Source organism: Cupriavidus lacunae (assembly GCF_003353055.1).
GTDB lineage: Bacteria > Pseudomonadota > Gammaproteobacteria > Burkholderiales > Burkholderiaceae > Cupriavidus > Cupriavidus lacunae.
The window spans coordinates 57672-115194 of record NZ_QKWJ01000016.1 but is presented as its reverse complement, the minus strand read 5'-3'; the positions used below and the strand labels follow the sequence as shown (position 1 = coordinate 115194).

Genomic DNA, 57523 nt, shown 5'->3' with positions numbered 1-57523 from the left:
TCAAGGCCATGCTGCCGGACTACGCGGTGGCCGAGAACCCGCTCGACTACACCACCATCGGCGTGCGCAACCCCGGCCTGGTCGGCGAAGTGCTGCTGACCATGCTGTCCGACGCGGCCGTTGGCAGCATTGTCCTCAGTATCCCCGCCGGGCCCGAAGTGGCGCAGCGCGACAAGGCCGAGCACATCGTCCCGGCGCTGGCCCGCGCCGGCAAGCCGGCAGTGCTGGTCGTGACCGGCGACAGCGGCCCCATCGAGTCGTTCTTTGTCGATGCTATCCGCGCCAGCGGCGTGCCGTTCTTCCGCTCGCCCGACCGCGCGCTGCGCGCGCTTGCCCGGGTGTCGGCCTATGGCGAGGCGCTGCAGCGTGCCGATCGGGCCAGCCAGTCCGTTCCGGCGGCAGTACCGCTGCCTGGCGCCGTGCCGCCGTCAGGCGTGTTCGCGGAATACCAGGGCAAGGCGTGGCTGGCCGCGGCCGGCCTGACGGTGCCCGAGGGCATGCTGGCGACCAGCGCAGATGAAGCGGTGGCGATTGCCGCGCGCATCGGCTACCCGGTGGTGATCAAGGCGCAGGCAAGCGAACTGCCGCACAAGAGCGATGTGGGCGGCGTGATCGTCGGCCTGGCCGATGAAGCCGCGCTGCGCGCCGGCTGGAGCCACCTGCAGGAGAACATCGCCACCCATCGCCCCGGCCTGGTGCTGGATGGCGTGCTGGTCGAGGCGATGGGGCCGCGTGGGCTGGAGCTGGTGGTTGGGGCTCGGCGCGATGCCGGCTGGGGGCCGGTGGTACTAGTGGGCCTGGGCGGTGTGTGGATCGAGGCGCTGAAGGATGTGCGGCTGATGCCGGCCGATCTCGCCGAAGCCGATGTGGTGCAGGAACTGGGCCGGCTCAAGGCTGCTTCCCTGCTGCGCGGCATCCGTGGTGCCGCTGCCGTCGACGTGGCAGCCATTGCGCGGGCCGTGAGACTGATCGGCGAGCAGATGCGCGCCAACCCGGCCATTGCCGAAATCGACGTCAACCCGCTGGTGGCCTATCCCGACCGCGTGCTCGCGCTGGATGCGCTGGTGGTCTGCGCCCCGCAAGCCTGAACACACGGCACACATACCATGAAGCTGACTTTCTCTCCCGCAGAAGAAGCATTCCGCCAGGAGGTGCGCGCCTTCGTCAAGGCGAAACTGCCCGCGGACATCCGGCGCAAGGTCGAGCTCGGCCTGCGTCTGGAGCATGCCGACTACGTGACCTGGTTCCGCATCCTCGAAGCGCGCGGCTGGCTCACGCCGGGCTGGCCGGTGGCACACGGCGGCCCGGGCTGGAACCACGTGCAACGCTATATCTTTGACGAGGAAACCATGCTGGCCGGCGCGCCGCGCATTATCGCCAGCGGCATCCAGATGCTGGGGCCGGTGCTGATCGCCTTTGGCACGCCCGAGCAGAAGGCCAGGTACCTGCCCGACATCCGTCAGAGCAATACGTGGTGGGCGCAAGGCTTCTCCGAGCCGGGCGCCGGCTCGGACCTGGCGGCGGTGCGGACCACCGCCGTGCTGGAACCGGACGGCAAGCACTTCGTGGTCAACGGCCACAAGGTGTGGACCTCGTACGCGCACTGGTGCTCGATGATGTTCGCGCTGGTGCGCACCGACCCGAACGCCGCCAAGCCGCAGGAGGGAATTTCGTTTCTGCTGATCGACATGAACAGCCCCGGCGTCGAGGTCCGTCCCATCCGCATGCTGGAAGGCGGCACCGACCTCAACGAGTGCTACCTCGACAATGTGCGGGTGCCGGTGGAGAACCTGGTGGGCGAGCTGAACAAGGGCTGGTCCTACGGCAAGTACCTGCTCGGCCATGAGCGCACCGGCATCGCGGGCATCGGCTCATGCAAGCAGCAATTGCAGCGGGCCCGGGCCCTGGCGGCCAGCGAAGGGCTGGACGGCGATCCGGTGCTGCAGTCGCGCCTGGCGCAGTTCGAGATCGAACTGCTGGCGCTGGAATTCACCGCACTGCGCCTGCTCAGTCCCAACCAGCAGAGTCGGGTGCCGCCGGTGGAGGCGTCGATGCTCAAAGTGCGTGGCACCGAGTTGCGCCAGGCCATCTACGAACTGCTGGTGGAAGTGGCGGGTCCGCATGCCGTGCCGTTCGAGGAAGCGGCGTTGCGCGGCGAGCTGGAAGATCCCGCCAGCCCGCTCGAACTGTCGGCGCTGGCCGCCAACTACCTCGACGCCCGCAAGCTGTCGATCTACGGCGGCGTCAACGAAGTACAGCGCAACCTGATCAGCAAGGCCTTCCTCGCGGCCTGACACCGTACCGAGACCATGGATTTCTCTCTGAACGACGAACATATCGCGCTGCGCGACGCGGTGCGCCGCTTCTGTGACGGCGAGTACCCCGCGCATCGCCGTGGCGACGCGGAGACTGCCGATGAGGCCGCTTCGCGCTGGGCCGCCATGGCCGACCTTGGCCTGCTCGGGCTGCCCCTGGCGGCCGACGTGGGCGGCAGCGAACAAGGCCCGACCGAAATGATGCTGGTAGCCCAGGAACTGGGCCGCGCCTTGGGCGGTGGGGCATGGCTGTCGAGCGTGGTGCTGGCCGGGCAACTGCTTGACGGGGCGGGCACGCCCGCGCAGCGCCGGCGGTGGCTGCCGGCCCTGGCGGCCGGTGAGGCACGGCTGGCCCTGGCCATCGGCGAGGCCGACGCCCGCTATGAACTGTCGCGTGTCAGTACGCTGGCGCGGCAGGACGGCGAGGGCTGGGTGCTCGATGGCAGCAAGACGTTGGTGCTCGACGGTGCGCAGGCCGATGCCTACATCGTGGCCGCGCGCACCTCCGGCGAGGCCTGCGACGAGCAGGGCGTGACGCTCTTCCTTGTCGAGGCCGGCACGCCCGGCATCGCCGTGCGCGCGTTCCCGACGCTCGATGGCCGCGCTGCGGCGCACCTGACGCTGCGCGAGCTGCGCGTGGACGCCGGTGCGGTGATCGGGGAGACCGGCCGCGCGCTGCCGTGGATCGTCGCAGCAGCCGACCGCGCCAGCGCCATGCTGTGCGCAGAGGCCACCGGTGCGCTCGAAGCGCTGCTCGACCTGACCGCGGAACAACTGAAGACGCGCAAGCAGTTCGGCGCGCCACTGGCGAAGTTCCAGGTGCTCCAGCATCGCGTGGCCGACATGCTGATCGCGCTCGAACAGTGCAAGTCGATGGCGTGCGTCGCCGCCATGGCTGTTGCCGATGGCGATCCGGTACAGCGTCGCCGACTAGTGTCCGCAGCCAAGGTGGTAATCGGGCAGGCGGGACGGCAGGTCGGCCAGTGGGCCATCCAGATGCATGGCGCCATGGGCATGACCGACGAGTGCCGCGTGGGGCATTACGCCAAGCGGCTGATGGTGATCAACCAGCTGTTCGGCGACGCCGCGCATCACCTGGGGTGTTTTGCCCGGCAGGCCTAGTGAAAGGTTTACTCGCCGGCGCCTTGCGTATTCACATAAGAAATACAGGAGACAAAGACATGGCCCTCATCCACACCCTCCGGTCTGCCTGCGGCGCGCTTGCCCTCGGACTGGCGTTCGCCTGCGGCGCGCAGGCCCAGGAGAAGCCGCCGATCAAGTTCCTGGTCGGCTTTCCGCCAGGAGGTTCGACGGATACCGTGGCGCGCGTGCTGGCCGAGAAGCTTCAGGGCGTGCTCGGCCAGACCGTGATCGTCGACAACCGGCCGGGCGCCGGTGGCCGGCTGGCTACGGGAGTGCTGAAGAACAGCACCCCGGACGGCCTGACCTACATGGTTGCGCCGAATGCCACGACCATCTTTCCCACCCTCCTGTACCCGCCCGCAGCACTCAGGTATGACTTGCTGACCGACCTTGCGCCGGTGGCCGTGGTCATTTCCTACCCGCTGGCCCTCGTCGTCAGCAGCCAGACTGGCGTTACCGACGTGAAAGGCTTCGTGGAGTGGGCAAAGGCGCATCCCAAGGAGGCGGTGTTCGGCACGGCTGGCCTGGGAGGGCAGACGCACTTTACCGGCCTGCAGTTCGGCAAGGCCACCGGCGTGCCGATGAACGTGGTGCCCTACAAGGGCAACGGGCCACTCATCACCGACCTGCTTGGCGGGCAACTGGCTTCGGCCGTCATGACCGCCGGCGACATCGTGCCCCATGCCAAGGGCGGCAAGGTGCGCGTCATCGGCGTGTTCGGTGCGGCTCGCTCCCCGCTGCTGCCAGGCGTGCCCACGGTGGCCGAGCAGGGGGTGCCGGTGGACAGCGGCGAAGCCTGGGCCGGTATCTGGGCGCCCGCCCGCACACCCAAGGCAGAGCTTGACCGCATGCAGGCAGCGCTCGCCAAGGTGCTTGCCATGCCCGAGGTGCGCGCCACGCTGCAGACCCGGGCCACGCTGAACCCGGACTTCCGGCCGGCCGCGGAGCTCGACCGCCTCCAGCGCAAGGAACTGGCCTACTGGGGCCCGGTCATCAAAGCCAGCGGCTTCACCCCTGAGCAGTGAAGCCCCGCGACACACCAGGCATCTTTCCCTAGCTCCTGCATATCATCATGACCCTGAACGGATCCGCCTATATCGTGGGGGCGTACGAGCATCCCACCCGCAAAGCCGATGACCTGTCGGTGGCGCGCCTGCATGCCGAAGTGGCGCGCGGCGCTCTGGCCGACGCCGGCCTCACCGCCGCCGATGTCGACGGCTACTTCTGCGCCGGTGATGCACCGGGCCTGGGAAGCACCACGATCGTGGAATACCTTGGCCTGAAGCCGCGCCACGTGGACTCGACCGAGTGCGGCGGCTCCGCGCCGATCCTGCACGTGGCGCACGCCGCCGAGGCCATCGCCGCGGGGCGCTGCAACGTCGCGCTGATCACGCTGGCGGGACGCCCCCGTGCGGCGGGCGCCGCGCTGGCGCTGCGGGCGCCGGACCCGGATGCGCCCGACGTGGCCTTCGAGCTGCCGTTCGGCCCGGCCACGCAGAACCTCTACGGCATGGTGGCGAAACGCCATATGTACGAGTTCGGCACTACCAGCGAGCAGCTCGCGTGGATCAAGGTGGCAGCGTCCCATCACGCGCAGCACAACCCGCACGCCATGCTGCGCAACGTGGTGACGGTGGAAGACGTGGTCAATTCGCCGATGGTCGCCGACCCGCTGCACCGCCTCGACTGCTGCGTGATGAGCGACGGCGGCGGCGCGCTGATCGTGGCGCGCCCCGAGATCGCCCGCCAGCTCAAGCGTCCGCTGGTGAAGGTGCGCGGTACAGGCGAAGCGCCCAAGCACGCCATGGGCGGCAACATCGACCTGACGTGGTCGGCCGCCGCATGGTCGGGCCCGGCCGCGTTTGCCGAAGCCGGCGTCACGCCTGCCGACATCAAGTACGCGTCGCTGTACGACAGCTTCACCATCACCGTGCTGATGCAGCTCGAAGACCTGGGCTTCTGCAAGAAGGGCGAGGGCGGCAAGTTCGTCGCCGACGGCGGCCTTATTTCCGGCGTGGGACGCCTGCCGTTCAACACCGATGGCGGTGGCCTCTGCAACAACCATCCTGCCAACCGCGGCGGCGTCACCAAGGTGATCGAGGCGGTGCGCCAGCTGCGCGGCGAGGCGCATCCCGCAGTGCAGGTCAGCAACTGCGACCTGGCGCTGGCCAGCGGCATCGGCGGTGCGCTGGCTTCCCGCCATACCGCGGCCACGCTGATTCTTGAAAGGGAATGAACACCATGAGCACACCCGCCACTCCTGCCAACGCGGCCGCCAAAGCGCCGCCCGCCGGCCCGCGCAAGATCCCTGCCCCGCGCACGCTGCCGGAAACCCAGGCGTTCTGGAATGCCGCGGACGCCGGCCGTCTGCTGCTGAAGGTCTGCCTGGACTGCCACACACCGCACTACTACCCGCGCGACATCTGTCCGCACTGCCAGTCTGACCGCACCGAATGGCGTGACGCCAGCGGCCTCGGCACGGTCTACTCGTTCAGCACCATGGGCAAGGGCGAGGGCGCCTGGACGCTCGCCTACGTCCGGCTGGAGGAAGGCGTGACGATGATGACCAACCTGGTGGACTGCGACCCGCGCGAGATCGAAATCGGCCAACGCGTGAAGGTTGTGTTCAAGCCGAGCGACGGCGGCTACGCCGTGCCGATGTTCACCCCGGCATAAGGACCTGAGGCAACGACCATGGTTGATACCCGACACAACGAACACGGCACGGGCGAGCGCAAGGGCCCGCTGTCCCGCTTCACCATCCTCGACGCCTCGCGCGTGCGCGCCGGTCCCACCGCGGTGCGGCTATTCGCCGACATGGGCGCGCGCGTGATCAAGCTGGAGATCCCGCCGGGCGCACCCGGCGGCGACGACATGATCGGCGGACGCGACCACAACCGCGCCGACTACGAGAACCTGCACCGCAACAAGGAAAGCCTCACGCTCAACATGAAGACCTCGGAGGGCGTGAAGATCCTGCATGAACTGGTCAGCCGCGCCGACGTCTTCATCGAGAACTACCGCCCCGACGTGAAGCACCGCCTCGGCATCGGTCCGGACGCTCTGCGCGCGATCAACCCGCGGCTGATCTACGCCAGCATTTCCGGCTTCGGCCAGAATGGCCCTTACGCGGGCTGGCCCGGCTTCGACTCCATTGCGCAGGGCATGGGCGGGCTGATGAGCGTGACCGGCAAGCCGGGCGAAGGCCCGATGCGCGTCGGCATTCCGCTCGCGGACCTGTGCGCAGGCCACTTCTGCGCGATGGGCATCCTCACGGCGCTGCTGGAGCGCGAGGCGTCGGGCGAAGGGCAGTGGGTGCAGACCTCGCTGCTGGAAGCGCAGATCTCCATGCTGGACTTCCAGGCCGCGCAGTGGCTGGTAGACCGCAAGATCCCCGAACAGACCGGCAACGAACATCCGCTGACCGTGCCCACGGGCGTGTTCGCCACCAGTGACGGCTACCTGAATATCGCCGCGATCGGCCAGACCATGTGGAAGCGCCTGTGCGAGGCGCTGGAGGTGCCACATCTGGTCGACGAACCCGGCTTGGGTTCTGATCCGGAACGCGTGCGCAACCGCGACAGGGTCAACGCGGCGATCGAAGCCGCACTGCGCACGCGCACCACGGCCGAATGGACCGAGCGGCTGCTGAAGGCCGGCGTGCCGTGCGGCCCCATCCACCGCGTCGACCAGGTCTTTGCCGATCCGCAGGTGAAGCACCTTGGCGTGGCCTGGCCGATGCAGCACGCCGAGCTTGGCGACGTCGCACTGGTGGGGCAGCCGATGCGCCTCTCGCGCTATCCGCGCGAGCAGCCACCGCAGCCCGCGCCGGAGCAGGGTGCCAACACCGACGACATCCTGCGCGAGCTTGGCTACAGCGCAGCGCAGGTCGGTGAACTGCGCGCCGCCTACATTGTTTGAACGCAAGGACACTTCCATGGCAAGACTCGTCGCCGCTTTCGGCTCCTCCCACAGCATCATGCTGGTGTGCCAGCGTGAAGACTGGCAGCACGGCTTCCGCCAGGTCGACCCGAAGAACCCGCACTATTTCGACCGGGCCGGCAACCCGACCACCTATGAGGCGCTGCTTGCCGTCGCCCCGGCCGATGCCGAGTCGATGGTGACGCCCGGGCGCATGGGCGAGCGCTACGACCAGGCCGAAACGGCCATGGACGAGCTGCGCGACCGCATCCGCGCCGCCCGCCTTGACGTGCTGCTGGTGGTCGGGGACGACCAGACCGAACTGTTCCGTACTACCAACAATCCTGCCTTCGCCATCTACTACGGCGAGACCATCCGCAATGCGAAGCGCGAAGAAGGCCCTTCCGACGGCTGGTACAAGAAGGCCCGCATGGCCCGCCAGGAACCCGACGCCGACCGCGACTACCCGGTCAACGCCGACATGGGCCGCTGGCTGATCCGCGAGCTGTGCGACCGCGACTTCGACATCACGGCCATGGACGGGCTCGAGCGCGGCCAGTTCGAAGGCCATGCGTTCTCGTTCATCCACCGGCGCTACCTGCAGGGGCTGGACCTGCCGGTGGTGCCCGTCATCGTCAACACCTTCGACCCGCCCAACCAGCCCACGCCGCGCCGCTGCATCCAGCTTGGCGCCGCGCTGCGCGAGCTGATCGCCGCTTATCCCGAAGACCTGCGCGTGGGCGTGCTGGCCTCGGGCGGCCTGAGCCACTTCGTGGTGGATGCCGAGCTCGATAACGCGATCATCGACGCCATTCGCAGGAAGGACACCGGCTTCCTCGCATCGCTGGACCCGCGCCAGCTCCAGGCGGGCAGCTCGGAGATCCGCAACTGGCTGATCGCCGTCGAGGCGGTGCGCGACCTCGACCTCGAATGGGTTTCCTACGTGCCGGGCTACCGCACGCCTGCAATGACCGGGACCGGGCTGTGCTTTGCGGCCTGGCGTCCCCTCGACTGAACTGCTGAACCGGACCATACAACGATCATGAGTGAGACTGAATCCTACGTACAACGCCTGCGCCGGCTCGACTGCTGCGCGGTGTCAGACGCGCTCGACAAGCTGCAGCTGCCGGGCACCGTGACCGGCCTGCCGCAGCGCTCCGGTGCCGGGCGCATTGCCGGCCGCGCCATTACCGTCAAGCTCGGCACCGGCGCGCCGCCGCCCGGACCGGCGCGCCATCTCGGCTGCACGGCCATTGAGCAGGCCGGCCCGGAGAACATCATCGTCGTCGAGCAGCGCACCGGCGTGGAGGCCGGTAGCTGGGGCGGGCTGCTATCGCTGGGGGCCAAGGTGCGCGGCGTCGCCGGCGTCGTGGCGGATGGTCCGGTGCGCGATATCGATGAAGCGCTCGACTTCGACTTCCCCGTGTTCAGCCGTGCACTGACCGCGTTTACCGCACGCAGTCGCGTGGTTGAGCAGGGCACCAACGTCCCGGTGCAGATCGGCACCGTGACGGTGGAAGAGGGCGACTACGTGGTCGCGGACCGCAGCGCCGTGATCTTCATCGCCGCGCGCGATATCGCACGCGTGCTGGAAACGGCGGAGGCCATCGTGCGCAAGGAGGCCGTGATGGCAAAAGCCATCCAGGGCGGCACGCCCATCGGGGAAGTCATGGGCGGCAACTACGAACACATGCTGAAAGGTTGAAGAAAATGAGCGAACAACAGGACATCAATGTCGCGCGTGCCGGCAAGCTGGACACGGCCACGCTGAGCGACGCGCTGGACAAGCACGGCATTGCCGGCCAGTGCTATCGCATCAAGGCGCGCGGCGAGGGCTTCGTCATGGCGGGTCGCGCCTACACGCTGCAGTACGGCCCGGCATCCAATCCGCCGGGCACCGTGGGCGACTATATCGACGACGTGCCGCCGGGCAGCGTCCTCGTGCTCGACAATGGGGGGCGCGATAACGCCACGGTCTGGGGCGACATCCTCACGGAGATCGCGCACCGCCGGGGCATTGCCGGTACCGTTATCGACGGCGTGTGCCGCGATGTCGCCCTCTGCCGCCAGCTCGGCTACCCCGTGTTCAGCAAGGACCACTGGATGCGCACCGGCAAGGACCGCGTCCAGGTGGAGGCGACCAACGTGGCGGTCAATATCGGCGACGCGCGCGTGCAGCCGGGCGATATCCTGCGCGGCGATGCCGACGGCGTGGTGGTCATTCCTCGCGAGCACGAGGCCGCGGTGCTGGACACCGCCGAACAGATCGAGGCGGCCGAGGAAGCCATCCGTGCCGCCGCGCGCGGCGGCATGCGGCTCGACGAGGCGCGCCGCCAGCATCGTTACCACCAGCTGCAGACTAAGGAGGCATGATGACGCCCGAACATGACGCGGCCAGCACCACAGTGCAGGCATTCGAACGGGTCGACGCCCAGACCGTCGCGGTGGCACGCCTGCTGCCCACGGCCACGCTGCACGAGGCAGGCGGCAAGATCGGCGTGCTGCCGCCGGCCATCAAGCCGGTGGCGCCGGCGTTCCGGCTGTGCGGGCCGGCCCTGACGGTCCACTCGCCGGGCGGCGACAACCTGTGGCTGCACCGGGCCATCGCGCTGGCGCAGCCGGGCGATGTGCTGGTGGTCCATGTCAGCGGCGTGCATGACCACGGCTACTGGGGCGAGATCATGACCACCGCCGCCAAGGCAAAGGGCCTGGGTGGGCTGGTCATCGACGGCTGCGTGCGCGACGGCGTGCTGCTGGAGGAGATCGGCTTCCCGGTGTTCGCACGCGGCCTGTGCATTCGCGGCACCGGCAAGGACTACGGCGCCATCGGCTGGCTCAACGCGCCGGTGCTGATGGACGATGTGCGCGTGGCGGCCGGCGACCTCGTCGTAGGCGACGCCGATGGCGTGGTCGTGGTGCCGCGCGAGCGGGCCCGCGACGTTGTGACCCGCGCGCAGGACCGCGAGGCGACCGAGGCAGCCATCCTGAAGCGTGTGGCGGCCGGCGAGTCGACCATGCGCATCTACGGCTTTCACTGAGCAGGAGGCGACCGCCATGTCCGACGCCTCGCAGGGGGGCTCTCAGGGACTCCCGCCCGAACTGGTGATCGACGGCGCGGTCGCCGTCATTACCTTGCGCCGCCCTGAAGTGGCCAACCGGCTGGAGCCGGAGGATCTCGACCTGCTGTGCGCCCTTCTGGCATCCGTCAATGCCGACCTGTCGGTACGCGTGCTGCGCATCGAGGCGCAGGGCCGCCATTTCTGCAGCGGGTTCAATATCGGGCGGCTGGGCGGCCCGGAGGCTGGTGAGCGCTTCGAGGCCCTTGTCAATGCGGTGGAGCACGCGCGGCCGGTGACGATTGCCGTACTGCACGGTGGCGTCTACGGCGGCGCGACCGATCTCGCGCTCGCATGTGATTTCCGTTTCGGCGCGCCTGCAGTCGACATGCACGTGCCGGCGGCCCGCCTCGGCCTGCTGTTCTACCGCGGCGGACTGGAACGCTACGTCATGCGGCTGGGGCTGGCCGCGGCCAGGCGCGTGATGCTGCTGGCCGAGCGCTTCGACGCCGACGCCATGCTGCGCATCGGCTATCTCGATGGCCTCGAAGCGAGCGTCGACGTGCTGCGCTCGCGTGTGCGCGAAGTCAGCGACACGTTGGCCGGCATGGCGCCGCTGGCACTGCTCGGCATGAAGAAGCACATGAACCGCATCGCGCGCGGCATGCTCGATGCTGACGAGCTGGCGAGCGACATCGCCCGCGCCGATGCCTCGGACGACCTGCGCGAAGGCGCGCTGGCGTGGCGCGAGAAGCGGGCGCCGCGCTTTACCGGACACTGAAACCGACATGACCCCCGACAACTACTTCACCCGCATGCGCCGCGGCGAGGTGCCCCCACCGGCCATCTGTGGCCTGCTTGGCGGCGAGGTCCGCGCCGTCGACACGGAAGCGGGCACGCTCGAAGCCGCCTACCTGGCGAAGGACACCTTCCTGAACCCTGCCGGACAGGTGCAGGGCGGCATGCTCGGCGCGATGCTCGACGACGTGACCGCCATGCTTGTCACCGCCACGCTGGCCGACGGCGAGGCCTGTGCGACGCTGAACCTCAACCTTTCCTATCTCCGGCCCGGCCAGCCGGGGCCGCTGCAAGGGCAGGCGTGGTTGGAGCGGCGCGGCCGCAACGTCTGCAACGTGGTCGGACAGCTCTGGCAGGACGGCCAACTGCTGGCGACCGCCACGGCTACGTGCATGGTGGTGCGGCGAGCCTGAGCGCCACCTTTCCAAACCGAACACCGAACCAGGAATACCCCCCAATGAGCTTCCCTCTGTTTTTCGCCTTCCAGAGGTCTCTTTGTGGTTCGCTTGCCTAGTGTCCTCAGTCGGGAATCGGAGCAGGTCTCCAGCAGCGCTCTCTCAAGCAGGTGTGCGCAACGCAAGATTCAATTGGTCCACGGCCTGTGCCCAGTCTGCATCCTCGTCAAATTCGTCGCGCAGCAAGGCTGCCTGGGCCGGCGTCCAGAATGGCGCCTCCCAAAGATTGATGTCTTGCGGTAGCGGCGAATGCTCCGCAACGAACGCAAGGATGTCCGTTTTGTTGGATGGCAAGCCGAGCTGGGCGAACAGGTCAGAAAACTGATGAAATGGGGTGTCCATGGGAAACGTGCGGGAAGCAGGGTTTTGGCGGATGAAAGTGGCGCCGTAGGACTGTGCTTTTTTACAAGAGCGCGGCGCTCGCGTTAGCGGGCTGTTCTGCCCAGCTATGCATGGCCCGCGCAATCAGCGCGCAAACGGCGAGCGTGCCAGAGACAACGCCCAGTGACGAAGACGTGTGGGCGTGTGCATTAAAGCCGGTAAGGAATGCAAACGCCGCCATTTCCCACTTCGTGGCGATCTTCTTGTCGTGTGTCATTTTTCAGTGAGCCGTGGCGGCGTTGCAGTCGAAGGTTGTATAGCGCCGAAAACTACAGAAAGCTTTCGGCGCAGACTGGAGGTGTTTAGTTCTCGATCACCGGCGCATGCACGGGCGCAATCGACTCGTGTGTGGTTGCAGTACGTTGCGCGGCCTTGTGGACCATCGTGTAGGCGTAGTCCAAGCCCCAGATGGCCTTTGGCGTGCAGTCGACCTGAAATTTGGCTTTCCACATGATTTCTATCCAAAAAATTTGATCCAGCGATTTGAGTTTTGTCTGGCGGCGCAGATTCGCTTATTTGCGCAGCCATGCTGTCCATGTGCAGAACTATACCGATTGCCAGGTCCCAGAGAGCGGACTGTCACTGCCATAGTTATTCAAAATAATTGAATATCGCTCGTCGAGACGCGAGAGAACTCTGGCCTAGTGGGTCCATCGCCCTTGGAAGAAGCGCCACATATTTCCGCGGCCCCGAGCGTCATCGTCTTGTAAGTGCGTACCTTGTTCAGGTCGCTGGGTGAGCAGCCGTTTGTTGAAAATCGCCGCGCGACCGACCGACATCGCGCGAAGAATAGGGAGCACTCCTTCAGGTCACCATGAATGGCAAGGCACTGCGTGAAGACGGGAGGATGGCCAGAGTAGCCACCGAGGAAGTGCAACCGACCACCGGCGATGCGCCGCGTCGAGAGCGTCGAAGTAGAGACCGCAGAGCAGTGGGAAGGCCCCTTACCGCAGGAACAGGCCGCGGTGGCATGCTGTCCTTCGGTCGCCCTCAGGCGACAGATCCGCGCTGGGGGAGATACCGTGCGAATGGTGTGGGAGTGCTTGTCCCTATTTGCAACACACGCGGGGCGCTGATGTGCGCCGGATGTGCTCCGGGTCGGCGGCGATGGTGTGCCGGGTGTCGGCGGCGGCGATCACGAACAACGGCGCGTGCATTGTCACCGGCTCGTCTACAAGGCTCTCAGTGCGCGGCAAAGGAGGTGAGCGGCGCGAACCGCCAGGTCGAAAGACGGGTCACGCGCCAGCTCGCGACCGGCCACGCAAATGATCCAGTCCCCCTTTTTGCGTTCGCAGTTCATAGTCTGCTCCTCCATCTGATCTGAGAACCAGCGCCACAATGTCGCGTCTTGTTCATTGGCATGGGCCGCTGCTTGGAGCTGGACCATCTTTAAGCAGATGTTGCCATTCATGGAATCTCCGTGTTTGCTCATCCCGTGTCTGTCTCAAGTGCCGGCCTCGCGCAGCCAAATGTTGACTTGGGGCTTGCGTACTTTATTCGGATGAGTCCACAGTTTCCATCGTCTTCTGGTATGACTGGCCTACACGCTTGGCGCGTCCGTGAAAGGACTGGCGCATAAGTGCTTGACGTTGCCCCCGGCTACATGAAATCGGACCACCCACGGAAGCAAACTTCATCGGACGATGTCAGAGCAGTTATCGAGGCCTTGGGCTACCGCAAGACGTGCGATTCGATAAACGTCCGGCTAACGTCTAATTTGCGGGGGGAGGATCCGGCTGCAGCCTCGACAGCTTAGAACCGCAACCATAGCGTAGGGCCGGCATCGGGCAGCGTGCAGAGGACGAAGGTCATGAAAGGACGCCTCATCGATCCACTGCACGACACACTCACGATGGAGTAGAGTCAGTCTTGCGAGGACGTAATGCTTTTTCAATGCATGGGATCATGTCCGTGTCCTGGAAGGGCTTGTAAAGGACGCACGTCGCACCCAATGCCATGGCACGCTGATCGAATCCCTCATGCGCAAATGCAGTCATGAAAATGACAGGCATATCGAGATTGCGTGCGCGCAGGGCCTCTATCAAAGCGAAGCCGTCCATGCCGGGCATTTTCGCGTCTGTGATCACGCAGGACAGGCAAGGCAGCGAAGTGCACCGCAGTAGCTCTTGACCGCCTCCGAACAATTGCACGCCAAGATCGAGCGAACGCAGCAGCCCCCCCATGGCATTTCGGACGGCGACATCGTCGTCAACTATTGCGATCGTGGGGCGAGCTATCACACTGACCCCTTGTATGCGCGTTGAGCGCTGGCAATGCTCTGCTGGAAGAGTAACGCCACACCGGTACACACCCTATCATACGAAGGTATTGCCGATTCCTCGGGTGCACGTCCCACGCTACGTTGCGATGAAGTCACGCTGGCCAGGAAAATCAGTCCCCCCGCGATAGTGAGCCAGCCAGCCATTCCGTCCGATTCATACCAAGGTATTACATGCATAGCTGCTTCGAAATGGCGCCGCATATTCAAAAGTCCATGTAGGTGCGGGCGGCGCCGGGACCGTTTGATGATTGATGGTAGACGGCGCTATTTTGATTGTCGATGCTGCTGTAGAAGGGGAGCAGCGTAGCGCCCTTAGCCAGCAGTCGGCCTGCTTGCCCGCAGTGACGCGTTATCTTGCTGAAATGCTCGAAGGCACGAGACTTTGCTTGCCTTGGTGCCGCCAGTAGCTCGATCGCAGACCGCAGGCGAGTGCCGGTCTTGCTCGTACCGACTCAAGGTCCCGCTGCCGTCCTGAGCAGGGACAGCGGTGGATCGGGCAGCTTACTTCAGGCAGTTCACTGCACGCCGGATTCCTTCACCATAGGAATCAGACATCCTGCAGCAGCATCGGCCCGCGCGGACCGGCGGTCTGGGAGTTCTGATTGTCAGTGACCGGTGCGCCCGCAGCCGTGGTGAGAGTGTCTCTGTTCATCGTGATTCTTCTTGTTGGTGAAGGAGATTGGGGGGACCTTCGTGCCGGAAATCAGTACACGGATGCGAAACCAGAGGAGGCAGACGATGAGTCACCCCTCTCCGCGCAGGACTGTCCTCAGCACAGTGCACTGCTCCGGCTACACGGGACCTGGCTACGGCCAACCCGAACTCCGGGCCCGCACAGCAAGGTGACCGGACAGGCTTCCAAACGCCGATTCAGGTCAATGTCAGTTGCAGCGTGTCGTGATCCCGCAAAACTAGGAGAGATTAATTGGCGATGCAGGCTGTGGCCATTGTCTGTTCGTATTAGCTGGCTGGGTCTTCGGCCTGGTCGCGGACTTTGGAATGCTGTTTGCTCAGCTCGGCACTGGCAGCGGCGATGTGAGATCGGTGAACCGCAGGAAGGCGAGGGCGTCTCGAACTCACTCGTCTGCCAATTCACTTCTGAAGGCTGTTTGCGCCATTGCGCCAAGTCAAGAGACTGAGCGCCGTCAGCAACACGGCTGGCAGCATTACACACCAGATCGAAAGCATCGAATAGCCAAGGGCGCCGAGAGCGGCGCCCGATGCGAAACCCGCGAGCGCCGGTACCATCTTTTTGAGCCGAGCGCGTATGGCTTTGCGTTCCGCCTCAGATGCGGATGGCAGGTCCACCAGGTCAATGATAATTTGCGTGGTATTTCCCGTCATGATCGTAGTGGGGCCAAGGTCTGACAAAGACGTCCTGGACAGTGAGTTCTGAATACCCATGGCCACTACGGCAAGCATGCCGGCGCCGATGGCCGCCGGCGTACCCGGATCGGAAATGGGAGAGGCGTGGAGCCCGGCAATTATGAAGAGAACCAGCGCCACAGCCTCGGCAAATAGCAACAGCGAGGGTGCCGATGGTTTGTCCCGTACGATGCGTGACTCGGTCAGCCTGGCGGCCGCAACCGCCAAGGCAAAAGTCGGCAGCGCAAGCAGTTTGGCGAGCAGGCCGGTCGAATCACTGGCGATGTCGACGCCGATCATCACGAAGTTTCCTGTCACGTGTGCCGTAAATAGGCCGAATAGTGAAATGAACCCGACCACGTCTACATAGCCTGCGACGAAGGCCAGGATGCAGCCGAACGCCGGTCCCGAAAGATCAGCGCGGCGGCCCGTGTCGGGAAGCTGTGCGGGTGTCAATGCGGTCTCCCACGAAGATTGGTCGGCTGACGGTCAGAAGCTGTGCCGCATCGCAATGGCGAACGTCTGCGGGTCGGCGCCAGCCTTGATGCCGATGTTGTTGATGGCGAAGTCATAGCTCGCGTTGCTGCGGTTGTTGATGCGGCTGTAGTAAGCGTATAGCGCGGTTCGTTTGGAAAGGGGATAGTCATAGCCGACCGTTACCTGAAATGCGCCGGTTTCCGAACCACTGCGGACGGATCCAATCGTCTCCGTAGCCGCACCGGTGCCATTGCCGACAAAGGCGAAGCCGGCGCGTATGCTACCGGTGCCAAGCTGCTGTATCAGCGAGACATAGTAGCCATTGCGCGTAAGGTCTCCAGTGGCGGTGCGATAGTGCAGGCGTTCATACAAGGCACTGATGTGCGTCGACGGGAACTGGTAGGAAACTCCAGCCTTTATTGCGTCGTCGTTGCGTCCGCTGGTCTGATAGTGCTGGTGGATTTCATAGGCAAGCGTCAGGTTCAAGTTGCCATGGTCATAGGCGGTGGCAAAGGAATACAGCGCGGGATTGCGCGGCACCGTTGTCTTTTCTTCCGGCAATCCCCAGGCGATGGCGCCGCTCAAGCCGTGCCACGTCGGCGACTGGTAGTGCAACGAGTTCTTCTGCCGTCGATCAAATGAGCTGGTGTTCTGGACATTGTCGCTGGTAGACGCAGCGCCATTGCCTATCAGCGCCATGTAACCCGCAGTGGTGGGGTAATACGGGTCGTAGCTCTTGGTTGCACTTGTGTATGGCGTGTCCCAGTTGCCCATGAAGAGGGTGCCGTACGGGCTCTGAAGGCCGAGCCGGGTATCTCGCGCGGCGATTTGCCCCGTGCCGTTGTCAATCGACAGGGCGCTTTCGATTTGCCAGATCGCCTTGATTCCATTGGCCAATTGCTCCTCGCCCCGCATGCCGAACACAGAGCGGTTATTCGTGAGGCGCGCCGTATTGCCTGATCTGGTGCCGTCGGTTGCGGTGGTCACGGTCACATACTCGATTGCTGTGTTCAGCCGGCCATAGATCGCGACGTTGTTGTCCGCCACGGCAGGTGCCGCGGCCGCGGACAAAGACGCTGCCAGGGCGATGTGAATGCGCCGGGGCGCGATTGCGTTAGTACAGCTGGTAGGTGCTTCGGGCTGCTTTCGGGAACGACTCATGCTGTTACTGGTTCCCTTCCTTGCTACGCGCGGGGAGGGGTGCCGACGGTTGAACGGTCGTGTCCGCATTGGGCGGTGTACCCGTAATCTTCGGGACGCATTCGCCGCGGAACCATGCAATGGTGACTGGCTCGCCCGCCAGCATGCGCTTGACCGGCGGCACAACCTGCTCGCCAATCAGCATGCCTAGCAGCCCGATCAAAGCAATTGCGGGCGGCGCAGGCGAGCGGACCTGCATCAATGCATAGATGATGCCGACCAGGATGCCGGCGCCAAGGGAGATGAGATAGAGCTTCATATGAGACAAGGTTGGAGAGGGGGAAAATCGGTGCGGCGCTACGCCGGCGGCAGGCCCAGTCCGAGCAGGTGTCGCACCTGCGGCGGCTTGGCGCCGACGTGGAAACCTGCCACGTCGCGTTGCAGATCGGCATCGGCATTGGGCACCCGCTGGTGCTGGCGCAAATGCTCGGCCCAGGACTCGACCAGGAACCACTCGGTCAGTAGTTCGGGGTTGGCCGGGTCTTCCATCACGCCCCAGCTGAACGCGCCGTCACGCAGACGCTCTTCCGACAGCTTGTGCACCGCGTGCAGGAACGCATCGCGGTTGGCGGGCGGGATGCAATATTCAATCAGGATCATCACCGGACCACGGTCGTGCGCGATCTCGCCGGCCATCTCCGGTTCGGGCCAGTGACGTGCGGGACCGAGGTCTTCTTCGCCGCGCGGCAGCCGCATGCGGTTGAGGATCAGGGCGGTAACGACCAGTCCCGCCGCGGCAATCAGCAACGCGTGCGGCGTCCCCAGTGCCTGCGCCACGAAGCCCCAGAGCAGGCTGCCGCCAGCCAGCGCGCCGTTGAACACCATCTGGTACACCGCCAGCGCGCGACCACGCACCCAGTTCGGCAGGATCGCCTGCGCCGCGCCGCCGAGCGTGGTCAGCGCCATGATCCACGCGGCGCCGAGCAGCAACAGTAGCGGCAATGCCAGCCATATGGGTGGTGCGCTCGACAGCGCCGCCATGACGACCGCCGTGACGATCGCGGACAACAGCACCATGCCATCTGCATCGAGCCGCTGCTGCAGCCTGGACATCGTCAGCGCGCCAAGGATCGCGCCAGCGCCCACTGCGCCCAGCAACACACCATAGAGGCTGGCACCGCCATGCAACAGTTGACGGGCCACCAGCGGCAACAACGCCCATACGCCGCTGCCGAAGGCAAAATGCACGGCGGCGCGCGCCAATACTACGTGCAGCTTGCTATGCGCGCGCGTGAAGCGTAAGCCTGCGCGGAAAGCGCTGAAGAAGTGCTCGCGCAGCGGATCGCTTGGTTGTTCGGGACGCTTCCACCAGATCAGCGCGGCGACGACGAACACATAGCTGACCAGGTCTGCGCTATACGTGGCAGCCGCGCCGAATGCCGCGAGCAGCAGACCCCCGGTAGCCGGTCCAATCGCACGGGCGACATTCACGCCCAGCGAGTTCAGTGCCACGGCCTGTCGCAGCGTGCTCGGCGGCACGAGTTCGGGCACGATCGACTGCCACGTCGGCCCCATCATCGCCGCACCTACACCGCCGACGAACGCCAGTGCAATCAGGATTTCGATTGTCAGCGCCTGGCGCCACGCCAGCAGCATCAGCGTGCCGCTGACCATGGCCAGTCCGATCTGGATCACAATCAGGAAGCGGCGCCGGTCGAGGATGTCGGAGAGCACACCGGCCGGAATCGCAAGCAGGAAAATGGGGAGCGTGGCGGCCGCCTGGATCGTGGCGACCGCTGCCGGTGAAGTGGAAAGATCGGTTGCCAGCCATGCGCTGGCCACATCGCGCATGAAGCTGCCGATGTTACCGAGGATCGTGGCCACCCACAGTACCGCAAACGTGGGTTGGGCCAGCGGGGCAAACGTGCCGCCCGATGCAGGCTTGGCCGCCGGGATGGCAGTTTGCGTCATGGTTGTCTCCGCGTGCGAAGGTCATCCCACGCCACTAGCAGGAATCCACCCACCAGGCCCAAATGTTCGAAGAACGCGTTAGCCATCATGAACTGCGCCTCGGGCGGTGCGCTCCAAAACCGGTTGGCCAGGAACGTGGCCATCAGCGTGAACGCCGCGAGCGCCAGTGCGCCGAGCCAGCGCCAGAAGCCGGTCAGGATCATTGCCGACGCACCAAGCTCCAGCGCAATCGTCGCCGCAGCCAGCGGCACGGCGGGCGACAGGCCGAAGTGCTGCATCTCTGCCACTGCGCTGGAGAAGTCGAACAGCTTGACCAATCCGCCCTGCAGGTAGGCTGCGCACAGCAACAGCAGGGCGATCCAGCGCAGCCAGCGTGGCAGCCGGTGCATGTTGTTGCCGGCCGTGGCTAGCGGGGGCGTCGAGATGGCCATGGCCGCTCTCCGATGTGGTCGACGTGGATCAGAATGCCCAGCACGAGCAGCCCAGCGCGCCCCAGAACGTGCTTTCGTCCGACGTCGGCACGCTCGAGGTCCACGCATTGGCATGCGCATGGCCATGCACGCCGCACGAACTGGCGCAGCCGCACGCGGTGTTCAGCGCCAGCGCGCGCGCCTGGGCCTGCGGGCGCGGCTGGTACTGGCTGCCGTGACGGGCCGGTGACCAGTCGGGCATCGCGGGCGGGATGTCGGGCGAATGCTTGCCGAATTCGCTGTCGCCATAGACCACTTTGCCGCCGAGCACGGTCAGCACCGACGTGATGTCCTGGATGTCGTCGCCCGGCACCGAGAAGTAGTCGGCCGACAACACGGCCAGGTCGGCCAGCTGGCCCACCTTGATCTGGCCCTTCTTGCCCACTTCGGATGAGAACCACGTGTTGGCCTCAGTCCACAGGCGCAGCGCCGTTTCGCGATCGAGCAGGTTGGCCTGTGGATACATCGACATGCCGCCGACGGTCTTGCCCGTGGTCAGCCAGTACAGCGAGACCCACGGGTTGTACGAGGCCACGCGTGTGGCGTCGGTGCCGGCGCCGACCTTCACACCTCTTTCCAGCATCTTCTTGACCGGCGGCGTGGCTTCGGCAGCGCGTGCGCCATAGCGCTCGACAAAGTACTCGCCCTGGTAGGCCATGCGGTGCTGCACCGCGATGCCGCCACCGAGCGCCGCGATGCGGTCGATATTGCGGTCGGAAATAGTCTCGGCGTGATCGAAGAACCAGTTCAGGCCGTTGAACGGGATGTCCTTGGCGACCTTCTCGTAGACGTCGAGCGCGCGCGTGATGGTCTGATCATAGGTCGCATGCAGGCGCCACGGCCAGCGCTTTTCGGCCAGCAGGCGGATCACCGGCTCCAGGTCGGCTTCCATCGACGGCGCCATGTCGGGGCGCTCGACACGGAAGTCCTCGAAGTCTGCCGCCGTGTAGACCAGCATTTCGCCGGCGCCATTGTGGCGATAGAGGTCATCGCCCTGGCCTGGCTTCACGGTCGACGTCCAGGTCTTGAAGTCGCTCAGCTCTTCCTTGGGCTTCTGCGTGAACAGGTTGTAGGCCAGGCGCACCGTGAGGTGGCCTTCCTTGTGCAGCTCCTCGATGATGTTGTAGTCCTCGGGGTAGTTCTGGTAGCCGCCGCCGGCGTCGATCACGCCGGTCACGCCAAGGCGGTTCACCTCGCGCATGAAATGGCGCGTCGAGTTCTTCTGATACTCGGGCGGCAGCTTCGGACCCTTGGCCAGCGTGGCGTAGAGGATGGTCGCATTGGGCTTGGCCAGCAGCAGCCCGGTGGGATTGCCGCGCGCGTCGCGCACGATCTCGCCGCCCGGAGGGTTCGGCGTGTCCTTCTGGTAGCCTACTGCGCGCAGCGCGGCGCCGTTCAGAATGGCGCGGTCATAGAGGTGCAGGATGAATACCGGGGTATCGGGCGCCACGGCGTTCAGTTCCTCGATGGTTGGCAAGCGTTTTTCCACGAACTGGTGTTCCGTGAACCCGCCGACCACGCGCACCCATTGTGGGGCGGGCGTGCGCGCCACCTGTTCCTTGAGCATGCGCATCGCATCGGCCAGCGAACGCACACCGTCCCAGCGCAACTCCATGTTGTAGTTCAGGCCGCCGCGGATGATATGCATGTGGCTGTCGATCAGCCCGGGAATGGCCCGCCGGCCGTTCAGGTCGATCACCCTGGTCTGCGTTCCCGCCAGCTTCATGAGGTCCTGGCGCGTACCCACCCCGACGAAGCGGCCGTCCTGGATGGCCACGGCATCGGCCTGCGGATTGGCACGGTCGAGCGTGGCGAACTTGCCGTTGACGAAAATGAGGTCGGGAGTCAGGTTCGGTGACATGGCGAATAGTTCCGAAGAGGCTGCCGCACCGAGGGCGGCAGCCGAGGCGATGAAGTGCCGGCGGGTAATGGACATATCGGCTTATGCGTTCAGGAAGGCCAGCAGGTCGGCATTGACCTGGTCGGCGTTGATCACGCACATGCCGTGCGACGCACCCGGATATACCTTGAGCGTGGCGTTCTTGACGATCTTGGCCGACAGGCGGGCCGAATTGTCGATAGGTACGATCTGGTCGTCGTCACCGTGCAGGATCAGCGTCGGCACGGTGATTTTCTTCAGGTCCTCGGTGTAGTCCACTTCCGAGAACTCCTTGATGCAGGCGTACTGGCCGAGGATGCCGCCGGCCATGCCCTGCGCCCAGAACGCATCGATCGTGCCTTGCGAAACCTTGGCGCCCGGACGGTTGAAGCCGAAGAACGGTGTGGTCAGGTCCTTGTAAAATTGCGAGCGGTTTTCCGCCACGCCCTTGCGGATGCCGTCGAACACTTCGATCGGCAGGCCGTTCGGATTGGCCGCGGTCTTGAGCATGATAGGCGGCACCGCGCCGATCAGCACCGCCTTGGCCACGCGCTTCGTGCCATGACGACCGAGGTAGTGCGCCACTTCGCCGCCACCGGTGGAGTGGCCGACCAGCGTTGCGCCCTTGATGTCGAGGGCGTCCAGCAGCGCAGCCAGGTCGTCGGCGTAGGTGTCCATGTTGTTGCCCTGCGCGGGCTGGTCCGAGCGGCCATGGCCGCGACGGTCATGGGCGATCACCCGGAATCCCTTCTGGACCAGAAAGAGCATCTGGGCGTCCCAGGCGTCGGCATTAAGCGGCCAGCCGTGCGAGAACACCACCGGGATGCCCGTGCCCCAGTCCTTGTAGAAGATGCGCGTGCCGTCTTTGGTCGTGACGTAGTGGCCCAGCTTCGTGGCGCGGCTGCTGGCCGACACGGCTTGCGCAGCCGTGGGCGTCAGTGCGGCCAGCGACGCCACCGATGCGGCCGCGGCGCCAACGGTGCTACCTACCAGCAGTTGCCGGCGCGATGCATCGATGTTGTGACCTTGTTCCTGGGTGTGTTCTATTTGCATGATTAGGGCTAGCTGAAAGTTAGCTCGGAATCCTGGATAAATCAGATCGCTGGTTGCATCGGCCTATGCACGGAAATCGTGCGTAGGCCGAAGACAATCTTCTTCTTGATCAGCTGTTTAGCGTGCGGGCACCGGGGCGATGGATTCGTGCCCCGTAGCCGTGCGCTGGGCGGCCTTGTGGACCATCGTGTAGGCGTAGTCGACACCCATGCCATAGGCGCCCGAGTGTTCCTTCACCAGCTTCATTACGGCGTCATAGGTGTCGCGGTGGGCCCAGTCGCGTTGCCATTCGAGCAGCACCTGCTGCCAGGTCACCGGCACCACGCCGGCCTGGACCATGCGTTGCATGGCGTAGTCGTGGGCTTCCTTGCTGGTGCCGCCCGAAGCGTCGGCGACCATGTAGATCTCGTAGTTGCCTTCAAGCATGGCGCACAGCGCGAAGGTGGTGTTGCAGACCTCGGTCCACAGGCCGGCCACGATCACCTTGTTGCGGCCGTTGGCCTTGAGCGCATCGCGCACCTTCTGGTCGTCCCACGAGTTCATCGAGGTGCGCTCCAGCGTCTTCTGGTCCGGGAACACGTCGAGCAGTTCCGGATAGGTGAAGCCCGAGAACGACTCGCTCTCGACGGTGGTGATCGTCGTCGGGATATTGAAGAGCTTTGCCGCCTTGGCCAGGCCGACGACGTTGTTCTTCATCGCCTGGCGGTCCATCGACTGGACGCCGAAAGCCATCTGCGGCTGATGGTCGATGAAAATCAGCTGGCTGTTCTGCGGGGTGAGGACTTCAAGCTTGGGGTTCGACATTGCGTTGCTCCTGTTTGGGGGGGGCGAGAGTGAGGCTGCCGTGGCATCACCGCCGGGGCAGAGCCGCGTCGGGGCGGCTTGGCATAAGGGCCGCGACCGGCGTTCGTGTCCGGAGCGCAACCTGAGGGAAGAATAGTCGGCGCTGTCGGCCGTCGCTATCGTCGAATCGTATTAGGCGTCCGCAGCCTTGGTTTCATCGTGAAGCCGCCCGGCTGTGCTACAGGAAATAGGAAGTGGCTTCGCCAACCCTTGCGGCGTAGGAAGGCATTGGGGCTGCGTGCGGGTTCGATGTGCGTTAGCCTGCAAACTGGCCGGCTGGGGCAGCCGCCAAGAGTCACACTGAACTAACCCCATGGTATAAGTAGTCCAAGATCCCGGTTGTGTGATGTAATGGAGAGTTTTGCGGGGTCAAGTCATGGTGGCGGGAGTGGGCCTGCCCAGGCCTCGCGCACCGATTGGTGCACTGGAGATAGACTGTGACAATCAACAGCTTCGTAACCGCGGACACCAGTGCGAGTGATGAAGCGATGGTGCTGATCGTTGATGACGACGCGATGCTTCGCGGCGCGTTGGAGAACCTCTTCCGATCAGTCGGGATGCGCGTCGCACTGTTCGCATCCGCTGCCGAACTGCTAGCATTCGCGTTCCCGGACGCGCCCACTTGCCTTCTGCTCGATGTCAGGCTCCGCGGGCAGAGTGGCCTGGACCTACAGACTCGGCTGTCCCAAATGGGCATCCAGGTCCCAATCATTTTTATGACTGGTTTCGGCGACATCCCCATGACCGTTGCCGCTATGAAGGCTGGCGCTGAGGATTTTTTGGCGAAGCCATTCCGCGAGCAGGACCTGCTCGATGCCGTGGCGGCCGCCTTGCAAAAGGATCAGCATCGCCGCCAAGGCATGCGTAAGCTGGATGAACTGCGAGCCAGCTACCAGAGCCTGACGCCGCGTGAGGCCGAGGTCATGCGCATGGTGGTGGCCGGTCTGCTGAACAAGCAGATCGCCAGCGAGCTTAGTATCAGCGAGGTCACCGTGAAAATTCATCGCGGCCAGGCCATGCGCAAGATGAAGGCGCGCAGCCTTGCCGAGCTTGTATTGATGGCACAGCAGCTCGGCATTTGCGAGTCGCCGCTTTGAGTCCCTGTAGCCTCCCGCCGTCGGCGGGAGGCATCTAGTGTCCTGTTCCGCAAATACCTTGCCATGAAATCGCCCAGTTGCCCGCCATGCGTCGTTGCTCGTCGTTGCCATAGCTACGGCTATGGCGCCTCCTCGCGCCTAGCCTGACGAGCAACTGGACGATTTCATTTTGGCAAGTTACTTGCGGAGCAGGACACTAGTCCTGAGGCGGCAGGGTGAACTGAAACACGGCCCCGCAAGGCACATTGGGGCTCGCCCACAGCCGCCCTCCGTGTGCCTCGACGATCAACCGGCAGATCGCCAGGCCCATGCCCAGACCCTCCGCCTTGGTAGTGAAGAAGGTCTGGAAAACCCGCTCCAGATCTTGCGGCTCCAGCCCGATGCCGGCATCCTGAACGGCAACCATCACAGCCCCCGATGCGTCGAGGCGCGACCGAATCAGCAGTTCCCGCGGCCGCTCTGCCACCTCTTTCATTGCCTCGATGCTATTCATCATCAGGTTCAGGAGCACCTGCTGCAACTGCACCCGGTCACCCACAACCGGCGGCATGTCAGGCGCCAGCTCCGTCCGGAGCAGGACTTGATGGCGGCCTACCTCTCCCCGGATGAGGGCAATCGTGTCTTCGATAAGGGTGTTCATGTCAAGGCGCGCCGTGACGGCGGCCGTCTTCTTAAGCAGCGCGCGCATGCCTCCAATCACTGCGCCAGCCCGATGGCCACCCTGAACGATGCGCCCCAACGTCTCTCGCACCTCGGCGAGATCGGGCGGCTGGCGAGCGAGCCAGCGCAGCGCCGCATTGGCGTTGGTGACGATGGCGGCCAACGGCTGGTTGACCTCGTGAGCGATCGAGGCGGTCAGCGCGTTCAACGTCGTCACGCGGGTAACGTGTGCCAGTTCGGCCTGTGCCTGGTGCAGCGCCTCCTCGGCGCGCTTGCGCTCGGTTAGATCAAGTATGTAGGAGACACCTTGGTCCCCACCCTCTTCGAATGTCGCGCACCCTAGCAGGACGAGCACGCGGCTTCCATCTTTGCGGAAGAACTCCTTTTCGAAAGGCGGCAAGGTCCCGCTGATCCGAAGGTCCTGGAGCAACCGTGCGTCACGCTCGCGCCAGTCCGGGGGCGTCAGGTCCGTCCAGCGCAAGGGGGCCGAGGCGAGGTCCTCGCGGTCGTAGCCCAGCATGCGGAGGAACGCGTCATTGGCCTCGAGGATTCGGCCGTCCAGGTGCCAGATGCAGATCCCGATGATGTTGGCCTCAACCAGGCGCTGGATCTTCGCTTCGCGCTGTGCGAGATCCCGATACAAACAAGTAATCTCCAGGGCGATCGCGGCCTGCGAGGCGAGCAACTTCAGCACGGCGGTTCGGCTCGGCGCGAAGACGCGTGGCGAGAGGTTGTTTTCGAGGTAGAGCACCCCGATGAGCTTGGCCTGTGTGAGCAATGGCAGGCAGAGAATCGATCGGGCATGATGCTGCAGAATGTACGGATCGGCGGCAAATGGGTTCTGTGTCGCGGCATCGTCGAGAATGATGTTCTCGCGGGTGCGCAAGACATAGTGGAGCATCGATACCGGCAGCGCAGTCGCCGTCACGCTCTCGTCGCGGAGCTGCACCGTGACAATATCGCCACCGGTCGTGGCCTCTGCTGCGATGCGCTGCTCGGCCCCTCGGGGCAGGATCAGCAGTCCCCGTTCCGCGCCGGCCTGTTCAATCGCGGTGCGCATGAGTGTGTCGAGTAATTTGTCCAGGACGATCTCGCCGGACACAGCTTGCGACACGGCAATCACGGTGGCGAGGTCCAGGTGTTCGACCGGCGCCCCGATCGTCGTCGGTGCGGGTGCTCGCTCTTGCCCCGAGAGGCGCGGATACAACGCATCGAGTTGCCGTACCTTACCGCCGGCGCCCCAGCGAAGATAACCATGGCGGGCATCCTGCATATACACGCGGGCAACCTTTTCAAAGCCACGCGCGGCATAGAATCGCGCAGCCAACTCGTTGGCGAGTGCCTGGTTATGGATGAAATCACTGTCCTGCGCGGAGCGGATGGCCTGCTCGTAGAGCCCCATTGCATCAACTTCGCGCCCATCGAGGCGGGCGATTTCCGCGCCAACCAATGCGGCTCTGTTCTCGAAATTCTCCGGACAATGCTCGGACCAGATAAGGAGCTGGCGATGATGTGCGGCCAATGCCTCCAGGTGCTGGGTCCGTTCTGGCGCGGCGGCCGTGCCGCAGCATGCGGCCCGCGCCAACGCTGCGTAGAAGTGATATTCCGCCTGCTCGAAGAACGATGGCGATGTCCAGAGGAGACGTTCTGCCCTGTCCGCCGCCTTTATGGCGGTTGCGTGGTCGTCGGCGAGGAAGCGTGCCTGCAGTTTTCGGATCCAGTACCAACAGGTGGCGAGGGCGGAGCCCGGAGCCTCATCCAGATACCGCTCAAACTGTTCCTCGTTGAAATCATCATCATCAAAGACGCCGAAGACCGGGGTCAGGCCGCGCAGAGTTCGCGCTAGCTGGAGCTGGGGGGTAACCCGGTCGACGGCGAGACCGAACCTCGCCCGGCGCGCGAAGCCGATCGCGGCCTCGGCTTCGTTCTGCACCTCGGCGAGCGGATCGCCGCAGGCGAGCAGCTGCGTAATGAGGTTGTTGCGCGCGAAGGACGCGTAGGTAAGGTCACCAAGCTTGCTGGCCACGTCGAAAGCGCGCCGCACCAGGCTGCGCGCGGCACGGATGGGTTGCGTCCATTGCATCACGTGGCCGCCGAAAGCCTGGTAGACACGGGCCCTGAAGCGGTTCAGCCCGCGCTGCTCGACCAGGTTCAGGCCGAGCTGGCCGAAGCGGAATGCCGCCTTGTAGTCGCCGGACCGGGGCCCCAGGAGCATGCCGAGCCAGGTATAGGCGAGGCACGACGCGTCGCTGTTGCCATGCTCGAGGCTGAGGTTTGCCATCCGTCCAATGATGAGCGAGCCCAGGTTCACGTCGGTGTACCAGGCCGGCAGCATTAGCGCGGTCAGGACATCCATTGTCTCGCACGCGACCGCATTGGTCATCATCGGCAGGTCGAGCAGCGCCTCGATCGGGCGGTCGCCAAGTTGCCGCCACATCCGATCGTATTCCTGCAGAACCTCCTCATCTGTCGGGTGTGCCGAACAATGGACGCCGGCCCGGTGCAGGTAGTCGAGGCCCACCTCGACGGCGCGCTCGCGCTGGCCGAGGGCCAGAAACAGCTCCAGCCGCAGCTGGGTGACGGAGGCCAGATCGGGCAGGTTGGCGGCACGGCACGCAAGCTCGGCCAGGCGCGCGTCCGCCGCAGCCGACGCGCCGGTCAGAAATTCGCATTCGGCGAGATGGAACTCGAGCGCGAAAGCAAATTTTGGCCGGTGCTTCCAGGCGTCCCCCTGCACGAGCGCTGCACCGGCGGTGAGATAGGTCAGCGCCGAGGCGTAGGCCGTGGACGCTTTGGCGCGCTGGCCGGCGAGCAGATTCAGCTCGGCCACTTGCTCCCGCTCCTCGGCCGCGGTGATAAGGTCGGCGCCACGGTTGAGCTGGCCGACGATCTCGAAGACACGCTCAGCTATTGCCTCAGGCGGCGTGCCCGCAGCGAGCCGTCTGCCAATAGCGAGGTGCGCTGCCGGCCGCGCGCCTTCAGGAATCAGGGCGTAGGCCGCCTCCTGGATACGATCGTGCAGGAATCGGTAGATATTTCCCAAACGCAACACAAGTCCGGCGCGTACCGCCGGCCACAGAGCCGCGTCCAGCTCCGCCTCGCTGGCATCCTGGACCATGGCCAGGATAGCGATCGCCGCGTCATTACCGAGACACGCCAACTGCTTCAGGGCGTTACGGGTCGCCGCGGGAAGGCGCCTCAGCTTGGCGAGCATGAGATCGACCACATTGTCGGTGAAGCCCTTGGCCCGAATCTGCTCAAGGTCCCAGGACCAGCGCGCGCCACGATGATCGAAAACGAGCAGCCCCTCTTCGGTCAGGGCGGTAAGGAACTGGATGGCGAAAAATGGGTTACCGCCAGTCTTCTCCTGCACCAGGCGGGCCAGAGGTGCGGCGTCCCCAGGTGCGCAATGCAAGGCATCGACGATGAGTCTGCTTACATCGTCGAACCCAAGGGGGGAAAGTGCGATGTCATTTACCCGCCCCCCGGCCTGGCGGATTGCCGGCAATCGCAGTAGCAACGGATGTCCGGGCTTGACGTCGTCATTCCGATAGGCTCCGATAAGCAGCACGTGGCGTACCTCCGGCTGGGTCGCCAGATACTCGAGCAGCTCGAGTGTTGCCGCGTCCAGCCACTGCAGGTCGTCGAGAAAGAGTGCCAGCGGATGCGCGGGTTGGGCAAAGACGGCAAGCAGGCGCTGGAAAACCATCTGGAATCGGTGCTGTTCGTCGCGCGGCGGCAGCTCCGGAACCGGCGCCTGCGGCCCCAGAATCAGCCCGAGCTCGGGTATGAGCGGCACCATGAGGCCGCCATTCGGGCCCAGCGCCTCCGCCAATGCGGCGCGCCATGGCGCCAAGTCGGCCTCGCTCTTGCCCAGTAGTGAGCGGATCAGATTCTGAAAAGCCTGTGCCAAAGTCGCATACGGGATGTCTCGCTTGTACTGATCGAACTTGCCCGAGGCAAAGAGGCCATTCCTGAGAGCCAGTGCGCTGCGCAACGCAAGCACGGCCGAGGTCTTTCCGATACCGGCGTAGCCGGAGACCAGCACAATCTCGGGCGTGCCCTGGGTTACGACCCTATCGAAGGCAGCGAGCAAGGTCTCAATCTCGCGCTCCCGTCCATAGAGCCGTTCCGGAATCAATGGCCGATCAGGCAGGTCATGCTCGCCAAGCGGGAAGATGTCAACGCGTCCCAGGCTTTCCCATGCGGTCAGGCTGCGCCGTAGATCGGCCTCCAGCCCGGCTGCCGTCTGGTAGCGCTCCTCCGCCGTCTTGGCGAGCAGCTTCATCACGATGGCGGAGAGCAAGGCCGGGATCGACGGTACCCGCTCCGCCGGCGGTACTGGCTGCCGGGCGAGATGGCTGTGCAGCAGATCCATCGGGTCGTCGGTGGCAAACGGCAGCACGCCGGTGAGCATTTGGTAGAGCGTGACGCCGAGCGAATAGAGGTCGCTCCGCGCGTCGATTGACCGGTTCATGCGTCCGGTCTGCTCGGGGGCCATGTAGGCCAGCGTGCCGGCGATCTCGTCCGGTGGCGCCAGTGCCTGGCGCTCGCGCGACTGGCGCGAGGCAATGCCGAAGCCCGTGAGCCGCGCCTCGATAGGGGCATCGTTCACTAGGATATGGACCGGCTTGATGTCCTTGTGTATAAGACCCCGCTGGTGGAACTGGTCCAGGGTCGCGGTGATGCTGATGGCCAGACGCAAGAAACGGCCTACCTCCATGGGGGCGCCCAGTAGCCCGGCAAGTGGCTCGCCGCCGGGGTCCTCAAGCAGCAAAACAGTCCGACCATGTTCCCGCACAAGCTCTAGCGGCCGCACCGCCCAACTGCCGTCCAGCTCGCCCTTCAAGCCGTATTCGTGTGCGAGGCGAGCGAGGCTAGAGGGCAGCGGGTGCTCGGCTGCGGGCCACACAGCCAGCACAGCCTTCGGCTCGCCATCTGGGCCGAGTCGCGAGCCTCGACCGACAACGCGATCGCCGTCTTCCCATGCGACCTGGAAGCCGACGCCCGCCACAGTGCCGAAGGAAAACAATGAGTTCATCTGCTGTGTTCCGCTCTCAAATCGGTAACTGCCTTTGGTGTTTCTGCACCAGTGGCGTCGAACAAATGTCTCCGCAACTGTCGTACCGGTGAGCTGGTCACGGCGGCCGAGCGAAGCAATTTTGCCACGTTGAGGCCTTAACGGTGTTTGACCGCGGTGGCATCGCCATCATCGAACTTGAGAACGGTAGTGCATCGCATGTCGGCTATCCGGCTCTTTGATACCGAGACGATAATCCGATGCAGGGCGGCATCCCAGGGTTTTTAACGGCTTCCCCGTTGTTCCGGTTATGCATTCTCCTTCGCTGCCGGTGCATAGGGCGCGCTGTCAATACGATTGCCTCCCGATTCCGGGTGCCGGAACTCGGGCCGGATGCACCCACTCTAGTCGCCGCGGGGCCCTGGGCACGCAGAGCCAGCCGTGCTCTGGTTTGGGTATCACCGATACCTCCCCAAGGAAAGTCTGATATCTCCTTTTAAGGATATGACGCGGGGCGGCCTTTTCATATGCTTCGGTCATCGCGCCGCATCCCCCGCGGCCCGAACATTGACCTGGAGACATCAATGCCCCTGTTTCTCAACGAAGTCTGGCTTGGCGACATCAAGCCCGAGGTGATCGAAGAGGCTGTGACCTTCTTCGGCAACCTGAGCGTCGGCACGAAGCCCGACAACCTGCCGCCCGACCTGCGTATGGTCGCCGGCCCCTGGCTGTCCGCCGAGGAAGCGAAGGTAATGTTCATCTTCCAGATCGACGACCCCTCGACCATGTTCGACGCCTACGCCGAGCGCGTGGTCAGCGGACTCTTCGCCCGTCGCAAGCTCACGCTGCTGTCGGGCTGGGAGCAGATGAAGGCCTACACCGACCGCGTGTCGGCCTGAGCACAGGGAGAAAGAAGATGCCGAAGTTTTTCAACGAAGTCTGGCTGCGCGATATGTCCCCGAAGACCATGCAGGGCGTCGTGGATTTCCTCGGGAACCTGCGCAAGGGCGTGCGCCCGCACAACCTGCCGGGTGACCTCAACTTGCTGGCGGGGCCGTGGCTGTCGAACGAAGAGGCGAAGGTCTACTTCGTTTTCGAGATCGAGGATCCGACCGAGACCTTCGAGGCATTCGCCGAACGCGTGGCCGACGGGCTGTTTTTGAAGCGCAGGCTGACGCTGATCCAGGACTGGGACGGCGCGAGGAGCTTCTCGAAGTACCTCAGCAGCCGCGAAGCCAGGGCGGCATAAGCGGCAGGGTGGCCGGTCAGGCCACCGCCGCCAGAGCGCCCGACACTACAAAACCAGACCACAGGAGACAAGTCATGAGCGGGTTCAACAGCGGGCGCCGCCTGGCGCTCAAACAAGGTATTGCCATGGCGGCGTCGTCCGCTGCCTCCGGCCTGATGATCGGCACGCCGGCGCATGCGGCGGGGCAGGCCTATAACTACAAGCTTGGCATTGCGCTCGACGCCACCCATCCGACCACCGTCAACCTCACCGCCGCGGCAGCCGAGATTGCCCGCGCCTCGAACGGGCGCCTGAACATCCGCGTGTTCCCCAGCAGCCAGTTGGGCAACGACACTGACATGATCTCGCAGGTCCGCTCCGGCGCCATCGACTTCGTCAGCACGGCGGGCCTGATCTGGGGCACGCTGGTGCCGGTGGCCTCCATCAGCGGGATCGGCTTCGCCTTCCCAGGCTACGACCAGGTGTGGAAGGCCATGGACGGCGAGCTGGGCGCGCATATCCGCAGCGCCTTCGCGAAGGTCAACCTGATGCCTCTGCCGAAGATCTGGGACCACGGCTTCCGCCAGGTCACCAGCAGCAACCGACAGATCAATACGCCGCAAGACCTCAACGGCTTCAAGATCCGCGTGCCGCTCAGTCCCGCGCTCACCTCGATGTTCAAGGCCTTCGGCGCCGCGCCCGCCGGCATCAACATGGCGGAAACGTACACGGCGCTGCAGACGAAAGTCGTCGACGGGCAGGAGAACCCGCTGACCATCCTGCAGACGCAGAAGCTGTACGAGGTCCAGAGGTACTGCTCGCTCACCTCGCACGTGTGGGACGGGTTCTGGCTCGTGGCCAACCTGCGCACGTGGAACGCGCTGCCCGAGGACCTGCGGCAGCTCGCTGCCACCACGTTCGACGCCCATGCCTTGAAGCAACGCCAGGCGGTGGAGGCGCTGAACACCCGCCTGCGCGACGAGCTGAAGGGCCGCGGCATGGCCTTCAACCAGCCCGACGTGAAGGCCTTCCGCGACTACCTCAGCAAGGCCGGCTTCTACAAGGGCTGGCAGCAGAAGTTCCCGGCCGAGAGCTGGGCGCTGCTGGAGAAGTACGCGGGCACGCTCGCATAGCCGCATCGTCCCTTTTTTTAGTTCTCTCGACCGATGGCCGGTGGCTGTGCGCCACCGCCACGGGTGCGCTCACATTCAAATTCCAGGAGACATCATGACGTTCATGAAGCGCGCGGTATCGCTGTTGACGCTTGGCCTTACCCTTGCTGTCGTGGGGACGCACGGCGCGGCGGCAGCGGAACTGAAGGGCAAGTACATGAAGACCCCCACCGGCTACCTGATGGTGCTCCGGCACGGCGACAACGTGCTGCAGACCCTGGAGCAACTGGCGCGGGACGAGAAGATTCCCAGCGCGAGCTTTGTCGGCATCGGCTTCATGTCGGAGGCGACGTTCGGCTTCTACGACTTCAACCGCAAGCAGTTCGACCCGAAGACGTACCGCAACGTCGAGATGGCCAACATGACCGGCTCTATCGCGTGGAAAGAAGGCAAGCCGTCCATCCACGCCCACGGCGCGGTCACCGACGGCACGTTCAACGCCGCCGGCGGCCACCTGCTGGGGCTGACCGTCGGGACGGGCTCGTGTGAGATCACCGTCACGGTGTACCCGGAGCGCCTGGAGCGCTTCGTCGATCCCGAGATCCAGGCGAACGTCCTTGGATTGCCGCAGAAGTAAGGGAGGTGCGTCATGTCTACCCAAATGGTTGAAGTCGATCCCCGGGGCATGGATGGTCCGGTGGGCGAAATTCCGGGCTGCAAGCCGGCGCGGGCGCTGCGGCTGGCGGACAAGGTGCTGGGCGCGGTGTCGGAGGTGCCGGCCGCCTTGCTCGTGGTCGCCGAGGTCGGCGTGCTGTTCAGCGGCGTCCTGAGCCGCTACGTCCTGCGCACGCCGCTGGTGTGGGTCGACGAGCTCGCGTCCCTGCTGTTCATCTGGCTCATCATGCTCGGCTCGGCGGTGGCGTTCCGGCGCGGCAGCCACATGCGCATGACGGCGCTCGTTGACAAGGCGGGGCCGCAATGGCGCGGCGTGTTTGAGCTCGTGGCGACGGTTGCCGCCCTGACGTGGCTCGCGCTGGTGGCTGGTGCGGCGTACGAGTTCGCCAGCGAGGAGGCATTCGTCACCATGCCGGCGCTGGACATCTCCAACGCCTGGCGTGCCGCCGCGCTGCCGGTCGGGATTGCGCTGATCCTGCTGATGAGCGTGGTGCGGCTGCTGTCCACGGCCAGCCGGCGTGCGGCGCTGGTGGCGCTCGTCGCATGCGGCGCGGTGGTGGGTGTCCTCGTCGGACTGCAGCCGGTGCTGCAAGGGCTGGGCAATGCTAACCTGGTGGTGTTCTTCGTCGGCATCGTTGGCCTGCTGGTCTTTGCCGGCGTGCCCATCGCGTTCTCGTTCGGGCTGGCCACCTTCGGCTATCTCTCGTTGACCACGTCGACGCCAACCATCGTCGTGATCGGACGGATGGACGAAGGCATGTCGCACCTGATCCTGCTGGCAGTGCCGCTGTTCGTGTTCCTCGGCGTGCTGATCGAGATGACGTCGATGGCGCGGGCAATGGTGCAGTTCCTGGCCAACCTGCTCGGACATATCCGAGGCGGCCTGTCCTACGTGCTGATCGGCGCGATGTACCTGGTGTCGGGCATCTCGGGCGCCAAGGCGGCGGACATGGCGGCGGTCGCCCCGGCGCTCTTCCCGGAGATGAAGAAGCGCGGTGCCGACGACGGCGACATGGTCGCACTGCTGGCGGCCACCGGCGCGCAGACCGAAACCGTTCCGCCGAGCCTCGTATTGATCACCATCGGCTCTGTCACCGGCATCTCCATTGCCGACCTGTTCACGGCTGGCCTGCTGCCGGGCGTCGTCCTGGCCCTGATGCTCGGGCTGGTGGTGTGGTGGCGGGCGCGCAAGGCCGGCGCCCCATGCAATGCGCGTGCAAGCCGGACGATGGTCGGCAAGAGCCTGCTGGTGGCGCTGCCCGCGCTGGCGCTTCCCTTCGTCATACGCGCCGCGGTGGTGGAGGGCGTGGCGACGGCGACGGAGGTGTCCACCATCGGCATCGTCTATGCCATCGTAGTGGGGCTGCTGGTGTACCGGAAGTTCGACGTTCGACAGATCTGGCCAGCGCTGGTGGACACGGCGGCGCTGTCCGGCGCCATCCTGTTGATCATCGGCACCGCCACCGGCATGGCGTGGTCGCTCACCCAGTCCGGCTTCTCCGGCGACCTGGCCGCAGCCATGGCGAAGCTGCCGGGCGGGGCCGCGGCCTTCATCGCGGTCTCCATCGTGGCCTTTGTCCTGCTCGGCAGCGTGCTGGAAGGCATCCCCGCCATCGTCCTGTTCGGGCCGCTGCTGTTTCCCATCGCGCGGCAACTGGGCATCCACGACGTGCACTACTCGATGATCGTCGTGCTCGCCATGGGCATCGGCCTCTTCGCGCCGCCATTCGGTGTCGGCTACTACGCCGCCTGCGCCATCAGCCGCATCAGGCCGAGCGAGGGTGTGCGGCACGTCTGGCGCTATATGGCTTCCCTGATCGCCGGGACGGTGGTGGTCGCCGCCGTGCCATGGATCTCCACCGGATTCCTCCCTCACTGAGTCACAGAGCATTGCCATGAAATTCGCAGCCTTCGTCGAGTACGCCAATGAGCCCGAGCGGCTCGCCCAGTTCCGGCCTGCCCATCGGGCCTACCTGCGGGACCTGTTGCAACAAGGGCGGCTGGTGGTCGCCGGCCCGTTCGCCGACGGCAGCGGCGCGCTGTTCGTCTACGAGGTCGCCAACGAGAGCGAGGCGTCGAAGCTCGCCGCCAACGACCCGTTTGCCAAGGCGTCGCTGTTCCGGAGCCTCGTCATGAAGCCCTGGAAGCTCGTCTTCGCGAGCGCCGATAACCTGAACCCACCGCTATGAGGTGCCGCACATGACCATGGATACCGCCGTCCTGCAACGACTGGCAACGTCGCTTCGCCATGCCGCCCTCGACGGGCAGCCGATCCTCCCGCTGCGGGGCGAACTAGCCGCGATGGGCGTGGCGGGCGCCTATGCCGTCCAGGACATCAACACGCAGCACTACCTCGAGACCGGGCGCCGCCTGACGGGCCGCAAGATCGGCCTGACCTCGAAGTCCGTGCAGCAGCAGCTTGGCGTCGATTCGCCGGACTTCGGCATGCTGTTCGCCGACATGGAACTCGCCCCTGACGAGGAGGTGGCGCCCGGGCGCGTGCTGCAGCCGAAAATCGAGGCCGAAGTGGCGGTGGTGCTGGAGCGCGATCTGGGCGACGGACAGGTGACGCTGTCGCAGCTCATCTCGGCCATCGCCTATGTATTGCCGGCCGTCGAGATCGTCGGCAGCCGCATCAAGGACTGGGATATCCGCCTGCTGGACACGGTCGCCGATAACGCATCGTCCGGCCTGTATGCCCTCGGCACCCGGCCTCGCAAGCTGTCGGAGGTGGACCTCCGCACCTGCGGGATGCTGATGGAGCGCAAGGGTGAGGTCGTCTCCCTCGGCGTGGGCGCGGCCTGCCTCGGCCATCCGCTGAACGCCGCGCTGTGGCTGGCCCGCAAGATGGCCGAAGTCTGCCGGCCCCTGCAGGCGGGCGACGTCATCATGACCGGCGCCCTCGGCCCCATGGCCACCGTCGCGCCGGGCGACGTCATCGACACCACCATCGCGGGCCTGGGCATTGTCCGGACGGCCTTCGCCGCAAACTGAACGGGAGCATTGCATGTCAACGAAAAAGGTCAAGGCTGCCATCGTCGGCAGCGGCAACATCGGCACCGACCTGATGATCAAGATCCTGCGCCATGGCCGCCACGTGGAGCTGGCGGCTATGGTCGGCATCGACCCACAATCGGAAGGGCTGGCACGCGCGGCCCGGCTGGGCGTGGCGACGACCCATGAGGGCGTGGAGGGACTGGTGCGGCTGCCGGCGTTTGCCGACGTCCAACTCATCTTCGACGCCACCAGCGCCGCCGCCCACGTCGCCAACGACCGTTTCCTCCGGGAACGCAAGCCCGACGTGCGGATGGTGGATCTGACGCCGGCCGCCATCGGCCCGTACTGCGTGCCGGTGGTCAACGGCGATAGCTGCCTGGATGCACCGAACGTCAACATGGTCACCTGCGGCGGGCAGGCCACCATTCCCATCGTGGCGGCGGTGTCACGCGTGGCGAAGGTCCGTTACGCGGAGATCGTCGCCAGTATCTCCAGCCGTTCGGCCGGTCCCGGCACGCGCGCGAATATCGACGAGTTCACCGAGACCACCTCCCGGGCAATCCAGACGGTAGGCGGCGCCGAACGCGGCAAGGCGATCATTGTCCTCAACCCGGCCGAGCCGCCCCTGATGATGCGCGACACGGTCTACTGCCTGAGCGAAGAGACGAACGAGGCCCGGGTGGCCGCGTCGGTGGAGGAAATGGTGGCGGCCGTGCAGCGCTACGTGCCGGGCTACCGGCTCAAGCAGGACGTCCAGTTCGACCGCGTGCACGACCTGAACGTGCCGGGGATCGGACGCGTGAGCGGTATGAAGACGACGGTGCTGCTGGAAGTCGAAGGGGCGGCACACTACCTGCCGGCCTACGCCGGGAACCTGGACATCATGACCAGCGCGGCCCTGTCGATGGCCGAGCGCATCGCCGGGCGAATGGTCGAAGTTGTCGTCGCCGCCATCTGAAGGAGCCGAAAGTGAGCAAGAAAATCTACGTGTCCGATGTCACGCTGCGCGATGGCAGCCACGCAATCCGTCACCAGTACAGCGTCGAGCAGGCCCGGACCATCGCCAGGGCGCTGGACGAGGCGGGCGTCGACTCCATCGAAGTGGCGCATGGCGATGGCCTGCAAGGGTCGAGCTTCAACTACGGTTTCGGCGCGCACACGGACCTCGAATGGATCGAGGCCGTTGCCGAGGTCGTGAAGCAGGCAAGGATCGCCACACTGCTGCTGCCCGGCATCGGCACCGTCCACGACCTGAAGGAAGCCTACGCCGCCGGGGCCCGCGTGGTCCGGGTGGCCACGCACTGCACGGAGGCGGACGTCGCGAAGCAGCACATCGAGACGGCGCGCGAGTTGGGCATGGATGCCGTGGGCTTCCTGATGATGAGCCACATGACCACGCCGGCGAAGCTGGCCGAACAGGCAAAGCTGATGGAGCGCTACGGGGCGACCTGCGTCTACGTGGTCGACTCCGGCGGGGCGCTGGGGATGGAGGATGTCCGCCAACGCATCCGCGCGTTCAGGGACGTCCTGGACGCGCAGACCGAGGTCGGCATCCATGCGCACCACAATCTTTCGCTCGGCGTGGCGAACTCGATCGTGGCGGTGGAGGATGGCTGCGACCGGGTCGACGCCAGCCTGGCCGGCATGGGCGCGGGGGCGGGCAACGCCCCGCTGGAAGTCTTCATTGCCGCAGCCGACCGACTGGGCTGGCACCACGGCTGCGACCTGTTCAAGCTGATGGATGCGGCCGATGACCTCGTTCGGCCGCTGCAGGACCGGCCCGTGCGCGTCGACCGGGAAACACTGGCGCTGGGCTATGCCGGCGTCTACTCGAGTTTCCTCCGGCATTCCGAGGCCGCCGCGGCGAAGTACGGCATCAAGGCCGTCGACATCCTCGTCGAGCTCGGCAAGCGTCGCATGGTGGGCGGGCAGGAAGACATGATCGTCGACGTGGCGCTCGATCTGTTGCGCAGGCACGGGAATGCCCAGGGCACTAGCGCCTCATGACCGCGCGCCGCGACGGCGGGTGCCCGCGGAAGAGGTGCCGGCCGCCGTCGCTGCCTGCGGTGCGGCGGGCGCCTTGGCCTGCGTCAGCTTCCGGATCAGGTCGATGACCGTCCTGCTGGCGTAGGTCAGGGGCCGCTGGGTGCTGGTGGCCAGCACCAGCGTGCGCGTCAGTACGGGATCGACGATGCGGCTGACCCCGATCCGCCCGAGCTGCATGTCGACTTCCACGGCTTGCCGGGTCAGGATCGTGTAGGCGGCGCCATTGGCGACGATCTCGCGCATTGCAGTGAGCGAGTCGACCTCGATCTGGGTGTTCAGGGGCACGCCCGCCTTCTTCGCCTCGTCCAGCAGCATCATGTGAAAGCCGTCCGGCGCGCCGGGCAGTACTAGCGGCAGGGCGGCAGCATCGGCGAACCGGCAGCTCGGCTTCGCGACGTTCGGGTCGCCGGCGGGGGCGATCAGGTAGAGCTCGTCGGTGGCGAGCGGTTCGTCCGTCTTGTGGACGCGGTCGCCATACCGTGAGAACACGCCCACATCCGTGCGGCCGCTCGCCAGCGCCTCTTCGATATTGCCGGCGAATCCCTCCATCAACCGCAGGTCGATCTTCGGAAAGTCCGCACGCACCCGCTGGAACAGCGGGCCGACGATATGCTGCGTGATGGACGCCTGCAGCGCCAGCCTGACCGGCCCGCTGGGCACGTCGGCGCGGTCCCTGATATCGTTCCTGAGCTGGTCGAACTCGCCAAGCAACGATTTCACCCGCGGCATGATGGATTGCCCGAATTCCGTCAGCACCACGCCCCGCCCGGTGCGGTAGAACAGCTTGGCGCCGAATTCGCTTTCCAGCGAGGCGATGTGCTTGCTGAGGGCGGACTGGGCGATGCCCCGGGACGCGCAGACCTTGCTGAGACTGCCCGCCTCGACGATGTCGGATAACAGTTGTAGGTGCTTGATGTCCATCGCCTGTCTGCGTCAAGAGGAACGCGCTCCGCAGCGCGACAGGGCCTGTCGTCGCCGATGCCGGGGGCACAAAGCTGCGCTGGCGAGATTGTAGCGAAATTCACATGCAGGGACAGGCGTGGTTCTCCGGCAGCGTTCACGCAGCCACGTTGGCTTTGCGCAGTCCCGCGACATCGGCCTCGTCATAGCCGAGGCCACGCAGGATTTCGTCGGTGTGTTCGCCCGGCAAGGTCGTGGCGCTGCGCGCCGACATGGACGCGCTCCCGGTGAAGGAAGCGACCGGCCTGTCGTTTGCCTCCAGGGTGCTCGCGAAGAATATGGGCAAGGATAGTCCGGTGATGCATGCCTGCGGACACGACGCGCATACCGCAATGCTAATGGGTGTGGCCGAAGTACTGGAAGAGCATCTCCGGGGTCTGGACAGCAAGTGCTTAACACTTCCTACTGAGAAGAGCTGCCAGAGTCCCGCATTGGCGAGAATGTCCTAATGTGACGACGCACATGTTCTATCTCCAAATCTGCAAGATTTGATGTACTAGTGACATGCCCTAGGGCGGATGGCGCTCCGTTTGGAGCGATCGGAACTGGTACAGCAGGGATGGTCGAGGACAGTATGTCCGTCAGCACATTTGATATCTTCAAAGTTGGAATCTGGTCCTCTGGTTCGGTCGACGAGCACCCGATTCCTTACCCCTTTCGGAGCGGCGAGGAACTATTGCGGATGTGCAAGGAGTCAGGTCGCACCATTGCCGACCTGGTGCTCGAGAATGAGAAATGCTGGCGAAGCACCTATGACGTTCGCGCCGGGCTACTGGCAATTGCCGGTGCCATGGACGCTTCCATCGCGCGAGCCTGCTCAATCGGTGGCGAATTGCACGGTCCGATTCGGGTGCGGCGCCGTGCTGCCGAGCAGTATCAGCAGCTATCTAAGCGCGGTGAGGGGTCTCTACGTGACCCGTTGTTGATGCGCGACTGGGTCAACCTATACGCGATGGCGGTCAACGAGGAAAATGCCGCGCGCGGCCGAATAGTGACCGCTCCGACAAATGGCGCTGCGGGCGTAATTCCGGCTGTGCTGCGGTACTACCGTAAGTTCGTACCCGGAGCTAATGAGGATGGTGTGGTGGATTTCCTATTAACCGCTACGGCCATATGCATTATTTATGGGGGCGACGTGTCGCCATGTGGCGCCGAAGGCGGGGTGGCATGCTCTATGGCTGCTGCGGGTCTTGCTGCGGTGCTTGGCGGTAGCAACGAACAGATCGAGAACGCAGTGGAGATCGCATTAGCGCACAACCTTGACATAACCTGCGACCCGGTGGAGGGGTTTGCGCAGCATCCCTGTATTGAACGCAATTCCATGGGGGCCATCAAGGCCATTAACGCTGCACGAATGGCTCTACGTAGGTCCGCAACCAGCAAAATTCGGCATCGAAACTGGATATCGTGCGGTGTCGGCACGGATTAAGGCCGGCGAATCTTGCGCTCTCGGGCCTCAGTGCACCCTGAAAGGAAACGTTATGCAACAGATCGATGGCCTGGCTCTGCGGAAGGTGTTGGGTGCTTTCCCCACAGGGGTGACTGTGATGACCACGTTGGACGCCACCGGAAGGGCGTTCGGAATGACCGTCAATTCGTTCAGTTCTGTCTCATTGAATCCACCCTTGATCCTATGGAGCCAATCTCTTTCATCAAGGAGTTACACCGCGTTTCGGGATGCCGAGCGGTTCGTAGTAAATATCCTCTCAGAGCATCAAATTCGGATATCCAAACAGTTTTCGACTGCCAGCGACGACAAATTTCGCAATATAACATTTCGATCTGGTTTAGGAGGCGTTCCCATCATTAGTTCATGCGCTGCAAACCTGGAATGCGTGAAGGTTTCCGCCCATCCTGAAGGCGATCATGTCGTTTATATCGGACGAGTTATCCGCCTGGAACGGTCCGAGCACAGGCCGCTCGTCTTCGGGGATGGACGCTACCTTGTAGCACGAGCCCATGAGCACGATGAACTGAGTGCAGTTCTCCCTTTGGAAAGCTAAGGATGGTGTTCTACAGCGTGTCAATTCTGCTTCAATCGCCTCCGGATTCGCGAAAAGACAGAGCGGCATTGGATTTGAAAATCGGTCACGCCCCCAAACGCGAGCTATCCCGCGGGCGATGGGTTCACTGTTCCCCGAGTTTGACGAGCAACGCGCGGGCCTCCCGCAAGTCCACTGTGTCGAACCCTTCGCTGAACCAGCCGTAGGTCTCGTACAGCAAGGAGCGGGCCTCGGCATACCGGCCCTGCTGCTGCCACAGGCGGCTCAGCGCTACTACCGCGCGGAGCTGCGGCGATCGGGCATCCTGCCTGCTAGCGATCGCGATCGCCCGCTGGAAGCAGGCTTCGGCTTCACGGGCGTCCTCGTTCGCTTCGCCCACTCGCCCCGCTTCCAGCAGCGTCAGTTCTCCCTTGATCCGATGCAACTCTGCTTCGTGCACCCGCTCTTCGGTTCGCTCCACTGTAGCCAGCGCCTCGGCCACTGCCGCAAGCCCTGCCTCAACTTGCCCCGCTCTGGCACAGGTTTCGGCCAGCAGCGCCAGGAAATGGGTTCGCAGAAGTTCGGCCCCGGTTGCGCGGTATGCGCTTAGGCCTTTTTGAATGAGATCTATCCCTTCCTCCACGTGTCCATTTGCAGCCAGTGCACTGCCCGACAGGATGGTTCCGCAAGCCAACCCGTACGGCAGGCCGTAATCGGTTGCGAGAGCGATGAGTGCCTGTGCGAGATCCTGTGCCGGCTGCACTTCGCCGCGCAGCAGCCGGACCTCGGCGGCGGCCAACAGGGCATCGGCCGAGTCCGAAGGATGGGCAGGGGTTTGGGTCAAGGCGAGCGCTTCCTGGCTACGCGCCCAGGCTTGATCCGGATAGCCGAGCAACCACAGGTCCATGGCAATCAGCGCCAGCCCCTGTACGCCGGGTTCCAATCCATAAATGAAGCCATGCGACCGGTGCTGCCTTGGATCATAGAGAGCCATGGCCTGCTCCAGCTGTGCACGGGCGGGAGCCAGTTCGCCGAGATAGGACAAATTGGCGCCTAACGCCCGATGCGCCTGGACCAGCAACGCAGGGTCCTGCGCCTCTTTGGCCAGCGCAAGCAGTTGCCCCGCCAGCTCGCGCGCGGTCCGGAGTTCGGCATGGACCGTGTAATAGGTGCGCAGTCCGAGCAGGGCAGGGAACACCTGGACCGTCTCCCCGAGCTGCCGACACAGCGCGAGCGCCCGCGAGTAGGTTGCCTCCACTTCCGGGGCAGCGAAGCCCTTGTTGGCCATCCAGGCCGGGCCGAGGGTGAGCTGGACTGCGAGTTCTTCCCGCGCGCGCTCGGGCGCATCGGGTAGCGTTGCGAGCAAGGCCAGGGCCATGGTGAGGTGCGTGACCGCCTCGGCGTCGGCCGAGCGATGCACGGCCTGGCGCCCGGCGCGGTGCAGGTATTCCACCGCCTTCTGCGTGTTGCCGCTGCGGCTGAAGTGATAGGCCAGCTCGCTGCAGTGCTCCTCAAGCTGGGCGCTGAACAGCGCTTCGATTGCCTGGGCGGTGCGCTCATGCAGCGCGCGACGCCGCTCGCTCAGCAGGGAGCCGTAGGTCACCTCTTGGGTCAGTGCATGCTTGAAGCTGTACTGCACCTCCGGAAACGCCGGCTGCTCGTAGATGAATTCCCCGGCCTGCAGCCGCGCCAGCAGGCTCTTGGTTGTGTCCTCGGGCTGCTCGACGACGCGCGCGAGCAGGCTCCAGGGAAATACCTTGCCGATCACCGCCAGCGTCTGCAGCATCGCTTTCTCGGCTGGCTGGAGGCGGTCGATGCGGGCGGCGAGCACCCCTTGCACGGTGGCCGGGATGTGCAGCTTGGCGGGGACCTGCTCGAGACGGTAATGCCCGCGCTCGCCGCGCAGCACCTGGCCCTCGACCAGATCCTGCACCACTTCCTCGATGAAGAAGGGATTGCCTTCGGTCTGCGCCAGGATCAGGTGCTCGAGCGGAGCCAGGCCGGCGGCATCGCCCAGCAGGGCGCGCAGCAGGTCCCGGGCTTCGGCTTCGCCCAGCGGATCCAGGCGTAGCTGGGTGTAGTAGCTCTTGCGGCTCCAGTCGTGCCGGTACTCGGGCCGGAAATTGACCAGCAGCAGGATGCGGGCGCTGGCCACGCTCTCGCCCAGGAAGCCAAGAAAGGCCTCGGTTTCGCTGTCAAGCCACTGTAGATCTTCGATGATCAGCTCCAGTGGCTGGGTCAGGCTTTCGCGCACGAGCAGCCGCTTGATTGCCTCGAAGGTGCGCTGCTGGCGGATCTGGGTGTCCATCTGCACCAACGCCGAGCCCGGCTCGATGGCCCCCAGCAGGTGGAAAAGATACGGCAGGCTTTCTTCGAGCGCGCGGTCCAGCGTCAGGAGCTTGCCAGTGAGCTTCTCGCGCCGCCTGCGCTCGTCATCTTGCGCCGTGATCTGACAGTAGTTCCGCAGCAGCTCGATCAGTGGCAGATAGGGGTAGGCCTTGCCGTGCGAAACCGAGAAGGTTTCGAGCACCAGGCAATCGCGCGGCGCGAGCAGCTTGAACTCGTGGCAAAGCCGTGACTTGCCGACCCCTGGCTCGCCGACCACGCCGACAATCTGCCCATGTCCGGCCCGTGCCCGTGCCCGCGCTTCTTGCAGCTGTTCGAGTTCCCGGGTGCGCCCGACAAAGCGCGCCAGCCCGCGGCTGGCCGACACCTGCAGCCGGGTGCGCAGCGGGCCGAGGCCGAGGACTTCGAAGACTGCGAGCGGCTCGGGCAGCCCCTTGATTGGCGTCGCGCCGAGGGCCTTGAACGCGAAATAGCCTTCAGTCAGGTTGCGGGTGTGTTCGCTTGCGACAATCGAGCCGGGCACTGCGATGCTCTCCATGCGCGAAGCAATATGGATCGAATTGCCCACTGGGTCGTAGTCGGTGTGCAAATCCTTGATGCGGATCGTGCGCACCACCACTTCGCCGGAGTTGATGCCGACACGGATCTGCAGCGCGATGCCCTGGCCGAGGCGTACGCCGTCGGCGTAATGGCGCATGGCTTCCTGCATGCGCAGCGCCGCCAGCAAGGCCCGCTGCGGATGGTCTTCGTTCGCGATTGGCGCACCGAATAGCGCCAGGATGCCATCGCCCATCGACTTGGCCACAAATCCCTCATAGTGATGCACGGCCTCCATCATCAACGCCAGCACGGGGTCGATCAGGCGGCGGGCGTCTTCGGGATCGAGGTCATGGATCAGCGCGGTCGAGCCGGCCATGTCCGCGAACAGCGCGGTGACCATCTTGCGCTCGCCGTCCGCCAGGCCGCGGGCTTCCATCTCTGCCTGCGCGGCCAGGATGCGCTCGGCCAGATAGGGAGGGGTGTAGTCGATGGGGGTGCTGGACGCAGTTGCCGTGGCACGGGGGGCCCCGCTTGAGGCAGCGGGGGCGCTTACGGGAGCGCCCAGCGGTGCGCCGCATTCGCTGCAAAACTTGGCGCTCGCAGCCGCCTCTTGCCCGCAGCCCGGGCAGACGCGCACCTGCTTGGCGCCACATTCCTCACAGAATTTGGCGCCTGCCGGATTCTCGAACCCGCACCTTGCGCAGCGCATGGGGCTTGTCCCCCTGATGGGGCCAGCGACAGTCAACGATTAGATCTTATCAAGGCGGGCAGGGCCCGTCGAACGAGATGCGGTGCGCTTGCGCGTGGCCCTGGCTCCCGCTCGGAGCGTACTCAATTCTTCCGGCTGCCCGGGCGTTGCGGGACCCCCACCCGGCGGTTGTCAGGCCAAACAGCACACTGAAGTGATGTCCTATGTTCTCCGACCCGGCTCGTGTCGAGATCAGTGCATAGTTCACCACGTGGGTCAGGACCGGCAACCAGGAGGGGGCGGCGCGCGACCCGTCATTGGCTGGTTCCACGGCGCTTCGGTGGCATCGACGTAGAAGCCCGCGCCCACGCCAAAATCCCAGGCATCGGCCTCGCCCGGCAGGCCACCGTGGCAGCCGTGTTCGGACAGCAGTTCCATGTCGGCGCCGTCCTTAGTACAGCACGACCGAGCGGATCGACTCGCCGCGCTTCATCAGATCGAAGCCCTCGTTGATGCGCTCCAGCGGCAGCGTATGCGTGATCAGGTCGTCGATATTGAGCTTGCCTTCCATGTACCAGTCGACGATCTTCGGCACGTCAGTGCGGCCGCGCGCGCCGCCGAAGGCCGAACCTTTCCATTCGCGCCCCGTCACCAGCTGGAACGGGCGCGTCGAGATCTCCGCGCCGGCCTCGGCCACGCCGATGATGATCGACTTGCCCCAGCCCTTGTGGCAGCACTCCAGCGCCTGGCGCATGACCTGCGTGTTGCCGATGCATTCGAACGAGTAGTCGGCGCCGCCATCGGTCAGCTGGATGATGTGGTCGACAACGTTCTCGACATCCTTCGGGTTGATGAAATGCGTCATGCCGAACTGGCGTGCCATGGCTTCACGGCCCGGGTTCAGGTCCACGCCGATGATCTTGTCGGCACCGACCATCTTGGCCGCCTGGATCACGTTCAGACCGATGCCGCCCAGGCCGAACACCACCACGTTGGCGCCGGCTTCCACCTTGGCGGTGAACAGCACCGCGCCCACGCCGGTGGTGACGCCGCAGCCGATGTAGCAGACCTTGTCGAACGGTGCATCCGGGCGGATCTTTGCCAGCGCGATCTCCGGCACCACGATGTGGTTGGCAAAGGTCGAGGTGCCCATGTAGTGGAAGATCGGCTTGCCGTCGATCGAGAAGCGCGAGGTGCCGTCCGGCATCAGGCCCTTGCCCTGCGTGGCGCGGATCGCCTGGCACAGGTTGGTCTTGCGCGACAGGCAGAACTTGCACTGGCGGCATTCCGGCGTGTACAGGGGGATCACGTGGTCACCCGGCTTGAGCGAGGTCACGCCCGGGCCCACGTCGGTGACGATGCCCGCGCCCTCGTGGCCCAGGATTGCGGGGAAGATGCCTTCCGGATCGGCGCCGGACAGCGTGTAGTAGTCGGTGTGGCAGATGCCGGTGGCCTTGATTTCCACCAGCACTTCACCGGCACGGGGGCCCTCCATGTCCACGTCTTCGATCGTTAGCGGTTTTCCCGCACCCCAGGCAACTGCTGCGTGTGTTTTCATGGATCTCTCCTATCGATATAAGCTCATGGCGCCAAACTATAGCTGGACCGACGATTGTGATGGCCCCGGTGGGCGTGCACTTGTCCGAAGACTGACGCATGCTGGCCGACGGCCGTAATAGCGAGCAGGGGCACTGGAACGCCGAGCGGCGTAATTTCATCATCATGAAACTCCATGATGCGCAAGTTCAACACTCGCTTTCGCTTTCGTTTTCGGTGAGCGCCGAGATCTCGCCGGCATCGACATCGGTCGGCGCCCACTCGGCCGGATGTATACCCTGGTCGCGGTAGGCTGCAGGCGGTACGCCGAACTGTTTGCGAAAGTCACGGCCGAGGTGTGATGCGTCGGCAAAGCCGCAGCTCAACGCGATGTCGACGACTGTGCGGTCCGAGCTGGTCAACAACCACGCAGCGGTCCGTAGCCGCACATGCTTGGCGAATGCCTGCGGACTCTTGCCGGTCTCCGCCTTGAACAGGCGCTCGAGCTGGCGTGGCGACAGGTCGAGCTTGCAGGCGAGCGCTTCAAGCGGGAGCGCCCGGCCGACGTGCTGCTCCATCAGCAGAATCGCGCGCTTGACCTTTGGGTGCGTCGCGGGCTCGAGGCCGGGCGGATGCGGCTGCGGTGCATTGCCTTTTTGCATCTCGCCGACGAGCAGGATCCGTAGCGCCTTCTGCACGGTGGCATGATCGAAGTGGCGCAGCAGGATGGCGGCGGCGACGTCGATCGATGCGCGCCCGCCCGAGCAGGTGATGCGCCGGCGGTCGATCACGAACAGCCGGTCGGCAATCAGCAGGTCCGCATCCACCGACGGGAAGCGCTCTATAAAATCCCAGTAGTGGAACCAGCTGACGCAGGCGCGGTGCCCCTCGAGCACGCCCGCGCGCATCAGCGCAAAAACGCCGGTGCAGATGCCCACGATCGTCGCGCCGCCGCCCGCCGCGCGACGGATGAAGTCAAGCGTCTCAGGTCCGGCCTGTGGTCCCGAGTGCAGTAGCCCGCCGACCACGACCACATAGTCGAATGGCTCCGCGTCGTCGAAGGTCTCCCACGGCGCGACCTGGATCCCGCAACTCGCGCGTACGGGCGCGAGTGTGTTTCCGATCACGCTCCAGACGCAGCGCACCGGCTTGCTGTAGTCGCCATCGTCCGCCGACAGCCGCAGCATGTCGACGAAACCCGAAAACGCGGTCAGCGTGAAGTTCGGCAGCAGCACGATGCCGAAGCGGACGCGCCGTGGCGCCGGCTCGGCGACAGGGGAAATGGGAACGTCGGTTGTCATGGATGCATCCATCTTGACAGGCTCGCGCAAGCGGGCGGATCTGGGTTGCTGGCGGCGGCGTATCGGTAGCGAACGCCGGTGATGCGTACGGCATCCATGCAGCCCTCGCCGCCTACCTGAACGACGCGGCTCCGTCACAGCCAGCGTCGCCGATCCGCATGCCGCGGACTTGTATTTTTCCGACGCGAATCATCGCCAAAGCGAACTTCCGGCCTGTTTGGACCCGCGCCTGGCGCCGGCGTCCCACGTTGATGCCGCTTTTGTTCTATCGGCAAATTCCACGCTTTGATGTACTGACATCCAACGACACCTACCAGGCAATAGGGGAGGCAGCCAGATGAATGTCAGCGTTTTCGACCTGTTCAAAATCGGCATCGGTCCATCGAGTTCGCACACGGTCGGCCCGATGATCGCCGCATGCCGCTTCGTATCGCACCTTGAGGATGCGAACCTGCTCGGTTTCGTGCGCCGCGTGCGGGCGGAACTGTACGGTTCGCTCGGCGCAACCGGCAAGGGCCACGGCACCGACAAAGCGGTGCTCCTTGGCCTTGAGGGGCGCTTGCCAGACCGGATCGACCCGGACGTTATTGAACCGCGCCTCGCGCAGATCCGCAAGGACAAGCGCTTGTTGCTACTTGGCAAGCATGAGATCGGCTTCGACGAAAAGGAGCACATCGGCTTCTTTCGCCGTCTGATGGGCAGCGCAGGCAGCGTCGTGCATTCGAACGGCATGCGCTTCCAGGCGTTCGACGAGCAGGGGCAGTTGCTTGTGGAAAAGGAGTATTACTCGATCGGCGGTGGGTTCGTGGTCAATCGCGATGGTGATCGCGTGAATGGTGCGCGAGCGGCGGCCGACGTGCCGTATCCCTTCCTCACCGGCGCCGACCTGATCCAGGCGTGCCGCGACAGCGGGCTGTCGATCGCCGAACTGATCTTTCGCAATGAATGTGCCTTGCGCCCGGCCGATTCCGTGCGCGCCGGGCTGCTGGCGATCTGGCAGACGATGGCTGCCTGCGTCGAGCGTGGCTGCAAGGTCGAGGGGGAGCTGCCCGGCCCGATGCGCGTGAAACGCCGCGCGGCCGAGCTCTACAACCGGTTGCGCGCGCGTTCCGAGGAATCGCTGCGCGATCCGCTGTCGATGCTTGACTGGGTCAACCTGTACGCGATGGCCGTCAACGAAGAGAACGCGGCGGGCGGCCGCGTCGTCACCGCACCGACCAACGGTGCGGCCGGCGTGATCCCTGCGGTGCTCCATTACTACGTGAAGTTCGTGCCGGGCTCGAATGACGACGGCATTGTCGAGTTCCTGCTGACCGCAGCGGCGATCGGGATGATCTACAAGGAGACGGCGTCGATCTCGGGCGCCGAGGTCGGTTGCCAGGGCGAGGTCGGCGTTGCGTGCTCTATGGCCGCGGCCGCGCTCGCTGCGGTGATGGGCGGCACGCCAGACCAGGTTGAGAATGCCGCCGAAATCGGCATGGAGCACAACCTCGGGATGACCTGCGATCCGGTCGGTGGGCTGGTGCAGATCCCATGTATCGAGCGCAACGCGATGGGAGCGATCAAGGCGCTCAACGCATCGCGCATGGCGCTGAAGGGCGACGGCCAGCACTATGTGTCGCTCGATTCGGTGATCAAGACGATGCGGGAGACCGGCGCCGACATGAAGACGAAATACAAGGAGACGTCGCGCGGCGGCCTGGCCGTGAACGTCATTGAATGCTAAGGAAGGGGTCCACGAAATGAGCCGCTATTCGATATTCAGTCTGTTCCGCAACGGCCTGTCTTATCACGAGAACTGGGAAAAGCAATGGAAGAGCCCGGAGCCCAAGCGCGAGTATGACGTGGTGATCGTCGGTGGCGGCGGGCATGGTCTCGCGACTGCGTACTACCTCGCGAAGGAGCACGGGATCACCAATGTCGCCGTGCTCGAGAAGGGCTGGATCGGCGGTGGCAACACCGCGCGCAACACGACGATCGTCCGCTCGAACTATCTGTGGGACGAATCCGCGGCGCTTTACGAAAAGGCGATGAAGCTGTGGGAAGGGCTGTCGCAGGACCTGAACTACAACGTGATGTTCAGCCAGCGCGGCGTGATGAACCTGGCGCACACGCTGCAGGATGTGCGCGACACCGAGCGCCGGGTGAACGCGAACCGCCTGAACGGCGTCGACGCGGAGTTCCTGACGCCGCAGCAGATCAAGGAGATCGAACCGACGATCAACCTGAACAGCCGCTACCCCGTGCTTGGCGCCTCGATCCAGCGCCGCGCCGGCGTCGCCCGGCACGACGCGGTCGCGTGGGGCTTCGCGCGGGGTGCCGATCGGGCCGGTGTCGACATCATCCAGAACTGCCAGGTGACCGGCATCCGGCGCGATCACGGCGCGGTCGTCGGTGTCGACACGGTGAAGGGCTTCATCAAGGCGAAGAAGGTCGCGGTGGTCGCGGCCGGCAACACGACCACGCTCGCCGACATGGCGGGCGTGCGCCTGCCGATCGAGAGCCATCCGCTGCAGGCGCTGGTGTCGGAGCCGATCAAGCCGGTCGTCAACTCGGTGATTATGTCGAACGCGGTGCACGCGTACATCAGCCAGTCCGACAAGGGCGACCTTGTGATCGGCGCGGGCATCGACCAGTACACCGGCTTCGGCCAGCGCGGCAGCTTCCAGGTCATCGAAGGGACGCTGCAGGCGATCGTCGAGATGTTCCCGGTGTTCTCGCGCGTGCGCATGAACCGCCAGTGGGGCGGCATCGTCGATGTGTCGCCGGATGCCTGCCCGATCATCAGCAAGACCGACGTGAAGGGCCTTTACTTCAACTGCGGCTGGGGCACGGGCGGCTTCAAGGCGACGCCGGGCTCGGGCTGGGTGTTCGCGCACACCATCGCGCGCGACCAGCCGCATCCGCTGAACGCACCGTTTGCGCTCGACCGCTTCTATACCGGCCACCTGATCGATGAGCACGGCGCCGCCGCCGTCGCGCACTGAACGCCACCAGGAGAAAGAAATGCTGCTGATCGAATGTCCATGGTGCGGCCCGCGCGCCGAATCCGAATTCTCATGCGGCGGCGAGGCCGACATCGCACGCCCGCTCGAGACCGAGAAGCTGTCTGACCGCGAATGGGGGGACTACCTGTTCATGCGCACCAATACCCGGGGCGAGCATCGCGAGCAATGGATCCACGCCCAGGGCTGCCGCCGCTGGTTCAAGATCGAGCGCGATACGGTCACCTATGACATCAAGGGCTACGAGACCTTCGGCGAGCCTGGCGCAAACGCACCGCTTCAAGCGCCGCAAGGCACACCGCAAGCAGCACCGCAAGTAAGGGGCAAGAAATGAGTCAGAAAGACCGTCTCGGCACCGGTGGCCGCATCAATCGCGCGGTTCCGCTGACCTTCACGTTCAACGGACGCACGTATCAGGGGTTCCAGGGCGACACGCTCGCGTCGGCGCTGCTCGCCAACGGCGTGCGCTTTGTCGCGCGCAGCTTCAAGTATCACCGTCCGCGTGGCATCGTGACGGCGGACGTCGCGGAGCCGAATGCCGTGGTGCAGCTCGAACGCGGCGCGTATACGGTGCCGAACGCGCGCGCGACGGAAGTCGAGCTGTATCACGGACTGGTCGCGACGAGCGTGAATGCGGAGCCCGATCTCGAACGTGATCGCATGGCGATCAACCAGAAGTTCGCACGCTTTATGCCCGCGGGCTTCTACTACAAGACCTTCATGTGGCCGCGCAAGATGTGGCCGAAGTACGAAGAGAAGATCCGCCATGCGGCCGGTCTTGGCAAGGCCCCCGACGTGCGCGACGCCGATCGCTACGACAAGTGCTACGCGCACTGCGACGTGCTGGTGGTTGGCGGCGGCCCGACGGGCCTCGCGGCAGCGCATGCGGCGGCAGTATCCGGTGCGCGCGTGATCCTGGTCGACGATCAGTGCGAGCTTGGCGGCAGCCTGCTTTCCGGTCGCGCCGAGATCAACGGCAAGCCCGCGCTGCAGTGGGCCGAGCAGATCGAGGCTGAACTGCGCAAGATGCCGGAGGTGACGATCCTGTCGCGCAGCACCGCGTTCGGCTATCAGGACCACAATCTCGTGACCGTCACGCAGCGCCTCACCGACCACCTGCCGGCAGCGAAGCGCCAGGGCACGCGCGAGCTGCTGTGGAAGATCCGTGCAAGGCGGGTGATTCTGGCCACCGGCGCGCACGAGCGTCCGCTTGTGTTCGGCAACAACGACCTGCCGGGCGTGATGATCGCGTCGGCGGTGTCGACCTACATCCATCGCTACGGCGTGCTGCCGGGACGCGACGCGGTCGTGTTCACCAACAACGATCGCGGCTACCAGGCGGCGCTCGACCTGAAGGCGTGCGGCGCGAAGGTGACGATCGTCGATGCGCGCGCATCGACCAATGGCGCGCTGCCGGCCGCCGCGAAGCGGCAGGGCCTGACCGTCCTGAATGGCGCAGTGGTGACGGCTGCATCCGGCAAGCGGCACGTCTCGTCAGTCGACGTGGCGGCTTATGCAAACGGCAAGACCGGGCGCAAGGTGTCGACGATCCCGTGCGATCTGGTCGCGATGTCGGGCGGCCTCAGCCCGGTCCTTCACCTGTTCGCGCAATCGGGCGGCAAGGCGCGGTGGAACGATGAGAAGGTGTGCTTCGTGCCGGGCAAGTCGATGCAGGCCGAGGCGAGCGTTGGCGCGGCGGCGGGCGAGTTCAGCCTGGCGCAGGCGCTGCCGCTCGCGATCGAAGCGGGGGCCGCCGCTGCCAAGGCTGCTGGCATCAGTAACGCCAAGCGCCCCGCCGCGCCAAAGGTGGCAGCCGTCGCCGAAGGCGCACTGCTGCCGCTGTGGCTCGTCGGCAGCCAGGAGGCCGCCGCGCGCGGGCCGAAGCAGTTCGTCGACTTCCAGAACGACGTGGCCGCGTCAGACATCCTGCTCGCCGCGCGCGAAGGCTTCGAATCGGTCGAACACGTGAAGCGCTACACCGCGATGGGTTTCGGCACAGACCAGGGCAAGCTCGGCAACATCAACGGCATGGGGATCCTGGCGCAGGCGCTCGGCAAGTCGATTCCCGACACCGGCACGACGACGTTCCGCCCCAACTACACGCCGGTCACGTTCGGCACGTTGGCGGGGCGCGAGCTCGGCGACTTCCTCGACCCGGTGCGCAAGACCTGCATCCATGAATGGCACGTCGAGCATGGCGCGCTGTTCGAGGACGTCGGCAACTGGAAGCGTCCGTGGTACTTCCCGAAGAAGGGCGAAGACCTGCATGCGGCGGTGAAGCGCGAATGCCTCGCGGTGCGCAACAGCGTCGGCATCCTCGATGCATCGACGCTCGGCAAAATCAACATCCAGGGCCCGGACGCGGTGGCGCTGCTGAACTGGATGTACACCAACCCGTGGAACAAGCTCGAAGTCGGCAAGTGCCGCTATGGCCTGATGCTCGACGAGAACGGCATGGTGTTCGACGACGGCGTCACGGTGCGGCTCGGCGAGCAGCATTTCATGATGACGACGACGACGGGCGGCGCCGCGCGTGTGCTGACCTGGCTCGAGCGCTGGCTGCAGACCGAGTGGCCGGACATGAAGGTGCGGCTCGGGTCGGTGACCGATCACTGGGCAACCTTCGCGGTGGTCGGCCCGAAGAGCCGCAAGGTACTGCGCAAGGTCTGCGATGACATCGACTTCGGCAACGAGGCCTTCCCGTTCATGAGCTATCGGAACGGCACCGTCGCCGGCGCGAAGGCGCGCGTGATGCGGATCAGCTTCTCGGGCGAGCTGGCGTACGAAGTGAACGTGCCCGCGAACGCCGGCCGCGCGGTGTGGGAAGCGCTGATGGCCGCGGGGGCCGAGTTCGACATCACGCCGTACGGCACGGAAACGATGCACGTGCTGCGAGCGGAGAAGGGCTACATCATCGTCGGCCAGGACACGGACGGTTCGATCACGCCGTACGATCTCGGCATGGGCGGAGTCGTGGCGAAGTCGAAGGACTTCCTCGGCAAGCGCTCGCTGACGCGTTCGGATACCGCGAAGGAAGGCCGCAAGCAGTTCGTCGGCCTGCTGACCGACGACGCGCAGTTCGTGCTGCCGGAGGGCGCGCAGATCATCGCGCCGGACACGCAGGTGTCGACGACCGACCCGACGCCGATGCTCGGCCACGTGACGTCGAGCTATTACAGCCCGATCCTGAAGCGCTCGATCGCGCTGGCCGTGGTGAAGGGCGGCCTGAACAAGATGGGCGAGAGCGTGGCGATTCCGCTGGCAAACGGCCGGCGCGTGACCGCGAAAATCTCGAGCCCGGTTTTCTATGATACGGAAGGGGTGCGCCAGAATGTGGAATGAATCGAATATCGCTACGCCGGCGGCAGACGTGCCGGCGTCTGACGCGCGCAGGCGCGGCGTGCGGCTTGAGTCGCCGTTCATCGGCGCGGCCGATCTGCTGAACGCGCACCAGGCGCATGCGTCGAAACACTTCGTGATGCGCGAGCGCGCCTTTCTTGATCTCGTCAACGTGCGCGGTGATCTCTCGGACCCTGCGTTCGTCGACGCGTTCGAGGGCGTGGTCGGCTGTTGTCCGCCGGCCGCACCGAACACGGTCGCGCGCGGCGCCGCCTATGACGTGCTGTGGCTCGGCCCCGACGAGTGGCTGGTGCGCTCGAACGAACCGGTGCCGGCGGGCGTGCTCGAGCCCAAGCTCGCCCAGGCGATCGCCGGCGCGTACGCGGCGGCGGTCGACGTCGGCAGCGGCTACACGGTCGTCGAGATCAGCGGCGGGCGCGTACGCGACGTACTGGCGCGCGGCTGCCCGCTCGACCTGCATCCGCGCGTGTTCAAGCCGGGCCAGTGCGCGCAGAGCCACTACTTCAAGGCGTCGATCGTGCTGGTGCCGACCGGCGTCGACCGCTTCGAGGTCGTCCTGCGCCGCAGCTTCGCCGATTATTTCTGCCGCATCATGCTCGACGCCGCGGCGCCGTTGACATCATGAAGCCGGTCGACAACGCGTTCAGCGCACCACTCGCCGGGCTCGATGGGCCACTGCTGCCGGGCCGGGGCTGGAGTGTGTTTATCGATGCGTTAGCGGTGCCGGTGCGGATCGGCATCCATCCGCACGAGCACGAAGCACCGCAGCCGATCGTGATCGACGCGCGTCTGGGCTATCGCCACCAGCCGAGCGAGGACGGCGAGTGGATCGACTACGACGGCTATTGTGCGCGCCTCGCCGCGTTTCTTGCGCACAAGCCGCATACGCGCCTGCTCGAGACCCTGGTGGCCGAAATCGCCGAGCTGTCGTTTCGCGAATGGCCGGCGCTCGACACGTTGACGCTTGCCGTGCACAAGCCGAAGATCCGGCCCGGCACGCAACGCGTCGGCGTCGCGCTCGAGTGGACACGCGCCGATTACCGCAGGCGCAGCGGGCAGGCGGGCTGAGCGTTGCCCGGGCCATGTCGGCGCCGTGCAAACGCGTGTCGGTATTGGACATAGGTTTTCCGGGCTCCCCGACTACTCTCATAGACGCTGCCGCGCATGCCGCACCGATCGGCGTGTCGGCAGCGTGAGTCATGTTTATACGAGGAGAAAATCCAATGAAAAAGGGAGCGACTGCGGGCCCGGTCATGGCGCTGATGTTTTCCGCGTCTGCCTTTGCCCAAAGCGGCGTCACGCTGTACGGCGTGATCGACGAAGGCATTAACTACACGAATAACGTCGGCGGACACAGCCTGACCGAGATGGCAAGCGGCTTTGCGCAAGGCAGCCGTTGGGGTCTGAAGGGGACGGAAGACCTTGGCAGCGGCGTCAAGGCGCTGTTCCAGCTCGAGAGCGGCTTCAATGCGAGCAACGGCAGGTCGGCGCAGGGCGGATTGCTGTTCGGCCGGCAAGCCTACGTCGGGCTTGGTGATGATCGCCTGGGGACCGTCACGCTGGGGCGCCAGTATGACTCGGTGATCGACTACCTGGCGCCGACGACCGTTGCCGGGAATTGGGGGGGCACCATGTTCGGGCACCCCTACGACAACGACAACCTGATCTACTCGTTCCGCGCCAACAATACCGTCAAGTACACAAGTCCCACCCTTGGCGGGTTCCAGTTCGGCGGCGCCTACAGCTTCAGCAACGACACCAACTTTGCCAACAACCGCCAGTACAGCGCGGGGATGCAGTACGCGAGCGGCGGCCTGTTGCTGGCGGCGGCCTACCTGCAGGCGGACAACCCGTCGGCCACGTCAGGGGGCGCCATCAATAACGGCGGCGACCAGAACTTCCTTGCCAAGCGTTTGCGCATATTCGGTGCCGGCATCAACTACACGTTCGGTGCGGCGACGGCCGGCTTCGCCTACTCCAATTCGAATCTGACCGCGCCGCTGTCCACCTCGTACATCTCCGGTTCGATCCTGCCGGCCGGCGGTACCCTGGACTCGCTCCGGTTCCAGAACCTGGAAGTGAATTTCAAGTACCAGTTCACGCCCGCTTTCTACGCCGGTGCACTGTATACGCTCACGCTGGAGAACTTCCGCGCGTCCTCCGGCGACGCGAAACCGAAGGTTCATTCCTTCGGCCTGATGGCGGATTACAACTTCTCGAAGCGCACGGACGTCTATCTCCAGGCCGCCTACCAGCGCGTCGCCGGCGACAAGACCGGCACCGCACTGGACCTGGCTGACTTGCCCGGGGCGGCGAACGCCTCATCGACGGCGAGGCAGTTCCAGGTCCGTGCCGCGATTCGTCACAAGTTCTGAGTCCAATCCATTGCGGTGGCCGCCGCGAGTCGCGACAGCGACTCACGGCAGAACCGGGCCTGCAGCTCAGGAAGTCTTGTCCGCTACTGCGGGATAGCCGGCTGTTTCAGCGGACGCGTCGTCCGACGCCAGCGCTTCCAGCGCGACGCCACGGGTCTCGATGCCGAGCACCCACACCGCGAGTGCCGCTACCGCGAACGAGATCGCGCCGAGGGTGAACACGCCGCCCTGTCCGAACACCGGCAACACCACGCCAACCACATAGGGCCCGATGAGCGAGCCGATCCGCCCAATTGCCGACGCGAAGCCGGACCCCGTCGCGCGCGCGCCGGTGCCGTACTGTTCCGGCGTGTACGTGTACAGGACCGCCCACATGCCGAACAGGAAGAATTGCATCGCCAGGCCGGTGCCGAGGAGCAGCGTGACACTGCCGCCGTACATCGCACTCTGCCCGTACAGGTACGCCATCGTGCCGCCGCCGAGCAGCGACGCGATGCAGGTGGGCTTGCGGCCCCAGCGCTCGACCAGCCACGCGGCGCACAGGAAGCCCGGTATGCCGCCGAGGGAGATCAGCACCGTGTAGTACACCGATTGCGTGACCGCGAAACCGGCCTGCTGAAGCAGCGCGCCGAGCCAGGACGTCAGGCCGTAGAAGCCGAGCAGCGCAAAGAACCAGAGCAGCCACACCATGGTCGTGCGGCGGCGGTATGCGCCGCTCCAGATCTCGCGCAACGCGCCGCGCCCGCGCACCGGCGCGGCCATCAGTTGCTGTGAAGGCCGAGGCAGCGTCGCGACGCCGGCGGAGCGCATCACCCTGGCTTCGATGTCGCGCATCACTGCGTCGGCCTCGGCGTGCCGGCCCGCGTGTTCGAGCCAGCGCGGCGATTCGGGCACGAGGCGGCGCACGATCAGTACGAACACGGCCGGGATCGCGAGCAGCGCGAACACGGTGCGCCAGCCGAACTGGGGCAGCACGAAGTAGGAAACGACGCCTGCCGTGATGAAGCCCAGCGGCCAGAAGCCATCCATCAGTGCGATCAGGCGCCC

Annotated in this window: 50 protein-coding genes and 3 pseudogenes (2 of these 53 only partly in view); 33 read left to right on the top strand and 20 right to left on the bottom strand. The window is 65.0% G+C overall.

Features of this window, described 5'->3' with window-relative positions:
- The 13 genes in view from DN412_RS15505 to DN412_RS15445 are tightly spaced (at most 59 nt apart) and all read left to right on the top strand, a layout consistent with a single transcriptional unit that may run on beyond the window.
- Positions 1-1088, top strand: partial view of an acetate--CoA ligase family protein gene (locus tag DN412_RS15505; RefSeq protein WP_115212428.1) — the 3' portion only. It extends 1084 nt beyond the left edge of the window; 1088 of the gene's 2172 nt are visible here — the last part of the coding sequence; its start codon lies beyond the left edge, outside the window; its stop codon occupies positions 1086-1088.
- A gap of 18 nt (positions 1089-1106) precedes the next feature.
- On the top strand, positions 1107-2294 hold the full coding sequence (locus DN412_RS15500; RefSeq protein ID WP_115212427.1) for an acyl-CoA dehydrogenase family protein: 1188 nt from the start codon (positions 1107-1109) through the stop codon (positions 2292-2294).
- Between the two features lie 15 nt (positions 2295-2309).
- The gene (locus tag DN412_RS15495) at positions 2310-3437 is read left to right on the top strand and encodes an acyl-CoA dehydrogenase family protein (RefSeq protein WP_115212426.1); all 1128 of its coding nucleotides are present in this window, start codon (positions 2310-2312) and stop codon (positions 3435-3437) included.
- 59 nt (positions 3438-3496) lie between these two features.
- Entirely contained in the window at positions 3497-4483 is a 987-nt protein-coding gene (locus DN412_RS15490) for a Bug family tripartite tricarboxylate transporter substrate binding protein (RefSeq protein WP_115212425.1), read from the top strand.
- A 47-nt stretch (positions 4484-4530) separates the two neighbouring features.
- Positions 4531-5694: a thiolase domain-containing protein gene (locus tag DN412_RS15485; RefSeq protein WP_115212424.1), complete on the top strand. Its 1164-nt coding sequence runs from the start codon at positions 4531-4533 to the stop codon at positions 5692-5694.
- A 5-nt stretch (positions 5695-5699) separates the two neighbouring features.
- Positions 5700-6134, top strand: a complete 435-nt coding sequence (locus DN412_RS15480; RefSeq protein ID WP_115212451.1) for a Zn-ribbon domain-containing OB-fold protein — start codon at positions 5700-5702, stop codon at positions 6132-6134.
- A gap of 18 nt (positions 6135-6152) precedes the next feature.
- Positions 6153-7379 (top strand): CaiB/BaiF CoA transferase family protein, encoded by a 1227-nt coding sequence (locus DN412_RS15475; protein ID WP_115212423.1) that lies wholly within the window; start codon positions 6153-6155, stop codon positions 7377-7379.
- Between the two features lie 16 nt (positions 7380-7395).
- Positions 7396-8394: a DODA-type extradiol aromatic ring-opening family dioxygenase gene (locus DN412_RS15470; protein WP_115212422.1), complete on the top strand. Its 999-nt coding sequence runs from the start codon at positions 7396-7398 to the stop codon at positions 8392-8394.
- Between the two features lie 27 nt (positions 8395-8421).
- Complete coding sequence (locus tag DN412_RS15465; protein ID WP_115212421.1) at positions 8422-9084, top strand: RraA family protein; 663 nt, start codon at positions 8422-8424, stop codon at positions 9082-9084.
- A gap of 5 nt (positions 9085-9089) precedes the next feature.
- Positions 9090-9752, top strand: coding sequence for an RraA family protein (locus DN412_RS15460; protein WP_115212420.1), 663 nt, complete (start codon positions 9090-9092; stop codon positions 9750-9752).
- Positions 9749-10417 (top strand): 4-carboxy-4-hydroxy-2-oxoadipate aldolase/oxaloacetate decarboxylase, encoded by a 669-nt coding sequence (locus tag DN412_RS15455; RefSeq protein ID WP_115212419.1) that lies wholly within the window; start codon positions 9749-9751, stop codon positions 10415-10417. The genes DN412_RS15460 and DN412_RS15455 overlap by 4 nt, the downstream gene beginning before the upstream one ends.
- Before the next feature lie 16 nt (positions 10418-10433).
- Positions 10434-11216 carry an enoyl-CoA hydratase/isomerase family protein gene (locus DN412_RS15450; RefSeq protein WP_115212418.1) on the top strand — a complete coding sequence of 261 codons (783 nt, stop codon included), beginning with the start codon at positions 10434-10436 and terminating at the stop codon, positions 11214-11216.
- Between the two features lie 7 nt (positions 11217-11223).
- Positions 11224-11646 (top strand): PaaI family thioesterase, encoded by a 423-nt coding sequence (locus tag DN412_RS15445; RefSeq protein ID WP_115212417.1) that lies wholly within the window; start codon positions 11224-11226, stop codon positions 11644-11646.
- Positions 11647-11790: 144 nt separating this feature from the next.
- On the opposite strand, the gene DN412_RS15440 is transcribed toward DN412_RS15445, so the two are convergent.
- The 13 genes and pseudogenes from DN412_RS15440 to DN412_RS15375 all read right to left on the bottom strand — a co-directional run bounded on the left by DN412_RS15440 (position 11791) and on the right by DN412_RS15375 (position 23509).
- Positions 11791-12030: a DUF2789 domain-containing protein gene (locus DN412_RS15440; RefSeq protein ID WP_115212416.1), complete on the bottom strand. Its 240-nt coding sequence runs from the start codon at positions 12028-12030 to the stop codon at positions 11791-11793.
- Positions 12031-12091: 61 nt separating this feature from the next.
- Positions 12092-12286, bottom strand: coding sequence for a hypothetical protein (locus tag DN412_RS15435; protein WP_115212415.1), 195 nt, complete (start codon positions 12284-12286; stop codon positions 12092-12094).
- Between the two features lie 85 nt (positions 12287-12371).
- Positions 12372-12473 (bottom strand): annotated as a pseudogene (locus tag DN412_RS15430) (hydrolase); the annotation flags it as partial.
- Between the two features lie 767 nt (positions 12474-13240).
- Positions 13241-13480 carry a hypothetical protein gene (locus DN412_RS15425; RefSeq protein WP_115212414.1) on the bottom strand — a complete coding sequence of 80 codons (240 nt, stop codon included), beginning with the start codon at positions 13478-13480 and terminating at the stop codon, positions 13241-13243.
- Positions 13481-13916: 436 nt separating this feature from the next.
- Positions 13917-14309, bottom strand: a complete 393-nt coding sequence (locus DN412_RS15420) for a response regulator transcription factor (protein ID WP_115212413.1) — start codon at positions 14307-14309, stop codon at positions 13917-13919.
- 1133 nt (positions 14310-15442) lie between these two features.
- Positions 15443-16171, bottom strand: coding sequence for a YoaK family protein (locus DN412_RS15410; RefSeq protein ID WP_115212412.1), 729 nt, complete (start codon positions 16169-16171; stop codon positions 15443-15445).
- A 33-nt stretch (positions 16172-16204) separates the two neighbouring features.
- Entirely contained in the window at positions 16205-17353 is a 1149-nt protein-coding gene (locus DN412_RS15405) for a porin (protein ID WP_244222663.1), read from the bottom strand.
- A gap of 4 nt (positions 17354-17357) precedes the next feature.
- Positions 17358-17651, bottom strand: coding sequence for a XapX domain-containing protein (locus DN412_RS15400; RefSeq protein WP_115212411.1), 294 nt, complete (start codon positions 17649-17651; stop codon positions 17358-17360).
- Between the two features lie 38 nt (positions 17652-17689).
- Positions 17690-19303, bottom strand: a complete 1614-nt coding sequence (locus DN412_RS15395) for an MFS transporter (RefSeq protein ID WP_115212410.1) — start codon at positions 19301-19303, stop codon at positions 17690-17692.
- Positions 19300-19734 (bottom strand): DoxX family protein, encoded by a 435-nt coding sequence (locus DN412_RS15390; protein WP_208647609.1) that lies wholly within the window; start codon positions 19732-19734, stop codon positions 19300-19302. The genes DN412_RS15395 and DN412_RS15390 overlap by 4 nt, the downstream gene beginning before the upstream one ends.
- A gap of 28 nt (positions 19735-19762) precedes the next feature.
- Entirely contained in the window at positions 19763-21709 is a 1947-nt protein-coding gene (locus DN412_RS15385) for an amidohydrolase (protein ID WP_115212409.1), read from the bottom strand.
- Positions 21710-21715: 6 nt separating this feature from the next.
- Positions 21716-22705, bottom strand: coding sequence for an alpha/beta fold hydrolase (locus DN412_RS15380; RefSeq protein WP_244222662.1), 990 nt, complete (start codon positions 22703-22705; stop codon positions 21716-21718).
- Between the two features lie 117 nt (positions 22706-22822).
- Positions 22823-23509, bottom strand: a complete 687-nt coding sequence (locus DN412_RS15375; RefSeq protein WP_115212408.1) for a hydrolase — start codon at positions 23507-23509, stop codon at positions 22823-22825.
- A gap of 527 nt (positions 23510-24036) precedes the next feature.
- Between DN412_RS15375 and DN412_RS15370 the strand changes: the two genes are divergently transcribed.
- A complete protein-coding gene (locus tag DN412_RS15370; RefSeq protein WP_115212447.1) occupies positions 24037-24645 on the top strand; it encodes a response regulator transcription factor in 609 nt (202 codons plus the stop codon).
- 196 nt (positions 24646-24841) lie between these two features.
- On the opposite strand, the gene DN412_RS15365 is transcribed toward DN412_RS15370, so the two are convergent.
- Positions 24842-30346 carry a trifunctional serine/threonine-protein kinase/ATP-binding protein/sensor histidine kinase gene (locus tag DN412_RS15365; RefSeq protein WP_115212407.1) on the bottom strand — a complete coding sequence of 1835 codons (5505 nt, stop codon included), beginning with the start codon at positions 30344-30346 and terminating at the stop codon, positions 24842-24844.
- 563 nt (positions 30347-30909) lie between these two features.
- On the opposite strand from DN412_RS15365, the gene DN412_RS15360 reads away from it, so the two are divergent.
- From DN412_RS15360 to dmpG, 9 genes are all read left to right on the top strand, one after another.
- Entirely contained in the window at positions 30910-31224 is a 315-nt protein-coding gene (locus DN412_RS15360) for a hypothetical protein (protein ID WP_115212406.1), read from the top strand.
- Between the two features lie 17 nt (positions 31225-31241).
- Positions 31242-31574 (top strand): hypothetical protein, encoded by a 333-nt coding sequence (locus DN412_RS15355; RefSeq protein ID WP_039013123.1) that lies wholly within the window; start codon positions 31242-31244, stop codon positions 31572-31574.
- A 74-nt stretch (positions 31575-31648) separates the two neighbouring features.
- Positions 31649-32686, top strand: coding sequence for a TRAP transporter substrate-binding protein (locus DN412_RS15350; RefSeq protein ID WP_115212405.1), 1038 nt, complete (start codon positions 31649-31651; stop codon positions 32684-32686).
- Positions 32687-32780: 94 nt separating this feature from the next.
- Entirely contained in the window at positions 32781-33302 is a 522-nt protein-coding gene (locus tag DN412_RS15345) for a PPC domain-containing DNA-binding protein (protein ID WP_115212404.1), read from the top strand.
- Between the two features lie 12 nt (positions 33303-33314).
- The gene (locus DN412_RS15340; protein WP_115212403.1) at positions 33315-35219 is read left to right on the top strand and encodes a TRAP transporter large permease; all 1905 of its coding nucleotides are present in this window, start codon (positions 33315-33317) and stop codon (positions 35217-35219) included.
- 16 nt (positions 35220-35235) lie between these two features.
- Positions 35236-35529 (top strand): YciI family protein, encoded by a 294-nt coding sequence (locus DN412_RS15335; RefSeq protein WP_115212402.1) that lies wholly within the window; start codon positions 35236-35238, stop codon positions 35527-35529.
- Positions 35530-35539: 10 nt separating this feature from the next.
- On the top strand, positions 35540-36334 hold the full coding sequence (gene mhpD, locus DN412_RS15330) for a 2-keto-4-pentenoate hydratase (RefSeq protein WP_115212401.1): 795 nt from the start codon (positions 35540-35542) through the stop codon (positions 36332-36334).
- Between the two features lie 13 nt (positions 36335-36347).
- On the top strand, positions 36348-37295 hold the full coding sequence (locus DN412_RS15325; protein WP_115212400.1) for an acetaldehyde dehydrogenase (acetylating): 948 nt from the start codon (positions 36348-36350) through the stop codon (positions 37293-37295).
- An 11-nt stretch (positions 37296-37306) separates the two neighbouring features.
- A complete protein-coding gene (gene dmpG, locus DN412_RS15320; RefSeq protein WP_115212399.1) occupies positions 37307-38344 on the top strand; it encodes a 4-hydroxy-2-oxovalerate aldolase in 1038 nt (345 codons plus the stop codon).
- Here dmpG and DN412_RS15315 read toward each other — a convergent pair.
- A complete protein-coding gene (locus tag DN412_RS15315; protein ID WP_115212398.1) occupies positions 38339-39304 on the bottom strand; it encodes a LysR family transcriptional regulator in 966 nt (321 codons plus the stop codon). The two genes, dmpG and DN412_RS15315, sit on opposite strands and share 6 nt — an antisense overlap.
- Positions 39305-39525: 221 nt before the next feature.
- On the opposite strand from DN412_RS15315, the pseudogene DN412_RS44535 reads away from it, so the two are divergent.
- From DN412_RS44535 to DN412_RS15300, 3 genes and pseudogenes are all read left to right on the top strand, one after another.
- Positions 39526-39702, top strand: a pseudogene (locus tag DN412_RS44535) (M20/M25/M40 family metallo-hydrolase); the annotation flags it as partial.
- Positions 39703-39986: 284 nt separating this feature from the next.
- A pseudogene (locus DN412_RS15305) lies at positions 39987-40772 on the top strand (L-serine ammonia-lyase, iron-sulfur-dependent, subunit alpha); the annotation flags it as partial.
- A gap of 52 nt (positions 40773-40824) precedes the next feature.
- Entirely contained in the window at positions 40825-41346 is a 522-nt protein-coding gene (locus DN412_RS15300) for a flavin reductase family protein (RefSeq protein WP_115212396.1), read from the top strand.
- A gap of 124 nt (positions 41347-41470) precedes the next feature.
- Here DN412_RS15300 and DN412_RS15295 read toward each other — a convergent pair whose 3' ends face one another.
- The 4 genes from DN412_RS15295 to DN412_RS15285 form a co-directional block, all read right to left on the bottom strand.
- A complete protein-coding gene (locus DN412_RS15295; protein WP_115212395.1) occupies positions 41471-44920 on the bottom strand; it encodes an adenylate/guanylate cyclase domain-containing protein in 3450 nt (1149 codons plus the stop codon).
- 255 nt (positions 44921-45175) lie between these two features.
- The gene (locus tag DN412_RS43415) at positions 45176-45337 is read right to left on the bottom strand and encodes a hypothetical protein (protein ID WP_161564005.1); all 162 of its coding nucleotides are present in this window, start codon (positions 45335-45337) and stop codon (positions 45176-45178) included.
- A 13-nt stretch (positions 45338-45350) separates the two neighbouring features.
- Positions 45351-46457 carry an S-(hydroxymethyl)glutathione dehydrogenase/class III alcohol dehydrogenase gene (locus tag DN412_RS15290; protein ID WP_115212394.1) on the bottom strand — a complete coding sequence of 369 codons (1107 nt, stop codon included), beginning with the start codon at positions 46455-46457 and terminating at the stop codon, positions 45351-45353.
- Positions 46458-46644: 187 nt separating this feature from the next.
- Entirely contained in the window at positions 46645-47736 is a 1092-nt protein-coding gene (locus tag DN412_RS15285; protein ID WP_244222661.1) for a GlxA family transcriptional regulator, read from the bottom strand.
- A 337-nt stretch (positions 47737-48073) separates the two neighbouring features.
- On the opposite strand from DN412_RS15285, the gene DN412_RS15280 reads away from it, so the two are divergent.
- From DN412_RS15280 to DN412_RS15250, 7 genes are all read left to right on the top strand, one after another.
- Positions 48074-49462 carry an L-serine ammonia-lyase gene (locus DN412_RS15280; protein WP_115212393.1) on the top strand — a complete coding sequence of 463 codons (1389 nt, stop codon included), beginning with the start codon at positions 48074-48076 and terminating at the stop codon, positions 49460-49462.
- 16 nt (positions 49463-49478) lie between these two features.
- On the top strand, positions 49479-50723 hold the full coding sequence (locus DN412_RS15275) for a sarcosine oxidase subunit beta family protein (protein WP_115212392.1): 1245 nt from the start codon (positions 49479-49481) through the stop codon (positions 50721-50723).
- Between the two features lie 19 nt (positions 50724-50742).
- A complete protein-coding gene (locus DN412_RS15270; protein WP_244222660.1) occupies positions 50743-51075 on the top strand; it encodes a sarcosine oxidase subunit delta in 333 nt (110 codons plus the stop codon).
- Complete coding sequence (locus DN412_RS15265) at positions 51072-54083, top strand: sarcosine oxidase subunit alpha family protein (protein WP_115212391.1); 3012 nt, start codon at positions 51072-51074, stop codon at positions 54081-54083. The genes DN412_RS15270 and DN412_RS15265 overlap by 4 nt, the downstream gene beginning before the upstream one ends.
- Entirely contained in the window at positions 54073-54726 is a 654-nt protein-coding gene (locus DN412_RS15260) for a sarcosine oxidase subunit gamma (protein ID WP_244222659.1), read from the top strand. The genes DN412_RS15265 and DN412_RS15260 overlap by 11 nt, the downstream gene beginning before the upstream one ends.
- Entirely contained in the window at positions 54723-55169 is a 447-nt protein-coding gene (locus tag DN412_RS15255; protein WP_115212390.1) for a dihydroneopterin aldolase, read from the top strand. Before DN412_RS15260 ends, DN412_RS15255 begins: the two co-directional genes overlap by 4 nt.
- Before the next feature lie 155 nt (positions 55170-55324).
- Complete coding sequence (locus DN412_RS15250; protein ID WP_115212389.1) at positions 55325-56476, top strand: porin; 1152 nt, start codon at positions 55325-55327, stop codon at positions 56474-56476.
- 66 nt (positions 56477-56542) lie between these two features.
- On the opposite strand, the gene DN412_RS15245 is transcribed toward DN412_RS15250, so the two are convergent.
- Positions 56543-57523: the 3' portion of an MFS transporter gene (locus DN412_RS15245; RefSeq protein ID WP_115212388.1), read on the bottom strand. It continues 450 nt past the right edge of the window; the window shows 981 of its 1431 coding nt (coding positions 451-1431); the start codon falls outside the window, past its right edge; the stop codon is at positions 56543-56545.

Bases quoted from the DNA above. Each gene is read 5' to 3' on its own strand.
- DN412_RS15500 (WP_115212427.1), top strand. From the start codon at position 1,107: ATGAAGCTGACTTTCTCTCCCGCAGAAGAAGCATTCCGCCAGGAGGTG.
- DN412_RS15495 (WP_115212426.1), top strand. From the start codon at position 2,310: ATGGATTTCTCTCTGAACGACGAACATATCGCGCTGCGCGACGCGGTG.
- DN412_RS15490 (WP_115212425.1), top strand. From the start codon at position 3,497: ATGGCCCTCATCCACACCCTCCGGTCTGCCTGCGGCGCGCTTGCCCTC.
- DN412_RS15485 (WP_115212424.1), top strand. From the start codon at position 4,531: ATGACCCTGAACGGATCCGCCTATATCGTGGGGGCGTACGAGCATCCC.
- DN412_RS15480 (WP_115212451.1), top strand. From the start codon at position 5,700: ATGAGCACACCCGCCACTCCTGCCAACGCGGCCGCCAAAGCGCCGCCC.
- DN412_RS15475 (WP_115212423.1), top strand. From the start codon at position 6,153: ATGGTTGATACCCGACACAACGAACACGGCACGGGCGAGCGCAAGGGC.
- DN412_RS15470 (WP_115212422.1), top strand. From the start codon at position 7,396: ATGGCAAGACTCGTCGCCGCTTTCGGCTCCTCCCACAGCATCATGCTG.
- DN412_RS15465 (WP_115212421.1), top strand. From the start codon at position 8,422: ATGAGTGAGACTGAATCCTACGTACAACGCCTGCGCCGGCTCGACTGC.
- DN412_RS15460 (WP_115212420.1), top strand. From the start codon at position 9,090: ATGAGCGAACAACAGGACATCAATGTCGCGCGTGCCGGCAAGCTGGAC.
- DN412_RS15455 (WP_115212419.1), top strand. From the start codon at position 9,749: ATGATGACGCCCGAACATGACGCGGCCAGCACCACAGTGCAGGCATTC.
- DN412_RS15450 (WP_115212418.1), top strand. From the start codon at position 10,434: ATGTCCGACGCCTCGCAGGGGGGCTCTCAGGGACTCCCGCCCGAACTG.
- DN412_RS15445 (WP_115212417.1), top strand. From the start codon at position 11,224: ATGACCCCCGACAACTACTTCACCCGCATGCGCCGCGGCGAGGTGCCC.
- DN412_RS15440 (WP_115212416.1), bottom strand. From the start codon at position 12,030: ATGGACACCCCATTTCATCAGTTTTCTGACCTGTTCGCCCAGCTCGGC.
- DN412_RS15435 (WP_115212415.1), bottom strand. From the start codon at position 12,286: ATGACACACGACAAGAAGATCGCCACGAAGTGGGAAATGGCGGCGTTT.
- DN412_RS15425 (WP_115212414.1), bottom strand. From the start codon at position 13,480: ATGAATGGCAACATCTGCTTAAAGATGGTCCAGCTCCAAGCAGCGGCC.
- DN412_RS15405 (WP_244222663.1), bottom strand. From the start codon at position 17,353: ATGAGTCGTTCCCGAAAGCAGCCCGAAGCACCTACCAGCTGTACTAAC.
- DN412_RS15400 (WP_115212411.1), bottom strand. From the start codon at position 17,651: ATGAAGCTCTATCTCATCTCCCTTGGCGCCGGCATCCTGGTCGGCATC.
- DN412_RS15395 (WP_115212410.1), bottom strand. From the start codon at position 19,303: ATGACGCAAACTGCCATCCCGGCGGCCAAGCCTGCATCGGGCGGCACG.
- DN412_RS15390 (WP_208647609.1), bottom strand. From the start codon at position 19,734: ATGGCCATCTCGACGCCCCCGCTAGCCACGGCCGGCAACAACATGCAC.
- DN412_RS15385 (WP_115212409.1), bottom strand. From the start codon at position 21,709: ATGTCCATTACCCGCCGGCACTTCATCGCCTCGGCTGCCGCCCTCGGT.
- DN412_RS15380 (WP_244222662.1), bottom strand. From the start codon at position 22,705: ATGCAAATAGAACACACCCAGGAACAAGGTCACAACATCGATGCATCG.
- DN412_RS15375 (WP_115212408.1), bottom strand. From the start codon at position 23,509: ATGTCGAACCCCAAGCTTGAAGTCCTCACCCCGCAGAACAGCCAGCTG.
- DN412_RS15370 (WP_115212447.1), top strand. From the start codon at position 24,037: ATGGTGCTGATCGTTGATGACGACGCGATGCTTCGCGGCGCGTTGGAG.
- DN412_RS15365 (WP_115212407.1), bottom strand. From the start codon at position 30,346: ATGAACTCATTGTTTTCCTTCGGCACTGTGGCGGGCGTCGGCTTCCAG.
- DN412_RS15360 (WP_115212406.1), top strand. From the start codon at position 30,910: ATGCCCCTGTTTCTCAACGAAGTCTGGCTTGGCGACATCAAGCCCGAG.
- DN412_RS15355 (WP_039013123.1), top strand. From the start codon at position 31,242: ATGCCGAAGTTTTTCAACGAAGTCTGGCTGCGCGATATGTCCCCGAAG.
- DN412_RS15350 (WP_115212405.1), top strand. From the start codon at position 31,649: ATGAGCGGGTTCAACAGCGGGCGCCGCCTGGCGCTCAAACAAGGTATT.
- DN412_RS15345 (WP_115212404.1), top strand. From the start codon at position 32,781: ATGACGTTCATGAAGCGCGCGGTATCGCTGTTGACGCTTGGCCTTACC.
- DN412_RS15340 (WP_115212403.1), top strand. From the start codon at position 33,315: ATGTCTACCCAAATGGTTGAAGTCGATCCCCGGGGCATGGATGGTCCG.
- DN412_RS15335 (WP_115212402.1), top strand. From the start codon at position 35,236: ATGAAATTCGCAGCCTTCGTCGAGTACGCCAATGAGCCCGAGCGGCTC.
- mhpD (WP_115212401.1), top strand. From the start codon at position 35,540: ATGACCATGGATACCGCCGTCCTGCAACGACTGGCAACGTCGCTTCGC.
- DN412_RS15325 (WP_115212400.1), top strand. From the start codon at position 36,348: ATGTCAACGAAAAAGGTCAAGGCTGCCATCGTCGGCAGCGGCAACATC.
- DN412_RS15315 (WP_115212398.1), bottom strand. From the start codon at position 39,304: ATGGACATCAAGCACCTACAACTGTTATCCGACATCGTCGAGGCGGGC.
- DN412_RS15300 (WP_115212396.1), top strand. From the start codon at position 40,825: ATGCAACAGATCGATGGCCTGGCTCTGCGGAAGGTGTTGGGTGCTTTC.
- DN412_RS15295 (WP_115212395.1), bottom strand. From the start codon at position 44,920: ATGCGCTGCGCAAGGTGCGGGTTCGAGAATCCGGCAGGCGCCAAATTC.
- DN412_RS43415 (WP_161564005.1), bottom strand. From the start codon at position 45,337: ATGGAACTGCTGTCCGAACACGGCTGCCACGGTGGCCTGCCGGGCGAG.
- DN412_RS15290 (WP_115212394.1), bottom strand. From the start codon at position 46,457: ATGAAAACACACGCAGCAGTTGCCTGGGGTGCGGGAAAACCGCTAACG.
- DN412_RS15285 (WP_244222661.1), bottom strand. From the start codon at position 47,736: ATGACAACCGACGTTCCCATTTCCCCTGTCGCCGAGCCGGCGCCACGG.
- DN412_RS15280 (WP_115212393.1), top strand. From the start codon at position 48,074: ATGAATGTCAGCGTTTTCGACCTGTTCAAAATCGGCATCGGTCCATCG.
- DN412_RS15275 (WP_115212392.1), top strand. From the start codon at position 49,479: ATGAGCCGCTATTCGATATTCAGTCTGTTCCGCAACGGCCTGTCTTAT.
- DN412_RS15270 (WP_244222660.1), top strand. From the start codon at position 50,743: ATGCTGCTGATCGAATGTCCATGGTGCGGCCCGCGCGCCGAATCCGAA.
- DN412_RS15265 (WP_115212391.1), top strand. From the start codon at position 51,072: ATGAGTCAGAAAGACCGTCTCGGCACCGGTGGCCGCATCAATCGCGCG.
- DN412_RS15260 (WP_244222659.1), top strand. From the start codon at position 54,073: ATGTGGAATGAATCGAATATCGCTACGCCGGCGGCAGACGTGCCGGCG.
- DN412_RS15255 (WP_115212390.1), top strand. From the start codon at position 54,723: ATGAAGCCGGTCGACAACGCGTTCAGCGCACCACTCGCCGGGCTCGAT.
- DN412_RS15250 (WP_115212389.1), top strand. From the start codon at position 55,325: ATGAAAAAGGGAGCGACTGCGGGCCCGGTCATGGCGCTGATGTTTTCC.